The organism is Amycolatopsis sp. NPDC048633 (assembly GCF_040650695.1).
In the GTDB taxonomy this organism is placed as follows: domain Bacteria; phylum Actinomycetota; class Actinomycetes; order Mycobacteriales; family Pseudonocardiaceae; genus Amycolatopsis.
Genome location: NZ_JBEZHS010000029.1, coordinates 1 through 57091, shown reverse-complemented (window position 1 = coordinate 57091; position 57091 = coordinate 1). Strand labels below are relative to the sequence as shown.

At 72.5% G+C, this 57091-nt stretch carries 53 protein-coding genes (1 of these 53 cut by a window edge); 35 read left to right on the top strand and 18 right to left on the bottom strand.

Going from position 1 to position 57091, the window contains the following annotated elements; all coding sequences use genetic code 11:
* From AB0C38_RS36690 to AB0C38_RS36665, 6 genes are all read right to left on the bottom strand, one after another.
* Positions 1 to 700, bottom strand: partial view of an amidohydrolase family protein gene (locus AB0C38_RS36690; protein WP_360682371.1) — the 5' portion only. Its footprint begins 326 nt before the window's first position; only the first 700 of its 1026 coding nucleotides appear in the window; it begins with the start codon at positions 698 to 700; the stop codon falls past the left edge of the window.
* A gap of 471 nt (positions 701 to 1171) precedes the next feature.
* The gene (locus tag AB0C38_RS36685) at positions 1172 to 2653 is read right to left on the bottom strand and encodes a hypothetical protein (protein ID WP_360682370.1); all 1482 of its coding nucleotides are present in this window, start codon (positions 2651 to 2653) and stop codon (positions 1172 to 1174) included.
* On the bottom strand, positions 2650 to 4650 hold the full coding sequence (locus AB0C38_RS36680; protein ID WP_360682369.1) for a hypothetical protein: 2001 nt from the start codon (positions 4648 to 4650) through the stop codon (positions 2650 to 2652). Before AB0C38_RS36680 ends, AB0C38_RS36685 begins: the two co-directional genes overlap by 4 nt.
* Before the next feature lie 216 nt (positions 4651 to 4866).
* A complete protein-coding gene (locus AB0C38_RS36675) occupies positions 4867 to 5718 on the bottom strand; it encodes a hypothetical protein (RefSeq protein WP_360682368.1) in 852 nt (283 codons plus the stop codon).
* The gene (locus tag AB0C38_RS36670; RefSeq protein ID WP_360682367.1) at positions 5718 to 6950 is read right to left on the bottom strand and encodes a DUF6596 domain-containing protein; all 1233 of its coding nucleotides are present in this window, start codon (positions 6948 to 6950) and stop codon (positions 5718 to 5720) included. The genes AB0C38_RS36675 and AB0C38_RS36670 overlap by 1 nt, the downstream gene beginning before the upstream one ends.
* Complete coding sequence (locus AB0C38_RS36665) at positions 6943 to 7314, bottom strand: YciI family protein (protein ID WP_360682366.1); 372 nt, start codon at positions 7312 to 7314, stop codon at positions 6943 to 6945. Before AB0C38_RS36665 ends, AB0C38_RS36670 begins: the two co-directional genes overlap by 8 nt.
* 223 nt (positions 7315 to 7537) lie before the next feature.
* On the opposite strand from AB0C38_RS36665, the gene AB0C38_RS36660 reads away from it, so the two are divergent.
* From AB0C38_RS36660 to AB0C38_RS36625, 8 genes are all read left to right on the top strand, one after another.
* Positions 7538 to 8689 (top strand): carbohydrate-binding protein, encoded by a 1152-nt coding sequence (locus tag AB0C38_RS36660; protein WP_360682365.1) that lies wholly within the window; start codon positions 7538 to 7540, stop codon positions 8687 to 8689.
* 211 nt (positions 8690 to 8900) lie between these two features.
* Complete coding sequence (locus tag AB0C38_RS36655) at positions 8901 to 10187, top strand: extracellular solute-binding protein (RefSeq protein WP_360682364.1); 1287 nt, start codon at positions 8901 to 8903, stop codon at positions 10185 to 10187.
* 70 nt (positions 10188 to 10257) lie between these two features.
* On the top strand, positions 10258 to 11199 hold the full coding sequence (locus AB0C38_RS36650; protein WP_360682363.1) for a sugar ABC transporter permease: 942 nt from the start codon (positions 10258 to 10260) through the stop codon (positions 11197 to 11199).
* Positions 11196 to 12014, top strand: a complete 819-nt coding sequence (locus tag AB0C38_RS36645; RefSeq protein WP_360682362.1) for a carbohydrate ABC transporter permease — start codon at positions 11196 to 11198, stop codon at positions 12012 to 12014. Before AB0C38_RS36650 ends, AB0C38_RS36645 begins: the two co-directional genes overlap by 4 nt.
* The gene (locus AB0C38_RS36640) at positions 12014 to 13537 is read left to right on the top strand and encodes a beta-N-acetylhexosaminidase (RefSeq protein ID WP_360682361.1); all 1524 of its coding nucleotides are present in this window, start codon (positions 12014 to 12016) and stop codon (positions 13535 to 13537) included. The genes AB0C38_RS36645 and AB0C38_RS36640 overlap by 1 nt, the downstream gene beginning before the upstream one ends.
* Before the next feature lie 158 nt (positions 13538 to 13695).
* The gene (locus AB0C38_RS36635; protein WP_360682360.1) at positions 13696 to 14394 is read left to right on the top strand and encodes a GntR family transcriptional regulator; all 699 of its coding nucleotides are present in this window, start codon (positions 13696 to 13698) and stop codon (positions 14392 to 14394) included.
* 4 nt (positions 14395 to 14398) lie between these two features.
* On the top strand, positions 14399 to 15307 hold the full coding sequence (locus AB0C38_RS36630; protein ID WP_360682359.1) for an aminoglycoside phosphotransferase family protein: 909 nt from the start codon (positions 14399 to 14401) through the stop codon (positions 15305 to 15307).
* A gap of 274 nt (positions 15308 to 15581) precedes the next feature.
* Positions 15582 to 17972: a hypothetical protein gene (locus AB0C38_RS36625; RefSeq protein WP_360682358.1), complete on the top strand. Its 2391-nt coding sequence runs from the start codon at positions 15582 to 15584 to the stop codon at positions 17970 to 17972.
* 60 nt (positions 17973 to 18032) lie between these two features.
* On the opposite strand, the gene AB0C38_RS36620 is transcribed toward AB0C38_RS36625, so the two are convergent.
* From AB0C38_RS36620 to AB0C38_RS36605, 4 genes are read right to left on the bottom strand one after another with little or no spacing between them, the layout of a single operon-like run.
* Positions 18033 to 18803, bottom strand: coding sequence for an MHYT domain-containing protein (locus tag AB0C38_RS36620; protein WP_360682357.1), 771 nt, complete (start codon positions 18801 to 18803; stop codon positions 18033 to 18035).
* Between the two features lie 18 nt (positions 18804 to 18821).
* The gene (locus AB0C38_RS36615; protein ID WP_360682356.1) at positions 18822 to 19214 is read right to left on the bottom strand and encodes a DUF742 domain-containing protein; all 393 of its coding nucleotides are present in this window, start codon (positions 19212 to 19214) and stop codon (positions 18822 to 18824) included.
* Complete coding sequence (locus AB0C38_RS36610; protein ID WP_360682355.1) at positions 19211 to 19720, bottom strand: roadblock/LC7 domain-containing protein; 510 nt, start codon at positions 19718 to 19720, stop codon at positions 19211 to 19213. Before AB0C38_RS36610 ends, AB0C38_RS36615 begins: the two co-directional genes overlap by 4 nt.
* Positions 19717 to 22434, bottom strand: coding sequence for an ATP-binding protein (locus AB0C38_RS36605; protein ID WP_360682354.1), 2718 nt, complete (start codon positions 22432 to 22434; stop codon positions 19717 to 19719). The genes AB0C38_RS36610 and AB0C38_RS36605 overlap by 4 nt, the downstream gene beginning before the upstream one ends.
* A gap of 449 nt (positions 22435 to 22883) precedes the next feature.
* On the opposite strand from AB0C38_RS36605, the gene AB0C38_RS36600 reads away from it, so the two are divergent.
* Entirely contained in the window at positions 22884 to 24173 is a 1290-nt protein-coding gene (locus AB0C38_RS36600) for a low temperature requirement protein A (protein WP_360682353.1), read from the top strand.
* A gap of 49 nt (positions 24174 to 24222) precedes the next feature.
* A complete protein-coding gene (locus AB0C38_RS36595) occupies positions 24223 to 25140 on the top strand; it encodes an anti-sigma factor RsbA family regulatory protein (protein ID WP_360682352.1) in 918 nt (305 codons plus the stop codon).
* Between the two features lie 29 nt (positions 25141 to 25169).
* Here the strand turns inward: AB0C38_RS36595 and AB0C38_RS36590 are convergent, their stop codons facing one another.
* Positions 25170 to 25844 (bottom strand): TetR/AcrR family transcriptional regulator, encoded by a 675-nt coding sequence (locus AB0C38_RS36590; protein WP_360682351.1) that lies wholly within the window; start codon positions 25842 to 25844, stop codon positions 25170 to 25172.
* A 122-nt stretch (positions 25845 to 25966) separates the two neighbouring features.
* Here AB0C38_RS36590 and AB0C38_RS36585 point away from each other — a divergent pair, with 122 nt between their 5' ends.
* Together AB0C38_RS36585 and AB0C38_RS36580 are read left to right on the top strand one after the other, a co-directional pair.
* A complete protein-coding gene (locus tag AB0C38_RS36585; protein ID WP_360682350.1) occupies positions 25967 to 26905 on the top strand; it encodes an NAD-dependent epimerase/dehydratase family protein in 939 nt (312 codons plus the stop codon).
* A gap of 26 nt (positions 26906 to 26931) precedes the next feature.
* Positions 26932 to 27744: a siderophore-interacting protein gene (locus AB0C38_RS36580; RefSeq protein WP_360682349.1), complete on the top strand. Its 813-nt coding sequence runs from the start codon at positions 26932 to 26934 to the stop codon at positions 27742 to 27744.
* Here AB0C38_RS36580 and AB0C38_RS36575 read toward each other — a convergent pair.
* A complete protein-coding gene (locus AB0C38_RS36575; protein ID WP_360682348.1) occupies positions 27741 to 28163 on the bottom strand; it encodes an STAS domain-containing protein in 423 nt (140 codons plus the stop codon). The two genes, AB0C38_RS36580 and AB0C38_RS36575, sit on opposite strands and share 4 nt — an antisense overlap.
* A gap of 301 nt (positions 28164 to 28464) precedes the next feature.
* On the opposite strand from AB0C38_RS36575, the gene AB0C38_RS36570 reads away from it, so the two are divergent.
* Genes AB0C38_RS36570 through AB0C38_RS36545 form a run of 6 tightly spaced genes read left to right on the top strand, consistent with a single transcriptional unit; the run spans position 28465 to position 34766 of the window.
* On the top strand, positions 28465 to 30030 hold the full coding sequence (locus AB0C38_RS36570; protein WP_360682347.1) for a long-chain fatty acid--CoA ligase: 1566 nt from the start codon (positions 28465 to 28467) through the stop codon (positions 30028 to 30030).
* Positions 30027 to 30803 (top strand): crotonase/enoyl-CoA hydratase family protein, encoded by a 777-nt coding sequence (locus AB0C38_RS36565; protein ID WP_360682346.1) that lies wholly within the window; start codon positions 30027 to 30029, stop codon positions 30801 to 30803. The genes AB0C38_RS36570 and AB0C38_RS36565 overlap by 4 nt, the downstream gene beginning before the upstream one ends.
* Positions 30800 to 32719 (top strand): acetoacetate--CoA ligase, encoded by a 1920-nt coding sequence (locus AB0C38_RS36560; RefSeq protein ID WP_360682345.1) that lies wholly within the window; start codon positions 30800 to 30802, stop codon positions 32717 to 32719. The genes AB0C38_RS36565 and AB0C38_RS36560 overlap by 4 nt, the downstream gene beginning before the upstream one ends.
* On the top strand, positions 32716 to 33609 hold the full coding sequence (locus tag AB0C38_RS36555) for a 3-hydroxyacyl-CoA dehydrogenase NAD-binding domain-containing protein (RefSeq protein WP_360682344.1): 894 nt from the start codon (positions 32716 to 32718) through the stop codon (positions 33607 to 33609). The genes AB0C38_RS36560 and AB0C38_RS36555 overlap by 4 nt, the downstream gene beginning before the upstream one ends.
* A 13-nt stretch (positions 33610 to 33622) precedes the next feature.
* On the top strand, positions 33623 to 34489 hold the full coding sequence (couO, locus tag AB0C38_RS36550) for a 4-hydroxyphenyl-beta-ketoacyl-CoA hydrolase (RefSeq protein WP_360682343.1): 867 nt from the start codon (positions 33623 to 33625) through the stop codon (positions 34487 to 34489).
* A gap of 55 nt (positions 34490 to 34544) precedes the next feature.
* Positions 34545 to 34766 carry a DUF2188 domain-containing protein gene (locus AB0C38_RS36545; RefSeq protein WP_360682342.1) on the top strand — a complete coding sequence of 74 codons (222 nt, stop codon included), beginning with the start codon at positions 34545 to 34547 and terminating at the stop codon, positions 34764 to 34766.
* Between the two features lie 114 nt (positions 34767 to 34880).
* Here the strand turns inward: AB0C38_RS36545 and AB0C38_RS36540 are convergent, their stop codons facing one another.
* Positions 34881 to 35597 (bottom strand): ATP-binding protein, encoded by a 717-nt coding sequence (locus AB0C38_RS36540; RefSeq protein ID WP_360682341.1) that lies wholly within the window; start codon positions 35595 to 35597, stop codon positions 34881 to 34883.
* On the opposite strand from AB0C38_RS36540, the gene AB0C38_RS36535 reads away from it, so the two are divergent.
* Positions 35583 to 36410 (top strand): HAD family hydrolase, encoded by an 828-nt coding sequence (locus tag AB0C38_RS36535; protein WP_360682340.1) that lies wholly within the window; start codon positions 35583 to 35585, stop codon positions 36408 to 36410. The two genes, AB0C38_RS36540 and AB0C38_RS36535, sit on opposite strands and share 15 nt — an antisense overlap.
* On the opposite strand, the gene AB0C38_RS36530 is transcribed toward AB0C38_RS36535, so the two are convergent.
* Positions 36403 to 37020: a class I SAM-dependent methyltransferase gene (locus AB0C38_RS36530; RefSeq protein WP_360682338.1), complete on the bottom strand. Its 618-nt coding sequence runs from the start codon at positions 37018 to 37020 to the stop codon at positions 36403 to 36405. The genes AB0C38_RS36535 and AB0C38_RS36530 overlap by 8 nt on opposite strands.
* Before the next feature lie 58 nt (positions 37021 to 37078).
* A complete protein-coding gene (locus AB0C38_RS36525) occupies positions 37079 to 37552 on the bottom strand; it encodes a carboxymuconolactone decarboxylase family protein (protein WP_360682336.1) in 474 nt (157 codons plus the stop codon).
* Positions 37553 to 37705: 153 nt separating this feature from the next.
* On the opposite strand from AB0C38_RS36525, the gene AB0C38_RS36520 reads away from it, so the two are divergent.
* Positions 37706 to 38584, top strand: a complete 879-nt coding sequence (locus AB0C38_RS36520) for an RNA polymerase sigma-70 factor (RefSeq protein ID WP_360682334.1) — start codon at positions 37706 to 37708, stop codon at positions 38582 to 38584.
* Here AB0C38_RS36520 and AB0C38_RS36515 read toward each other — a convergent pair.
* A complete protein-coding gene (locus AB0C38_RS36515) occupies positions 38573 to 38812 on the bottom strand; it encodes a hypothetical protein (RefSeq protein WP_360682332.1) in 240 nt (79 codons plus the stop codon). The two genes, AB0C38_RS36520 and AB0C38_RS36515, sit on opposite strands and share 12 nt — an antisense overlap.
* Before the next feature lie 71 nt (positions 38813 to 38883).
* Here AB0C38_RS36515 and AB0C38_RS36510 point away from each other — a divergent pair, with 71 nt between their 5' ends.
* On the top strand, positions 38884 to 39099 hold the full coding sequence (locus AB0C38_RS36510; protein WP_360682330.1) for a hypothetical protein: 216 nt from the start codon (positions 38884 to 38886) through the stop codon (positions 39097 to 39099).
* Between the two features lie 88 nt (positions 39100 to 39187).
* On the opposite strand, the gene AB0C38_RS36505 is transcribed toward AB0C38_RS36510, so the two are convergent.
* Positions 39188 to 40528, bottom strand: coding sequence for an MFS transporter (locus AB0C38_RS36505; protein ID WP_360682328.1), 1341 nt, complete (start codon positions 40526 to 40528; stop codon positions 39188 to 39190).
* A 100-nt stretch (positions 40529 to 40628) separates the two neighbouring features.
* Here AB0C38_RS36505 and AB0C38_RS36500 point away from each other — a divergent pair, with 100 nt between their 5' ends.
* The 9 genes from AB0C38_RS36500 to AB0C38_RS36460 all read left to right on the top strand — a co-directional run bounded on the left by AB0C38_RS36500 (position 40629) and on the right by AB0C38_RS36460 (position 49361).
* A complete protein-coding gene (locus AB0C38_RS36500; RefSeq protein ID WP_360682327.1) occupies positions 40629 to 41111 on the top strand; it encodes a MarR family transcriptional regulator in 483 nt (160 codons plus the stop codon).
* Positions 41112 to 41182: 71 nt separating this feature from the next.
* Entirely contained in the window at positions 41183 to 42112 is a 930-nt protein-coding gene (locus AB0C38_RS36495; protein ID WP_360682325.1) for a hydroxymethylglutaryl-CoA lyase, read from the top strand.
* On the top strand, positions 42109 to 42834 hold the full coding sequence (locus AB0C38_RS36490; RefSeq protein WP_360682323.1) for an enoyl-CoA hydratase/isomerase family protein: 726 nt from the start codon (positions 42109 to 42111) through the stop codon (positions 42832 to 42834). Before AB0C38_RS36495 ends, AB0C38_RS36490 begins: the two co-directional genes overlap by 4 nt.
* Positions 42831 to 44021, top strand: a complete 1191-nt coding sequence (locus AB0C38_RS36485) for a CoA transferase (protein ID WP_360682321.1) — start codon at positions 42831 to 42833, stop codon at positions 44019 to 44021. Before AB0C38_RS36490 ends, AB0C38_RS36485 begins: the two co-directional genes overlap by 4 nt.
* Positions 44018 to 44770 carry an enoyl-CoA hydratase/isomerase family protein gene (locus AB0C38_RS36480; protein ID WP_360682319.1) on the top strand — a complete coding sequence of 251 codons (753 nt, stop codon included), beginning with the start codon at positions 44018 to 44020 and terminating at the stop codon, positions 44768 to 44770. Before AB0C38_RS36485 ends, AB0C38_RS36480 begins: the two co-directional genes overlap by 4 nt.
* A complete protein-coding gene (locus AB0C38_RS36475; protein ID WP_360682317.1) occupies positions 44767 to 46347 on the top strand; it encodes an AMP-binding protein in 1581 nt (526 codons plus the stop codon). Before AB0C38_RS36480 ends, AB0C38_RS36475 begins: the two co-directional genes overlap by 4 nt.
* A complete protein-coding gene (locus tag AB0C38_RS36470) occupies positions 46344 to 47294 on the top strand; it encodes a nitronate monooxygenase (RefSeq protein ID WP_360682315.1) in 951 nt (316 codons plus the stop codon). Before AB0C38_RS36475 ends, AB0C38_RS36470 begins: the two co-directional genes overlap by 4 nt.
* A 128-nt stretch (positions 47295 to 47422) precedes the next feature.
* Complete coding sequence (locus tag AB0C38_RS36465) at positions 47423 to 48139, top strand: alpha/beta hydrolase (protein ID WP_360682313.1); 717 nt, start codon at positions 47423 to 47425, stop codon at positions 48137 to 48139.
* 16 nt (positions 48140 to 48155) lie between these two features.
* Positions 48156 to 49361, top strand: a complete 1206-nt coding sequence (locus AB0C38_RS36460; protein ID WP_360682311.1) for a helix-turn-helix domain-containing protein — start codon at positions 48156 to 48158, stop codon at positions 49359 to 49361.
* A gap of 15 nt (positions 49362 to 49376) precedes the next feature.
* Here the strand turns inward: AB0C38_RS36460 and AB0C38_RS36455 are convergent, their stop codons facing one another.
* Positions 49377 to 50081, bottom strand: a complete 705-nt coding sequence (locus AB0C38_RS36455; protein WP_360682310.1) for an alpha/beta hydrolase — start codon at positions 50079 to 50081, stop codon at positions 49377 to 49379.
* A 122-nt stretch (positions 50082 to 50203) separates the two neighbouring features.
* Between AB0C38_RS36455 and AB0C38_RS36450 the strand changes: the two genes are divergently transcribed.
* From AB0C38_RS36450 to AB0C38_RS36430, 5 genes are all read left to right on the top strand, one after another.
* Positions 50204 to 50761, top strand: coding sequence for a helix-turn-helix domain-containing protein (locus AB0C38_RS36450; RefSeq protein ID WP_360682308.1), 558 nt, complete (start codon positions 50204 to 50206; stop codon positions 50759 to 50761).
* A 389-nt stretch (positions 50762 to 51150) separates the two neighbouring features.
* On the top strand, positions 51151 to 52716 hold the full coding sequence (locus tag AB0C38_RS36445) for an FUSC family protein (protein WP_360682306.1): 1566 nt from the start codon (positions 51151 to 51153) through the stop codon (positions 52714 to 52716).
* Between the two features lie 43 nt (positions 52717 to 52759).
* Positions 52760 to 54733 (top strand): DNA ligase D, encoded by a 1974-nt coding sequence (gene ligD, locus AB0C38_RS36440; protein ID WP_360682304.1) that lies wholly within the window; start codon positions 52760 to 52762, stop codon positions 54731 to 54733.
* A 255-nt stretch (positions 54734 to 54988) separates the two neighbouring features.
* Positions 54989 to 55840: a geranyl diphosphate 2-C-methyltransferase gene (locus tag AB0C38_RS36435; protein WP_360682303.1), complete on the top strand. Its 852-nt coding sequence runs from the start codon at positions 54989 to 54991 to the stop codon at positions 55838 to 55840.
* A gap of 26 nt (positions 55841 to 55866) precedes the next feature.
* Entirely contained in the window at positions 55867 to 56982 is a 1116-nt protein-coding gene (locus AB0C38_RS36430; protein ID WP_360682302.1) for a family 2 encapsulin nanocompartment cargo protein terpene cyclase, read from the top strand.
* Positions 56983 to 57091: the final 109 nt, after the last annotated feature.

Sequence of the window (57091 nt, the reverse complement as noted above, 5' to 3'; positions counted from 1 at the left end):
GGCCCCAGTGGTAGGGCACCGCGCCGCCGCCGTGCGGGATGACCAGCCGCAGCGTCGGGAAGTCGGCGAACAGGTCACCCTCCACGAGCTGCATGAACGCGGTCGTGTCGGCGTTGAGGTAGTGCGCGCCGGTGGTGTGGAACGCGGGGTTCACGCTCGTGCTGACGTGCACCATCGCGGGGATGTCGTACTCGACCATCTTCTCGTAGATCGGGTACCACGACCGGTCGGTGAGCGGCGGCGCCGTCCAGTGGCCACCGCTCGGGTCCGGGTTGAGGTTCAGCGCGACGGCGCCGTACTCCTCGACGCAACGGGTCAGCTCCGGGATGCAGGTGGCGGGATCGACGCCCGGGGACTGCGGGAGCATCGCGGCCGGGGCGAACCGCTCCGGGTAGAGCGTGCTGACGCGGTGGCAGAGCTCGTTGCAGATCGACGCCCACTCGGCCGACGTCTCGAAGCCCCCGACGTGGTGGGCCATGAACGACGCCCGGGGCGAGAAGATCGTGAGGTCGATGCCGCGTTCGTCCATGAGCCGCAGCTGGTTCGGCTCGACCGTCTCGCGCAGCTCGTCGTCACTGATGCGCAGGTCGGCACGGGCCGGCGCGGCGCCGGGATCGTCCAGCGCGGCGATCTGCTGGTCGCGCCACGCCGCGAGGGCGGGCGGGGCGGTCGTGTAGTGGCCGTGGCAGTCGATGATCAAGGTAGTTCCTCGTCGCTCCGCATGCTTGATACTCGCACACTAATCGTCGATGAAATTGTTGACAATATCTGCGACGAGGTTGTGACGGAGGGCTGACCTCCGCGAACAGCACGTGACGATCTTGCGCGCTCAGGGGTGAGGGCGCAGGCGGGGTGCTTTCGCGGGTTCGGAGGCCCGGTGTGCGCGGGTCGACGGTAGGGGCATCGGCCCTGGTCAGCGGGCTGGTCAGCGGGCTGGTCAGCGGCGCTGGTCAGCGGGGGCCGGTCAGCGGCGGCCGGCCCCGCGCCCAGGGGCTTCGGCGAGGTCGGGCGCAGGTGACCGACAGGGCCCACTGCGAGGTCATGAACGACTCTTTCATCTCGCCGGACGACATGAACGAGTCGTTCATGTCGTCCGGCTGCCGCGCGCCCCGGCCGCGCCGCACCGACCTGGCCGGGCCCCTGGCCTGCGAGCGGGCGGGCGAGCCGCGACTCAGGAGTCCGGGGCCGAGAGCTGCACGAACTCCGGCGTGTCGTCCTGCCGCACCCGCAGGATCGGCACCGCCTTGTTGACCGGGTCGCCCCGGTCGTCGAACGAGATCATGCCGCTGGCTCCCGGGACCGCCAGCGTCCCGTGCAGGCGGTTCTTCGCCTGCAGCACGTCCTGGGCCGTCACCTGCGCCGGCGACACCCGCGGGATCCCGCGGATCGCCCACACCACCGTGAGCACCGCGTCGTGCGCGAGGATCGCGATGCCGTCGTCCAGGCGCTCCTTCGGGAACACCGCCTTGAAGCAGTCCGTGCAGCCCGGCTCCTGGAAGCTCGCGACCGCCGCCGGGTTGAACGCCTGCGGTGAGCTCGTCCACGCCTGCGGGTGGGCCAGCCCGGGGGCGAGCACCGTGACGTTGGCCTGCAGACCCCGGCGCATCTCCGCCTCCGGCGGCCCGACCAGCGCCAGGTCGCCGGTCAGCACCGTGATGTGCCGGTCGAGGCAAGGGCGCTGGGCGAGCTCGGCGACGAACGACGTGAGGTCGTTCTCGCGGCCGGCGAAGTACACGACCTCGGGCTGGTTGCCGCAGATGTTCGGCATCATCTGCAGGAACGTGTTCTCGATCCCCGGCAGGCTCGAGTCGTACTCCTCGGTCCGGCCGACGATCCGGTGCTCCGCGTCGGCGAACTTGCGGGTGAACGCCGTCGCCAGGGTCTTCGGGTACAGGTCGCCGGGGTTGACGTCCTGCACGACCGTGGCCGTGTGCGCGGTCGGGCGCACGTAGCTCGCCGCCGCCAGGCCGTACGTGGAGCTCGTCGGCGACACCCGCATGAAGCCGGGGATCTCGGAGAACTCGTCGGCGGCCAGGTGCGAGGCCACCACCGGGATCCGGTGCTCCGAGAGCCGGCGGATCGCGTCGCGGGACGTGTCGAGGCTCAGCCCGATCCCGGTGACGGCGACCAGCCGCTCCGACGTCACCCGCCCGACCAGGTCGTCGACCACCGGCTCCCAGTGCGTCAGCCGGCTGCCGGGGTTGGCCAGCAGCAGGCGGATCTTCGGCAGGCTGCCCCACGACCGGGTCGTGTTCGCCCGGTGCTGCGCGATGTAGGCGCCTTCCAGCTGGTGACGGACCCACTCCTCGGACAGGATGTCGTGCTCTTCGAGGGTCATCGGCAGGAAGGCCGCGACCGTGACGTACGGGTCCCCCGACGTCGTGACGGACTCGTTCTCCCGGCGGATGCGCTGCTCGACGTCGGCGAGTCCCGGCGAGAACACGTAAGCGCCGTCGGTGACGCCGGTGCATTCGCCGGTGTCACCGCGCTTCTCGACCCCGGCGCCGCACGTGCGCCCGGCCTCGCTGATCGCCGGCACCACGACCAGCACGGCGACGAGGACCGCGGCGAGCACCAGCACGCCGCCCGCCACCAGCAGCCACTTCGACCACGTCGGCCGCGGCGCCCGAATCCGGTCAGTGCGCGCGCTCATCGGTACCTCTCCGCCCGTTCGTGCAGCAGGATCGAGCCCCGCCCCCGGCCTTGCGCCAGCTGGTGGAAGGCCCCTTCGATGGTCGAGTCCAGCGTCCCGCCCGGGTCGCCGAGCGGATCGCGGGCGATCCACAGCGCGACGACCAGCCAGGCCAGCGTGGTCCCGAGGTCGTCGTCGCCCTGCCCGGCGTGGAGCTGGACCTGGTCGTACGGCTCGGCGTGCTTGTCCAGCCGGTTGGGGGCCGCAGTGACGACGTCGAGCTCGGCGAGCCAGGCTTCCGCGGTCGTCACGTCGAACTCCGCGTGCCGCGCGTCGGCGAACGGCTCGCGCAGGTGCGCGACCGCCGCGGCGACGTTCTCCAGCGCCAGGTCGTGGTAGCGGGCGGCGACGGTCCGGCCGTTCTTCTCGTAGAAGTCGCGGCACCGGGTGTGCACGCGGGTCCAGCTGAGCGGGTGGTCGTCGGCGCGGGAAGCCAGCTCCTGCAACAGGATCCGGCGCAGCCAGGGGTGCAGCACGTACTGCGGCGCCTCGCCCGGCTCCGCGCGCAGCCACAGGTGGTCACCGAGCTCCTTGAACAGCACCCCCTCCCCCGCCGGGTTGCGCAGCTCGAGGATCTCCTTGTGGAACAACAGCTCCACGTCCAGCGCGGCGCTCGCGGTGACCAGGTCCTGCCGGCTCGCCGTGGAGAAGTCCTGCAGCAGGTAGTCGCGCATGGCGGTGACCAGCGGCGGCCCGGCGCCGTCCGGCCCGGCGACCGGGGTGCGCAGCGCGGCGCGCAGCGTCCCGGGCCGCCGCGGGTCGAAGCGGTGGGCCACGGCGGCGATGACGTCGGTGACCGCGCCGGGGTGGCCGTCGGTGACGCGGTGCAGGAAGCGCGGCAGCCGGGACGCGGGGTGGATCTCGCTGCCCGCGGCGATGTGCACGACGTCGTCCTTGGACAGCGCGCCCAGCTCGAGCAGGTACCACGGGTGCCACCGGGGTTCCGGCTCCCCGCCGCCGGGCCGCCAGTCCGAGTCCACATCGGACGGTTGCCGCGGCGCGGGCCGGTGCAGGCCCTTCGTCCGGTGCGTGGTCGGCGGCCGGCGTTCCGGGGCGCCGCGGTGCGCGGCCGGCGGGGACCAGCTCTCGTTCCAGTCCGGGTTCCACGTGCGGCTGGTGGCGAGCACGACCAGCGGGTCGGCCTCGCCCGCCCGCTGCCGCGCTTCGGTCAGCGAGCGCAGGAAGAGCCGTCCGCCCGGCGTGTGCGCGTTGTCGAGCAGGACCAGGCTGTTCAACGTCCGCCGCGAGCGGTTGAGCCCGGTGTAGTTCCGGCGCAGGTCGGCGAGGAACGCGTCGCAGAAGGTGGCGTCGACCGCGTCCCGGTCCTCGTCGTCGCCCTGGGCGTGCCAGGCGATCTCGATGAGGAAGTCCTCGTGGTTGCCGGTCCCGGCCGGCAGGGCCCGCATCTTGCCGATCAGCCGGCGGCGGTCGTACCAGCTCAGGCCGCGCAGCAGCAGGTCGGTCGCCTCGGGCCAGCCACGGAGGCCCCCGGCGGGCGCGATGCCGCCCGCGAGGCGGACGACGTCGACGATGGCCTCACGGCTCTGTTCGAGTGGCTGGTTCTTCGCCAGCAAAGCGTGGAGTTTGCGCAAGGCCGCGCGGCGGTCCTGCAGTTCCAGCGGCGCCCCGAGCACGAGCATGCACAGCCACAGACGGGGAAACGCCAGCCTGCCGAACTGCTTCCACTGCCGGCTGAGGTCGAAGGCGAGGTGCCCCAGCAGTTCCCGCGGCCGGCTGTCCGCGCGGTCGTGCCGTTCGAAATCGAGGTGCGCGTGCGGAATGTCGTGGCAGCGGTCCGCGACGGTGTCGAGCAGGGCGGTTTTCCCGGTGCCCCGCGCCCCGAGCGCGACCACCACGGGCAGCGACCGGCTTTCGCCGTCCACCCGGGCCAGCAACCGTTCGACGAGCCCGCCGGTGACGGCGTCGAGACCCGACAAAGAGGGCACGTCGGCTGGCATCGTCCCCCCATCCCCGAACGACCCGATTCCGGCCGGAGCAGCCACTATGGCACCCGGTCACCCGGGGTGCAGCGTTCTCCACGGTGTCACGAATACGGCGGGACCGGTCCCCGCCGCATTCCCCCTCCGGCATTTCCGCAGGTTGCCGCTATTCACCGCGGACGTCCGGGTGAATCCGCGGGCACGCTTTCCGGCTACCGCATCAACCGGTTCGGCCTAATCGCCGCTCGCCTTCAGCGCCTCGTGCCCGGCGTCGAAGCTGCGCAGCGCAGCGCCGACCGCCGAGGCCACCGTGACCTCGAAGATCTCGTCCTCGGTGGGGCCCGCCGCGAGCAGGCGGCGGACGTCGTCGTCGGTGATGCGGTGGGACGCGTCGCGGACCAGCGCGGCGTAGTCCCGCCACGGCTTCGCCAGTCCGTCGCCGGTCGCGGCTGCCCGGCGCAGCTCGGGGCTCGTCCGCGCCGGCTGCTCGAAGACGCTCTCCCGGAGGTCGTCGGGACTTTCGGCGAGCAGGAAGTCCGGGAACCGGTACCCCGCGCGGTGCAGCGCCTTCGTGCCCACCTTCAGCTGGCCGTCGAGCAGCTCGAACCCGAACGCGTTCGCGAGCCGGTTGACGATGTTCCACACCAGGTTGACGTTCAGGGCCTCCGACACAGCGTGCGAAGGCAGGTCACGCAGCGGCGAGGCGTCAAGGCCGGCGTCGCGCGACACATCCTCGAGGAACCGTTGCACGGCAAGCAGTTCCGGCCGGGCGTCGGCCGGGCGGTCCGGGTCGATCTCGCCGTGGCCGGCGATCCGCGTCAGCTCGGCGTGGGTGACGATGCAGAACGGGCACTCGTGCACCCGGGCCGTGCTCATCGCGAGGTACTCGCGTTCGCCGGCGGTCCAGTAGGACTCGCCGCGCATCGCGGGCGCGGTCAGCTCCAGCAGCGGCCGGGTCAGGAAGCCCGGCCGGTACAGCAGCAGCTTGACGATGTCCGGGCTGGTGACGCCGGAGAGCTTGCCGGTGACCGCCATGAAGAGCCGGGCCCGGCGCCGGTGGCCGGTGTCCAAAACGGACAGTCGCATCAGGACTCCAAATCGCGAAGTCGGGCAGTGAGGAAGCGGTGGTCGGCCGGGGCTTCGGCGAGGTCGCGCGCCCGCTCGTACGCGGCGACGGCTTCGTCGACGCGGCCGAGGCGGCGCAGCAGGTCCGCGCGGGCGGCGTGCCGGAGGTGGTAGCGGTCGAGGCCGTCGATCGCCTCGACCAGGGCGAGCCCGGTCTCGGGCCCCTCGGCCATCGCGACGGCCACGGCGTGGTTGAGCGCGACCACGGGCGACGGCGTGAGCGCCCGCAGCTGCGCGTAGAGCGCGACGATCCGCGCCCAGCCGGTGTCGGCGGCCGTCCGGGCCTGGGCGTGCTGCGCCGCGATCGCCGCCTGCAGCTGGTACTGCCCGACCGCCCCGCGGCGCAGCGCCCGGCCGAGCACACCCAGCGCCTCCCCGATTTCGGCCCGGTCCCAGCGGGTGCGGTCCTGGTCCTCGAGCAGGACGACGTCGCCGTCCGGCGTGTAGCGGGCGGCCGAGCGCGAGTCCTGCAGCAGGAGCAGCGCGACCAGGCCGAGCGCCTCCGGTTCGTCCGGCATCAGCGCGGCCAGCAGCTTCGCCAGCCGGATCGCCTCGCGCCGCAGCTCCGCCGGCTCGTCCCGGCCCGACGGTGAGGTGTAGCCGCGGGTGAAGACGAGGTAGATCACCGTGAGGACGCCGGCGAGGCGGTCGGGCAGCAGGTGGTCGGGCGGGACGCTCAGCGAGATGCCCGCGTCGCGGATCTTGCGCTTCGCCCGCACCAGCCGCTGCGCCAGCGCCGGCTCGGCGACCAGGAACAGCCGGGCGATCTGGGCGGCGGTCAGGCCGGCCACCGCCTGCAGCGTCAGCGCCACCCTGGCGTCTTCGGCCAGGGCCGGGTGGCAGCACGTGAAGAGCAGGCTCAGCCGATCGTCGCCGACCTCGGCGAGCCGGTCGTCCGGCGGGTTCACCGTCCTCACCCCGCTTTCGCCGGCCGCGAGCCGGGCGAGCTTGGCCTGCCCGACGCGGGCGCGGCGGATCCGGTCGACGGCGCTGTTGCGCGCCGCGGTCAGCAACCAGGCCGCGGGGTCGTCCGGGATGGTGGCATCCCACGTCCGCAGCGCCTGGGCGACCGCGTCCTGCAGGGCGTCCTCGGCCAGTTCGAAGTCGCCGAGCACCCGGACGAGCGCGGCGAGCAGCCGGGCGCGGTCCTCGCGGTAGACGCGCTCGACGACGCCGGCCGCGCGATCACCCACGGGCGGCTCGGTGGTCCAGCCCGGGCACCCCGGCGACCGGACGGACCTCGATCGAGCCCTGGGCGGCCATCGGGCACAGCGCGGCCAGCTCCAGGGCCTCGTCGAGGTCGCGGCAGTCGACCACGTACACCCCGCCGAGGTGCTCGTGGGTCTCGGCGAAGGGCCCGTCGGTGATGAGCGTCCGGCCCTCCTGCACGGTCACCGTGGTGGCGGTGTGCTCGCCCTGCAGCGGGTGCCCGGACACGAACACGTCGCGTCGCCGGCATTCGTCGGCGAAGGCGTTGACGGCGGCCAGCGCGTCCTCGAACCCGGGGTCGCCCGGCTCGGGCCGTTCGCAGTTGTAGATCAACAGCAGGTAGAGCACGTGCGCTCCTTCGTCCGCGTCGGTCGAAGAGGATGACGAACGGGACGACGGTAACTCGACAGGCCGGTCCGGACTCGCCGGGATCGAGCGCTGGAAATTACCAAAGGTAAGTTCTTCGGCAGTCTTGACATGACCAATGGTCAGGAGGAAAGTCCTCGCCACCTGATTCGTCTAGACCAATCAGGAGCTCTCCCGGCGGACGGCCATCCTCAGGAGGAGACCCATGTCCCGCAGAATCCGGACCACCACAGCAGCACTGACGAGCCTTGCGACCGTGGCGGCGACCGCCCTGATCCTTTCCGGTGGGGCCGACGCCAGCACGTCGGCCGCGGCGGCCGACTGCGGCGTGCTGTTCGACGACTTCCACTACGCCTCCCCGACCGACTCCGCGTTCGGCGGCGCCGGCTGGACCACCCGCAACGACGTCGGCAGCCCCGGCGTGGCCGGCGCGCGCTGGCTCACCAGCAACGTCAGCTTCCCGACGGTGAACGGCGAGCGCGTCGCCCAGCTCGCCGCCAGCACCGACGGAAGCTCGGGCGGCACGACGCATTCCGAGATGTACCAGAACCAGTTGAAGTTCTTCGAAGGCACGTACGCGAGCCGGGTCCGCTTCACCGACGCGCCGGACAGCGGCACCGACGGCGACCACGTCAACGAAACGTACTTCACGATCTCGCCGCTGCGGTACGACCGCGACCCGCTCTACAGCGAGCTGGACTTCTCGGAGTACCTGCCCAACGGCGGCTGGGGCGGCTCGACGGCCGACTACCAGACCAGCTGGTACACGTACTGGAACAACCCGACGTGGGACGGGCTTCGCGCGTCCACCGCGCAGAACCGCAGCTTCGCCGGCTGGCACGACATCGTGACGCAGGTGTCGGGCGGGCACGTGAAGTACTACATCGACGGCCAGCTCACCGCGGACCACACGACCGACGCGCAGGGCAACCCGGTGACCCCGCGGACGCCGATGTCGATCAACTACAACATGTGGTTCATCGACACGGCCGGGCACACGAGCGGGAACAGCGTGTACACCGAGCAGGTCGACTGGACGTACTACGCGGGCAACCAGGTGGTGTCCCCTTCGGACGCCGTGGCCCGCGCGGGTTCGTACCGGACGTCCGGGACGTCCCATGTGGACACGGTGAACGGCTGCACGACGCCGACCACGACCAAGCCCACCACCCCGACCACGCCCACCACGCCGTCCCAGCCGGCGAACTGCTCGACGGCGGCGGAGTGGGACTGGGGCACGGTGTACCTCGGCGGCCAGCGGGTGAAGCACAACGCGCACCTCTGGCAGGCGAACTGGTGGACCCAGGGCTCCGAGCCCGGCCTCACCGCGCAGTGGGCCGACCTCGGCCACTGCTGACGCCAACGCCAACGCCGTAGCCGACGCCGACCTGGCCGCGGCCCGGGTCCCAGGGACCAACCCGGGCCGCGGTCACCTTCCGTCCAGAGCGCCCCAATGTGGCCTTCGGTGCGTTCAACGCACCGAAGGGCCCCTTGGGTGCGTTCAACGCAACCAAGGCCACATTGGGGCGCTCGCCCCGACCCCGCCACCTCACTCCTCGGGAACTCCCATGCGCAGACGCACCTTCGCCGCCGTACTGGCTGTCGCCGCCGTGACCGTCAGTGCCGCCTGCGGTACCGACACCCCCGCTCCCGCCGCTCAGAGCGGTCAAGGCGGGCAGCTGACCGTCTGGCTCATGAACGGCGACCTCAGCGACAAGGCCACCGCGGCGATCACCGCCGCGTTCGAGAAGGCCACCGGCGCGAAGGTCACCGTGCAGATCCAGGAGTGGGACAACATCAACACCAAGATCAGCACGGCGCTGGCCCAGGACAACACCCCCGACGTCATCGAGATCGGCAACACGAACGTCCCGCTCTTCGCCGCCAACGGCGCGCTCACCGACCTCACCCCGCACCGGGACGAGCTTTCCGGCGGGCACAACTGGCTTCCCGGCCTCGCCGGACCGGCCACTGTGGACGGAAACCTCTACGGCGCACCGCTGTTCGCGGGCAACCGCGCGGTGATCTACGACAAGCAGGTGTGGGCCGACGCCGGGATCACCGCGCCGCCGAAGACGTTCCAGGAGCTCACCCAAGACCTCGACAAGATCAAGGCCAAGCACCCCGCGGCGGACTACTCCGCCTTCCACTTCCCCGGCAAGTACTGGTACGGCGCGCTGCAGTTCGTCTGGGACGCCGGCGGCCAGCTCGCCACGCAGAAGGACGGCAAGTGGGCCGGCGCCCTCGAAAGCCCCGAAGCGCAGAAGGGCCTGCAGGCGTGGAAGGACTTCCAGAACGCCTACTCCTCCGCCGCGTCGCGCAACGTCGACACCAAGGCGCCCGACCAGGCCGCGATCTTCTCCGCCGGCGGCGCCGGGGCGATCCTCGACACGAGCGTCAACACCGTGGTCAAGAACAAGCCCGAGCTGAAGGACCGTCTCGGCACGTTCCCGTTCCCCAGCACCACGGCCGGGAAGACGCAGCCGGTGTTCCTCGGCGGCTCGGACCTCGTCGTCGCGGCCAAGAGCCGCAACCAGGACCTCGCCCTGGCCTACCTCAAGGCCGCGACGAGCCCCGCCGTGCAGCGCGACGCGATCGTCGGCATCGACGGCTGGACGCCCATCTCGACCGAGCTGATCGACGAGATCACGCCCACCCTGCCGCCGGTCAACGCCGCCTTCGCCACCGCGGCCAAGACCAGCGTCGCGACCCCGGCCGCCCCGGGCTGGGCGACCATCGAGAGTGACAAGTCGATCAACACCTTCTTCGCCGACATCGCCACCGGCCGACGTCCGATCGCCGACGCCGCCAAGGACTTCGACGCGCACCTGACCGAGGCGCTCACCGCCCGCTGACCGGCGGGGTGGCCCGGCCGACTGCCGTCCCCAACCGGGCCACCCCGCCCCTTTTCGCGAAGGAGTCCTCGTGCTGCTGGTGAAAGCACCGCCCGATGCCCCGCCGAGACCGGCCACCCCGCGCCGGCGCCGGTCGCTCCTGCCGTACGGCCTGCTGCTGCCGGCGGTCGTGCTGCTCGGGCTCGTCCTGGGCTACCCGCTGGTGCGCCTGGTCGTCATCTCGACGCAGCGCTACGGCCTGCGGTCCCTGTTCACCGGCTCGACGACCTTCGCGGGCTGGGACAACTACGCCGCGGTCCTCGGCGACGACCAGTTCCTCCCGGTCCTTGCGCGCAGCGTCGCGTTCTGCGCGGCCCTCGTGCTCGGCACGCTCGTGATCGGGTCCGGCGTCGCGCTGCTGCTGCAGCGGCTCGGCCGCGGCATGCGCACCGCCGTCACGATGTGCCTGATCGCGGCCTGGGCGCTGCCGAACGTGGCGTCCACGCTGGTCTGGCAGTGGCTCTTCCAGCCCGGCTACGGCGTGGTCAACTGGCTGCTCACGCAGGTCGGCTTCGGCGACCTCACCCAGCACGACTGGACCACGTCCCCGGCGTCGGCGTTCACGCTCGTCTGGCTGCTGGTCGTGTGGCAGTCCGTGCCGTTCGTCGCGCTCACGCTGTACGCGGGCCTGTCGCAGATCCCGCGCTCCTACTACGAAGCCGCCGCGCTCGACGGCGCCGGGCCGTGGCGGGTGCACCGCACCATCACCGTCCCGTTCCTGCAGCCGATCCTCGGCCTGGTCACCATCCTCTCGGTGATCTGGGACTTCACGGTGTTCAACCAGATCTGGATCCTCACCCAGGGCGGCCCGGACGACGGCACGACGACGCTGGGCATCTGGACGTTCACCCGGGCGTTCAGCCGCAACGACTTCGGCCAGGGCGCGGCGATCGCCGTCGTCTCGGTCGCGCTGCTCGTCGCCATGACGGCCGTGTACGTGCGCCGGCTCGTCCGCTCCGGGGAGGACCTGTGATCCGCCGGGTGGGCCGCAATGCCACGGCCACCGTGTTCTGTCTCGTGTGGATCTTCCCGGTCTACTGGATGGTGCTCACGGCGTTCAAGCCCGCGGGCAAGATCCTCAGCCCCACGCCGGAGTTCCTGCCGTTCGACGTCACGCTGGACAACTTCGCCGGCGCCCTCGCCAAGCCCGGGTTCGTGCAGGACCTCGTCAACAGCGTGGTGGTCGTCGTCGCCGTCGTCGCACTGTCCATCGTGGTCGCCTTCCTGGCCGCGACCGCGTTGACGCGCTTCCGGTTCTTCGGGCGCCGCAGCTTCCTCATCGGCATGCTGGTGCTGCAGATGGTGCCGGTGCCCGCCCTCGTCATCCCGCTGTTCCTCGGCCTGAAGAGCGCACACCTGCTCGACACGCTCTTCGGGCTGATCCTGACGTACGTGGCGCTCGTGCTGCCGTTCACGATCTGGACGTTGCGCGGCTTCCTGCACGGCATCCCGGTCGAACTGGAGGAGGCGGCGATGGTCGACGGCGCGACACGCGGGCGCGTCATGCGCTCGGTCCTGCTGCCGCTGGTGCTGCCCGGGCTGATCGCGACCAGCGTGTTCGCGTTCATCACGGCGTGGAACGACTTCCTGTTCGCGTACGTGATCATGAAGGACAGCTCGGGCTACACGCTGCCGGTGTGGCTGGTGTCGTTCAGCACCAGCACCGGCACCGACTACGGCGGCCTGATCGCCGCGTCGACGCTGTTCGCGCTGCCGGTCGTGGTCTTCTTCGCGCTCGTGCAGCGCCACCTGGTCGAAGGCATGACCGCGGGCGCGGTGAAAGGCTGATGATCATCCCCCACCCCGCGCGGCTGACGCGCCGCGCCGGTTCCTTCGCGCCGGCCGGCGGGCTGCGCGTCCTCGCGAGCCGCGGCGCCGAGCGCGCGGCCCGGCTCCTCGCCGGATACCTCCCGCGGCCGTCGATCCACCACGGCCCCGCCATCCGCCTCGACCTCGTCCCGGACGCCGACCACGGGCCGGAGGGCTACGAACTCGACGTCACGCCCGCGGCGGCGCTGCTCGCCGCGTCGACCGAGGCGGGTCTGCGCAACGGCGTGCAGACCCTCCGGCAGCTGGTGCCGCGGCACGGCCCGCCGCGGCTGCCGTGCCTGCACGTCCGCGACGCGCCCCGGCTGCCCTGGCGCGGCGTGCTGCTCGACGTCGCCCGGCACTTCATGCCGCTGGAGTTCCTCCGCGAGTTCGTCGACCTCCTGGCGCTGCACAAGTACAACGTCCTGCACCTGCACCTCACCGACGACCAGGGCTGGCGGATCGAGATCGACGGCCGGCCGCGGCTCACCGAGGTCGGCGCGTGGCGCACCGAGTCGATGGTCGGGGCGGCCGGCAGCGGCGTCCACGACGGCGTCCCCCACGGCGGGTTCTACACCCGGCGCGAGCTGGGCGAGCTCGTCGACTTCGCGGCCGCCCGCGGCGTGCGGATCGTGCCGGAGATCGACCTGCCCGGGCACGTGCGCTCGGCGCTGGCCGCCTACCCCGAGCTGGGCAACCGGCCGGACGTGCCGCTGCCGGTGTGGACGGACTGGGGCATCAGCCCGGACATCCTCGGCGTCCACGACGGCGCGTTCGCCTTCTGCCGGGAGGTCCTCACGCAGGTGGCGGACGTCTTCCCGGGGCAGCACCTGCACATCGGCGGCGACGAGTGCCCGACCACGCAGTGGGCGTCGAGCCCGCTCGCGCGGGCCAAGGCGGCGCGGCTCGGGTTGCGCGACACCGCCGAGCTCCACCCGTGGTTCCTGAGCGAGCTGCACGGCGTGGTCGACGGCCTCGGCCGGCAGGCCGTCTGCTGGGACGAGACCGGCCACGCCGCGGGCCGGCTGCCGCCGGAGCTGGTCGTCACGGCCTGGCGCGACGCCGCGCACGGCGCCCTCGCCGTGGCCCGCGGCCACCAGGTGATCATGGCGCCGCACACGTCGACGTACTTCGACTACCGGCAGAGCGAAGAGCCCGGCGAGCCACCGCGTCAGGACGTCACGACACTCCAGGACGTCTACCGCTTCGACCCGCTGGCCGGGGGGCTCCCGGTCAGCGACGGGACCCGGCCCGGCGTGCTGGGCACGCAGGCCCAGCTGTGGACCGAGCACGCGCCGACGCCCGACCACGTGCGCCACCTGGCGTTCCCGCGGCTGTGCGCGCTGGCCGAGCGCGCGTGGTCGCCGCCGGAACGCCGTTATGCTGATTTCCAGGAGCGCCTGGCCGGTCACCTCGAGCGGCTGCGCGCCCTGGACGCCCTGCCGAAGGAGCGCGTCCGGTTCGCCGGCGCGGCCCCCGTATCCGGGAAGACGGTGCCTTGACCGCTGTGCCATCCGGGGCTTCGCCCCAGGCCGGGGGCTCCGCCACCCGGAGCCCCCGAAAAGAAGGCGAGCCATCCGGGGCTTCGCCCCAGGCCGGGCGCTCCGCCACCCGGAGCCCCCGAAAAGAAGGTGACGAGCCGGCGGACCGCCCGCCGACGGTGAAGCGCGACCGCGTCCGGCGGCACCTGCTGAAGGTGATCGAGAACGTCGGCCCCGGCACCGGGCTGGCCTCCGAACGCGACCTGGCCGCGGAGCTGGGCGTGTCCCGCCCGACCGTCCGGGCGGCCATCGAAGAGCTGACCCGCACCGGGCTGCTGGTGCGCCAGCGCGGGCGGGGGACGTTCACGAGCCCGCAGAAGGTGACCCAGGAACTGGCGACGGGACTCGCCGTCCCGCCCGCGGAAGGGCACTGGACGAGCCGGGTGGTCGCGTTCGGGATCACCCCCGCCACCCGGTCCCTGGCCGCCGACCTGGAACGCGAGCCGGGGACGCCGGTCCTGCGCGTCACGCGGGTCCGCTACGTCGACGACGAGCCGATCGCGATCGAGCAGCTGGCCCTGCCCGCGTCGCTCGTCCCCCGGCTGGCCGTTTCCGACCTGGAGTCGGGCAACTTCTACCGGCTGCTTCGGGAGCGGTTCGGGATCGTGGTGCAGGACGCGGTCCAGACGATCGAGCCGGCGGTGACCAACCCGGAACAGGCCGAGCTGCTCGAGATCGCGGTGTACGCGCCGATCCTGCACATCGAGCGGCTGACCCGCGACACGACGGGCCGGGTGGTCGAGCTGACCCGCTCGGTCTACCGCGGCGACCGGTACCGGATCACGTCGAAACTCCGCTTCGACGCGGAATCGGGCTGACGCGTTGAGCGGCACACCGGACCTCGGTCCCCTCCCCCAGCGCGTCACCGTCGGCACCGGCCAGGTGCGCCGGCTGGTCGGCGACCAGTTTCCGCAGTGGGCCGGGCTCCCGGTCCGGCCCGTGTCCGAGAGCGGTTGGGACAACTTCACCTTCCACCTCGGCGACGCGATGGTGGCGCGGTTGCCCAGCGCGGCCGAGTACGCCCTGGCGGTCGAGAAGGAACAGCGGTGGCTTCCGGTGCTCGCTCCGCGGCTGCCGCTGCCCGTCCCCGTCCCGCTGGGTCAGGGGCGTCCCGGCGCGGGCTACCCGTTTTCGTGGTCGATCTACGCGTGGCTCGCCGGTTCGCCCGCTCGTGCGGACCGGATCGCCGACCCGGTCCGGTTCGCGCTCGACCTGGCCGAATTCCTGGCTGCCCTGCGGAGCATCGACACCGACGGCGGTCCGCAGCCGGGAAAGCACAACTGGTTCCGGGGCGCGACCCCGCGCACCTACGACGCGCAGACCCGGCGGGCGCTGACCGCACTGGACGGCGACATCGACGTCGGCCTGGCCCGCGAGATCTGGGAGACCGCGCTGGACGCGCGCTGGGACGGCATGGACGTCTGGTTCCACGGTGATCTCGCCCCGGGCAACCTGCTGCTCGACGACGGAGACCTCGCGGCGGTCATCGACTTCGGGACCTGCGGGGTCGGCGACCCGTCCTGCGACCTGGCCATCGCCTGGACGCTGCTGACCACCGACGGCCGGCAGGCGTTCCGCGAGCGTCTGTCCATCGACGAGCCGACCTGGGCACGCGGGCGTGGCTGGGCGCTGTGGAAAGCGCTCGTCACCTGCGCCCGGGGCGGCGAGGAGGCCGCGGACGCGCGTCGCGTCCTCGACGGGATCCTCACTGATTACCTATCCGGAAAATAATTCTTCACGGACACCGGAAACGCTATTTATTAGCATCCACTCGTTACCCGAACGAGTGACGCCGTGGCGGCATCCGGGTGACCACCGGCCGGAAATGCCCTCGCCGCAGCGGGTGCGCGTTGTTTCGCATCGGTAACGAACTGCACTGTTGGCTTCGCCTTTCTGGCGCCCGGGTGAGAGCGCTTCAACGCACTCCCGGTGCGGCATAGGATTTTCCTTCGGCCAGGAAACCGTTTCTGGAACCAACCGTTGCGAAAAGAATCGAGGACCATTCATGCGAAGACGCATGCTGGGAGCAGTGCTGCCCCTGGTGCTCGTCGCGGCCACCGCCGTCGCGCTGCCCACGACCGCCGATGCCGCCCCCGTCTCGGGACTCACGAAGTCCGTGCAGGGCACCGGTTCCCCCGCCGACCACGGGGCGACCGCGAACTGGGTCATCGGCTACGACGACCAGGCGACCGGGAGCGGCGCCGCCACCATCACCGACGCCGTCGGCGCGGGCCAGGCCTTCCAGTCCGGTTCGCTGCACGCGCCGCCCGGGTGGGCGCCGTCGTGGTCCACCGACGGCAGCACCTTCGCCGGCACCGAACCCGCGTCCGGGGTCACCGCCGTGCGCGCGACCAACCCGGACGCCGGGCCCGACGCGACCTCGTTGTCCGCCTCGCTCACCCCGCCCGTGCAGGCGGTGACGACCGCGACCGGCGGCGACGGCTTCACGCCGATCCTCTACCGCACCCCGGGCGGCGTCCTGCAGGCCTGGAACATCTTCCACCACCTCGGCGCGACGTCGCCGAAGGTCGTGTGCACCGACCTCGCCACCGGGCAGCGCTGCCCGGGCGGCCCGTGGCCGAAGGTGCTCAACACCGCGGCCGGCCCGCTCGGCACCCTGGGGGCCGGCGACATCGCCAGCACCATGGTTTCGCAGTACGTGCACGACCCCGCGGTGCCCGCGAAGGTCTACTACCCCGCCGTCACGGCCGCGTCGGTCGGCGTCGGCTGCCTCGACATGGCCGCGTCGGCCAACTGCGGGTACTGGTCGTTGTCCGCCACCGGTGGTTCGCCGCCGGTGAGCAGCATCGGCGGGTTCGTGCAGAGCGGCGCCAACCTGTACGGGATCGTCAGCAGCGGCGCGGTGGTCTGCTGGACCATCGCCACCCAGAGCGCCTGCGGCGGCCAGCCGTACGCGCCGATCGTGCCGGCCGCGAACCAGCCGTACGTCTACGGCGCGCCCACCCTGGTGGGAGGCAAGGTGTTCGCGTCGACGTCGAGCCCGGGCACCGCGCAGCAGCCGGCGCTGGGCTGCTTCGACCCGGCGACGGCCACGGCGTGCGCCGGCTGGGCGTCCTCGCGGCCGACGGGACCGGCCGGGAACTACAACTACAACGCCTACACGGCGTTCGGCACGACCGGCGCCCCGGCGGGCGCGTGCGCGTCGACGACCGGCGGCACGAACGTCACGACGTGCTACGCGCTCGACGGGTCGACGCTGACGGCGCCACCGGGCCCGGCTTCGCTGACGGGCGGGGTCTACGTCTTCCCCCCGGAGGTCGTCACCGACCCGAACGGCCACGTGCGCAGCTACCTCCCCATCTGGAACGGCGGTTACGCGGGCGCGGCGCTGTGCCACGACTGGGCGACGGGGGCGGCGTGCGCGGGCCTGCCGGCCGTGATCACGCACCCGTCGGTGAACGGCGGAGCCACCCGGGACTACGGGTACACGTACGACCCGCCGTCGGGCTGCCTGATCGGCCTGGGCGACTCGGGCGTGCTGTTCTCGATGGACCCGGCGACGGGGGCCACGCCGTGCGTCCGATCCGGCGGCCAGGTGACGGTGCGGCCGGGCGACTTCTACTGTGACGGCGGCTCGCACGTCCAGGGGTACACGGCGGCGCGGCTGACGGGCGTCGACCCGGCGAACGTCGACTTCGCGGCGTCCCGGGTGACGGTGGTGGACCAGGGTGGTGCGACGGTGCCGACCCCGGGCTTCGCCCCGGACGGCTCCGTCGACCTGACGGGCGTGTCGGTGGCGGCGCACCCGTCGATCACGGTGACGACGACCCTGGTGCTGCACAACGGAACCGGCTTCAGCGGCCGCCTGGTGGTCGACTACGCGGGCGACGCACCGCAGCTGTGCTTCCGCACGACGATCGCGACGGACTGCGCTGTCTCCAGTGTCGCGAACACGGCCACGGGCACGGATTCGACGGGTTCGTTCACGTCGAACACGGTGACCCTGCCGGTCGCCCCGGGTGCGTCGTGCACGCCGGCGGTCAAGGTGGAGAAGGAGATCTGCACGTCGTCGGTGGCCTCGAAGTGCGGCCCGGGTGGCGTCGGACCGTGGGCGAAGCAGGCGGGGGTCGGTCTCTTGGGCCTGCTGAACGCGACGGCGTACTGGCGGATCACGGTGACGAACCTCGGCCCGGTCGGGATCACGTCGGCGCAGGTCGTGGACAGCGTGGAGCCGTCCTGCCAGACGGGGCCGTTCACGTTGGCGGCCGCGCAGTCGAAGCAGGTCTATTGCTCGACTTACGCGTTGCTGAACCTGTTCCCGATCACCAACCAGGCGAAGGTGAGCTACGTGCCGGTGAACGTTCCCCCGGGGACACCGCCGTCCCACACGGGCTGGTCGTCGGCGAAGGCCTGTTCGCTGCTGTGCATCCTGTAGCCAGGTGACCGGGTCGTGAGTGAGAAACAGGGTTGGCACACTGTTTCTCACTCACGACCCTCACACCGCAACAGCATCCTCCGCGACGAAGTCCGATTCCGCGGCCTTCGGCGAGACCGGCGGCGCCATCAACACCGCGCACAGCGGGACCGCCATCGCGATCGCCGCCAGGACGAACACCGGGAACAGGAACGAGAACACCTCGACCCCCGCCGGGTCCGCGGCGTTCATGTCCATGTTCATCTGGACCGCCGCCATGCCCGTGTAGTGCATGCCCGTCACCGCCGCGCCCATCACGAAGCCCGCCAGCAGGCGCAGGGACAACCGGTCCAGGAACACCGCGAACCACAGCGCCGCCGTCGCCGCCACCACCGCGATCACCACCGACAGCGCGACCAGGCCGCCGTCGTAGCTGAAGTCGCCCTTCACCCGCAGGGCCGACATTCCCGTGTAGTGCATGACGTTCACCGCCAGGCCCGTGATGACGCCGCCGAGTGCGAGGCGCCACCAGCCGAACTTCGCGCGGCCGCCCACCACCACGAGACCGGCGAACACCGCCGACACCGAGAGGATCGCCGACAGCACCGTGCGGAAGACGTCGTAGCGGACCGGCATCCCCGGGGTGCTGAACCCGAGCATCGCGACGAAGTGCATCAGCCAGATGCCGACGCCGCCGATCGAGATCGCCGCCAGTACCAGCCACCGCATGCGGTGGGCGGGGGTCGCCGCGTGGCGGGCCTGGACCGCGCACGCCAGCCCGAGCGCGCAGCCGACCACCGAGGTCAGGTAGGCGAGCACGAGCAGCCAGTGCCCGAGTGCGAAGTGTTCCATGACGAGTCCTTCCCGGGGCTACAGGTCGCGCAGACCGTGCAGCACGCGTTCCATCAGATCGTGGCGCTCGTCCCAGGTGGACGTGTCCGACAGCGTGTCGCGGACGATCACCAGGTGGTCCTGCATGAGGTCCGACACGAGCACGCGGACCACGCCGAGCGGCAGCGCCAGCAGCGCGGCGATCTCCATCAGCGACCGCGGCCGGGCGCAGACCTCGGTGACCTGCGCCAGCGCGCTCGACGTGAGGTAAGGCGCCTCGGCCCGGCCCGCCGCCGTGGTTTCGACCAGGGCTTCGACGGCGATCTCGACCGTCGGCGCCGTCCGGCCTTCCGTCCAGGCGTACGGGCGGGCGAGCGCCGGGCTCCGGCGCGGCTCGTCCCCGTACAGCCCGGGCGGCGGGTCGTCGATCACCGGTGGTCCTGGGCCACCGGCATCTCGCGTGCGGGCACGTCGACCTTCTGCCCCACTCGCTCGACCAGCATCGTCATCTCGTAGCCGACCAGGCCGATGTCGCAGCCGGTCGAAGCGAGGACGACCAGGTTCGAGCCGTCGCCCACGCTCATCAGCAGCAGGAACCCCTGCTCCATCTCGATCACCGACTGCACCACCCGCCCGGCGGTGAACAGCTCCGCGGTACCCAGCGACAGGCTGGACAGCCCGGCCGCGATGGCCGCCAGCTGGTCGGCGCGCTCGCGTGGCAGGGCCTCGTCGGCGGCCACCAGCAGGCCGTCGGCGGAGACCAGCACGGCGTGCGCGACCCCCGAGACGTCCTGGACGAACCCGCTGACCAGCCAGTTCAACGTCGCCGTCCGCTCGGGCGGCGCGGCGGAACCGGGGAAGGCCAGTGTCCCGTTGAGGGACCGGGCCGCCGGTTGGGCGCCGGAGCGTCGGGGCTGTACGTCGGGAAGTTCCGTCATCGCGGATCCACTTCGTCCTTTCCGGATTCTTCGGTGCGGGCCGCGGTCTCCCGCCGGGCCGCGCGCATGCCCTGGTAGTGCCGGGAGAGACTGGTGCGGACGGCGGCGGCGTCGCGGAACGACCCGCTGGTCTGCTCGCGCACGCGCGGGACGACCGCGCCGGGGGCGAGCTGGGCCCCGGGCCGCCGGGTCGGCAGCCCCGCGTCGGTGAGCCGCTGCGCGATCGCCGGCTTGAGAGCGCTTTCGGCGGCTTGGCGCGTGCGGTCGGCCGGGGTCTCCCACTGCCCCACCGGCGCGGCAGCCGGTTCGGGCCGGGCCACGGGCTCTTCGATCGAGGTCGGCCAGTCCGCGCTTTCCTCCGCGGGCGACGCCGAGGCCGGCTGCTCGGCGGGTTCGGGTTCGGCGGCCCGGTGCGCCGCCGTGGTTCCGTTCCGGCCGGCTCGATCGGCCGGGACCGCCGGCTCGTCGGCCGGGGGTGGCCAGTCCGCCGCGTCGGCCGGAGCGGTCGAATCCGCCGGTGACCCGGGCCGGGCGCCGTGATCGGCCGAAGCCGGCCGGTCCGCCGCCCCCGGCCGGGTGACCCGGCCGTTCGGCACCGCGGGAGGCCACTCCGCTGCCGCGCCTTCCGCGGCGGCCGGCCACTCCACCGGTTCGGCCGGCACCTCCCGCCGGGGCAGTGGCTTCATGTCCGGCTCGACGAACCAGCTCGTCACGACCTGCTCGAAGATCGGCGTCGCGGCCTGCGCCGGCACCACCGGCGGCCGGGTGTGGCCGTTGCGGCCGCCGGCCGCGGCGCCGGCCTTCGCGAGCCGGCCGCCGCCGATCGGGCGGGCCAGGTCGGCGATGACCAGTGCGCCCGGGACGTGCACGCTCGCCGTGACCCCCGCGTGCCGCGCGCCCGTTCCGGTCGCGCGCAGCCGCACCGTGACGCCGTGCAGGGCGGCGAGCCTGCCGACCACGAACAGCCCCATCCGGCGGGTGGTCTCCGGGCCGACGGTCCCCGCCGCGGCGAGGCGGTCGTTCACCGCCGTGAGCTCCGCCGCGGTCATCCCGAGACCTTGGTCGACGACCTCGATGAGCAGCCCGCCGTCGGCGCCGCGGTCGGCCGTCAGCGCGACCTTGTGCTCCGGAGGGGAGAACCGCGTCGCGTTCTCCAGCAGCTCCGCGAGGATGTGCACCACGTCCGCGGCCGTTTCGGGCTGCACCGAGCTGCGCGGCGCGTTGCCCATCGCCACCCGCCGGTAGTCCTTGACCTCCGACGTCGCGGCGCGCAGCAGGTCGCGGGTGGGCACCGGTTCGCGGCCGTGCCGGACCGGGCGGCCACCCGCCAGCACGTGCAGGTTCTCGCCGTTGCGGCGCAGCCGGGTCGCGATGTGGTCGATCCGGAACAGCTCGTCGAGCCGCTTCGGGTTCTGCTCCCCCGCCTCGAGGTCTTCGATGATCGACAGCTGCTGCTCGACCAGCGACTGGCTCCGCCGCGACAGCGTCATGAACATCTCGCTGACCTGCTTGCGCAGCTCGGCCTGCTCGACGGCGAGCCGGACGGCCTGGCGGTGCATGTCGTCGAAGGCGTGGGCGAGCTGCCCGATCTCCTCCTCGGTCTTGATCCCCGAGTCGGGCACCGCGCGCCAGTCGATGTCGTGGCCTTCGCGGACCTGCCGGACGGTCTCCGGGAGCTGTTCGTTCGCCGCGCGCAGGGCGGCCGCGCGCAGGCGGCGCACCGGCGTGACGAGCGAGCGCACCACCAGCAGGGCGATCGCGAGCGCGCCGAGCAGCGCGCCGAGGACCAGGGCCGTGTCACGCAGCGAGTCCGACCGGGCGCGGTCCGCCGCGGCCGAGACGTCGCCGGTCAGCTTCGCCGCGACGTCGTTCAGCACGGCCGTCACCCCGGTGGTCTCGGCGGTGATCGTGGGGGCGAACGACGCGAGCGCCGCGGTGCCGTTGTCGCCGGAGCCCTGCAGGGCGTCGAGCCGGCCCTCGGCCGAGCTCGTCGCCGCCTTGAACCGGTTCAGGATGTCGCCCGAGAGCTGGTGTTCGGCCTGCTCGGCGAGCACTTCCTGTTCGGCGGTGGTCTGCACGACGGCCGGCCGCAGCGAGCCGTCGTCGGGGCTGTTCCCGGCCGCCCGCACGTAGGTCTCCTCGGTGGCCAGCTCGCCCCGCAGGTGCACCAGCAGCCGGGCGGTGTCCGCGCCGGCGGTGGCGTCGCTGCCGGCGTCGGCCGGGACGAACGCGGGCAGGAGGTCGCCGAGGGTGGAGATGATGTCGTTGTAGCCGGCGGCCTTCGTGCGGACGTCGCCGCCGCCGGCGCCGGCGGCGCGGATGCCGGCGAGCTTGCCCAGTGCGGTGTTCAGCGCCCGGCCGGTGTCCGCGGGCAGCGGCGCGAAGCCGGTGTCGCGCTGGACGGCGGCCACCTTCGCGTCGACGGCGGCGGTCAGCGTGTCCGGCGCCCCGGCCGGGACGGCCACCGCGGCGACCATCTCCTGGCCCAGCGACGCGGTCAGGTCGATCGAGTCCCGCAGCACCGGCAGCCGGTCGCGCGCCGCGCTGAGCGCGGTCGCCCGGTCCAGCTCGCTCTGGATGCGGATCTCCGCCAGCGCCACGGCGACCAGGACCGGCAGCAGCAGGACGACGCTGATCTTGGTGCGGACGCTCCAATGCGCCGGCGACCACGCGGCGTCCGCCGGCCGGCGGGGCGTGGATCTGCTTTCGTGCATGGCGGAATCGCTCGATTCCCAGCCGCGCGGACGGCTGACGTCGAACTCGGACAGGACGATGGCCCCAGGGCCGATCGCGTCTCTCCCGGGGTCTGGGGAAGATTCGGTGTTGATCGAGCCGACCAGCAGAAGACATCACGCCCGGCATCCTTGTCAACCCTAAGGACCGGCGTTTCGGAACGCGGGGAATGAATTCCTTCCGACCGGCTCCGACAGTTCACGCATTGTGTTCCGACGGTCGCTGCTTGTACACCGTACAAGCAGGTTCGCCCAGCTCCAGGGCCTGACATGGCGTAAATAGCCCGCCTGCCACACTGGCGGCAGAATTACCCACAGAAGCCGCGAGTTCGAATTCGTGGCGAAGTCGGCCATTGTTCGAATAGTTTGTTATTAATTCCCCCCGACGCCCGGGTGGGAGCGACGGCGGGACACGCGGCAGAATCGCCGCCGTGACCGAAGTGGATGTTGACAACGAGGGCGGCGCGGCCCACGGCAAGCGGGTCGGGTGGGTCGAGCTGTACTTCGACTTGGTCTTCGTGTTCGCGGTGGGCCAGGTGGCGCACGGCATCGTCGCGGACCCGCACTGGATGCGCGCCGCGGCCGCGCTCGGCCTGTTCGCGACGCTGTGGTGGACGTGGATCGGCTTCGCCGTGCTCTACAACCGCCGCGGCGACGACAGCCGCGCCGCCGACCGGCTGTTCGTGCTCGCCGGCACCATCCCCTGCGGGATCGCCGCGACGCAGGCGCACCACGTCTTCGACGGGCACCCGGCGGTCTTCGCGGCGGCCATGGCCGGGGTCCGCCTGATCCTGGCGGCCGCGCACCGGTGGCCGGCCCGCCCGGGCCTCGACCAGAGCCGGATCAGCTGGGGCTACGCGGTTTCGGCGGTGCTGTTCGGCGTTTCGGCGTTCGTCCCGTTCACGTGGGCGCTGTGGGCGTTCGCGCTGCTGCAGGAGGCGGGCTTCCTGCTGCTCGGCGACCGCCGCGGACGGCGCCGCGGCGAGCCCCGGCAACGGCCCTCGCAGGCCGACCAGTGGCGGATGCTGCTGAAGCCGCCGAGCGACCCGAACCTGGCCGTCGACTCCGCCCACCTCGCCGAGCGCTTCGGGCTGTTCATGATCCTGCTCCTCGGCGAGCTGGTGATCACGGTCGGCACGGCCGCGCTGGAACGTCCCGCCGACGACGTCGCCTACTGGGCGTCCCTGGTCGCCGGTCTGGTGATGGCGGGCGCGCTGTGGTGGCTGTACTTCTCGTCGGCCGCGCGGATCTACGAGCGCATGCTCGACCTCTCCGGCGGCAACCCCGCGCTCGCGTACTCGCTCTACGCGGTCGGCCACCTCTTCCCGGCCTTCGCGCTGCTGCTCATCGCGGCCGGGGTGAACCTGTCGCTGCACGAGTCCCCGCCCCAGGCGGCGGCGTGGTTCACGACCATCGGCCTGACGATGTACCTGGCCGGCACCCGGGTCTTCTCGGTGCCCGGGCGTCCGCGCTGGTACGCCAGCGTGGCCCGGGGCGCGGCCCTGGCGGCCACGGTGTGCCTCGCGTTCCTGGCCCGGGTCCTCCCGGCGCCCGCGGTGGTCGTGGTGATCGCCGCGTGGGCGGTCGGCAGCACGGTCGTCGCGGCGGGGATCCGCCACCTCGCGCTCGACCGCATGGGCGACGACCCGGTGGCGTTCCTGCGCGACATCCAGGAGCAGCGGCAGCGCCGGGCCGCCGGCGAACGCCCACCGGAAGGCTGACGGTGGCCTCCGCGCATACTGGAGGGCGTCCTCGGCCCAGGGAGGCGATGTGAGCGCGGATCCTTTCGCGCACCCGGCGTTGTTCTACCGGGACGACGCCGAGTACCTGGCCGGCACCGTGCCGTTCGTGGGGAACGGGCTCGCCGCCGGTGAGCCGGTCGCCGTCGCGGTGCCGGGGCGCAACCTCGAGCTGCTGCGGCGCGAGCTCGGCTCGGACGCCGCCGACGTCCGCCTGCTGGACATGACCGACGCCGGCCGCAACCCCGGGCGGATCATCCCCCGGGTGCTGCGGGCCTTCGCCGACGCCCACCCCGGCGGCCCGGTGCGGATCATCGGCGAACCGATCTGGGCGGAGCGGTCGGCCGTCGAGTACCCGGCGTGCGTGCAGCACGAAGCGCTCATCAACCGGGCCTTCACCGGCCGGGACGTGACGATCCTGTGCCCGTACGACGTTTCCCGCCTCGACCCGGCCGCGCTCGCCGACGCCGAAGCCACCCACCCGGTCCTGATCGACAGCGCGGGCCGGCGCCCCAGCACCGCCTACGCACCGGACGACGTGCTCGCGCGGTACAACCGGCCGCTTCCGCCGGCGCCCGATCCCGTGGTGGAGCTGCCGGACACGACGGACCTCGCCGCGGCCCGGGCGACGGCGCACGTCCACGCGGCCGCCGCCGGGCTGAGCGCCGACCAGGTCTGCGACGTCGAGGTCGTCGTCACGGAGCTGCTCTCCAACTCCGTCGAACACGGCAGCGGGACGGGCACGGTCCGGCTGTGGAGCGAAGACGGCGAGTTCGTCTGCGAGGTCCACGACGGCGGCACCCTGACCGATCCCCTCGCCGGCCGCCGGCCCGCGACGCCGGAGCAGACCCGGGGCCGTGGGCTGCTGCTGGTCAACTACGTCGCCGACCTGGTCCGCCTGCACACCGGCGACCACGGCACGACGTTCCGCGCGTACTTCCGCGTCTGAGGAGCTGAGGGCTGAAGGCCTGAGCGGGCTCAGGGCAGGCCGGCGAGGTCGGCCAGCAGGCCCATGTGGTGCCCGAAGTACTCGGCGCGGGCCTGGACCATGTCGTCGAGGCGGTGGAAGACCTCGAAGTTGACCTGGCCGAACAGGTGCGTCCAGGCCAGCAGAGCCCGGTCCAGCCGTTCCTCGGACAGGCCGCCGCCCTGGTCGTCGATCAGGCGGCGCAGGTCGGCGCGGACCGGCTCGGGCGGCGGTGACCCGGCCGGGACGTCCGGGGCCTCGCCGGCGATCGCCGCCAGCAGCAGGATCACCTTCGACGCCGGCACCACGGTTTCCGGCGGCGCCGCGTAGCCGGGGACGGGGTTGCCGTAGAGCAGGCCGTACTCGGCCGGGTGCGCCAGCGCCCAGGACCGCACCGCGTGGCACGCGGCGAGCCACCGGCCGCGCAGGTCGTCGCGCGCGACCGCCGCTTCCGCCTCGGCCGCCGCCTCCCCCAGGTCGTCGTAGGCGTCGATGATCAACGCCGTCAGCAGGGCGTCGCGGCTCGGGAAGTACCGGTACAGCGCCGAAGCGACGAGGCCCATGTCCCGGGCGACCGCCCGCAGCGAGAGGTTCGCGCCCTCCGTGGCGAGGCGGCGGCGGGCGGCTTCCTTGATCTCCTGGTGCATCTCCGAGCGGACCCGGGCGCGCAGCGACGAGGCGGACACGGCCCCAGTGTCGCACATCGCGAGAACACCCGAACTCGACGAGAACACTGTTCTTGACCCGGCGACTGCCGGCGCAGTACGGTGTTCTCGTCCGAGAACAGTGTTCTCTCCTGGGGGTTTCCATGGCTCTGCACGTCATCGTCGGCGCCGGTCCGGTCGGCTCGGCCACCGCTCGCCTGCTCGCCACCCGCGGCGAAGAGGTCCGCCTGATCACCCGTCGCGGCGGCGGCCCGGCCGTCGCCGGTGTCGAACTGGTCGCGGCGGACGCCTCCGACGCCGCCACGCTCGCGCACCACACGTCCGGCGCGGCCGCGCTCTACAGCTGCGCGGGACCCGCGTACCACCGCTGGCCCACCGACTGGCCGCCGCTGGGCGCGGCCCTCCTGCACGCGGCCGAGGCCGGCGGCGCGGTACTCGTCACGACCGGCAACCTCTACGCGTACGGCGCCGTCGACGGCCCGATGACCGAGCGGCTCCCGGCGCGGCCCAACTCGGTGAAGGGCGAGGTGCGGGCGAAGCTCTGGGCCGACCAGCTCGCGGCGCACGAGGCCGGGCGGATCCGCACGGCCGAGGTCCGCGGGTCGGACTACCTCGGCGCGGGAACCCTGTCGGCGTTCACGACCTTGGTGCTGCCGAAGGTCTTGGCCGGCAAGCGCGCTTCGGCCCCGGCCGACCTCGACGCCCCGCACAGCTGGACGTACGTCGGCGACGTGGCCCGCACGCTGATCGCGGTCGCGGCCGCCGAAGGGGCGTGGGGCCGACCCTGGCACGCGCCGACCGCACCGCCGATGTCGCTGCGCCGGCTGGCGACCCGCGCCGCGGAGCTGGCGGGAGCACCGGCGGCCCGCGTGACGACCATGCCGGGCATCGCCCTGCGCCTGGCCGGCCTCTTCACCCCGGCCGCGCGGGAAATGGTGGAGATGCAGTACCAGCTGCGGGGGCCGTTCGTCCTGGACTCCTCGGCGGCGACCGCGGCGTTCGGCATCGAGCCGACCTCGACCGACGACGCGTTGCGGGAGACGGTCGAAGACCGGAAGCGTTTGCTACTCTCCAGTGATTAGGCGAGCCTTACCTAACTGGAGGACCGATGGCCCGGCAGAACATGACCGCTTCGCGGATCAAGCCCGGCACCGCCGAGCTGCTCACCCTCCGCGTCCTGCGCCGGGAACGGATCTCGGCGCACTTCTCGCGGGTCACCATCGGCCAGGAGGACGTCGCCGGCTTCACCCCCATGGGGTTCGACCAGTGGTTCCGGCTCTTCATCCCGGTCGCCGAGGACTCCCTGTCCCGGCTCCCCCGGACGCTCAACGCCCTGTCCTACGCCAAGTACCTGACCATCGCGAAGACCACGCGGCCCGTGCTGCGCAACTACACCGTCCGCGCCCACCGCCCGGACGGGCCCGACGGCCCGGAGCTCGACGTCGACTTCGTCCTCCACGGCGACGAAGGCGGCGGGCCCGCCGCCACCTGGGCGCGGAGTTGCACGCGCGGGGACGCCGTCGCCATCCTCGACGAGGGGATCGGCTTCAACCCCGCGCCCGGCCGGGACCGCTTCCTGCTCGTGGCCGACGAAAGCGGGCTGCCGGCGATCGCGGGCGTGCTGGCTTCCCTGCCGGACACCGCGACCGGGCACGCTCTGATCGAGATCCCCGAGGACGACGACCGGCAGCCGCTCGTTGCGCCGCCCGGCGTCGAGGTCGGCTGGCTGCCCCGGGCCCGCGGGGCCGTTCCCGGGCGGACGGCGCTGGCCGCCGCTCAGGACCTGCCCGCGCCGAACACCCCCGTGCACGCCTGGGTGGTCGGGGAAGCGGGCCTCGCGGTCTCGCTGCGGCGGCACTGGGTGCGGGCCGGGATCCCGAAGAACGACATCATGTTCTGCGGGTACTGGAAGGCCCGCTAGTCCGGGATCTCGGTCGCCCGTTCCCAGCCCGCCGGCAACGGACTCAGGTTCAGCGCGTGGTCGAGACCGCTCCCGGCCAGCGCCCGGCGCACGACGCGGTTGTCCCCGGTGACGATCCGGAGGGTGGTGCTCTCGCGGATCGTGCGCCCGTGGATTTCGGCGAGCACGGAAAGCCCGGCCGAGTCCAGGAAGTCGACCTCCGACAGGTCGAGCACCAGGACCGGGAACTTCCGGTGCGCCCACGTGCGGAGCACCGAGGAGAGCTCGGCGGCGCTGTCTTCGTCGAGCGCGCCGCGGATCCGGACCATGACCGCGCCGAAGTACGGCCGGATCACCTGGATGTCGAACGCACTGCGTTCCCGGCGGGGCGACGGCGGCGTCATGGGGATCGCCGTCGCGGGGTGTTGCACGACTAACATCTGTACGCCTTCAAGTCGCGGATGACGTGCCGAGCGGTGTCCACTGCCCGCTCGAACGCCGGCAAGTCGGGGGAGGCGGCTGCTCCTGAACCGCACCCTCGCAGCCTAGTACTTGATCCAAACGGCGCAACCCCGCCAACGGCCGAAATCACACTCTCCCGCTGTCCGCCGAAAGCGCGTCTTCCCGGCGTACGTACCAAAAACCGGCACCCGGGGCCCTCGCTCTTGACAGCCCGTGCGGGTGACGGTCATGCTCGACAGCGTCTCAGGGTTCCTGATATAGCGCACGGAGGTGCCCGGCTTGACCCGATCGCCGCACGGCCCGGCCGACTTCGGCCTCGGTAGCTGGCCCGCCCGCCGGGCCCGGATCTCGCCCGGTCGCACCGCGCTCGTCCAGCCCGGAAGCACGCGTACCTACGCCGGACTCGCCGCCCGCGTCGACCGGCTGGCCGGCGCGCTGGCCCGGCTGGGCGTGCGCCCGGGCGACCGCGTGGCCTACCTCGGCGTCAACGACGTCACCGTCTTCGAAACGCTCTTCGCCACCGCCCGCCTCGGCGCGCTCTTCGTACCGCTCAACTACCGGCTCTCCCCCACCGAAATCCGCTACATGCTCGAAGACAGCGGCGCTTCGGTGCTCGTGCACAGCCCGGACACCGACGCCCTGCTGACCGGGCCGCTGCCGGAGACCCTCCGGCACGTCGTCGCGACGGACCCGGCGTCCTGCCCGGCGGGCGGGGTCGGCTACGAAGCCGAAATCGCCGCCGCCGGCGACCCGCCGGCCACCGAGGTCCGGCTCGACGACCCCTGCCTGCTGCTCTACACCTCCGGCACCACCGGCCGGCCGAAGGCGGCGGTCCTCACCCACGGGAATCTCACCTGGAACACCGTCAACCAGCTCGCCCACCTCGACGTCCTGGGCACCGACAAGGCGCTGTGCATCGCGCCGCTGTTCCACTGCGTCGGGCTGGGCCAGATCACGCTGCCGACGCTGTTCAAGGGCGGCAGCGTGGAACCGGTGGCGAAGTTCGACCCGGGCGCGATCCTCGGCCGGATCGGCGAAGCCGGGATCACGAGCTTCTCCGCGGTCCCCACGATGCTGGAGATGCTGTGCCGCCACGAGTCCTGGGACCGCACGGACCTGAGCTCGCTGACGTGCGTGCTCTACGGCGGCTCGCCGGTCGCCGAGCGCGTCGCCCGCGCGTGGCTCGACCGCGGCGTGAAACTCCTCCAGGGCTACGGCATGACCGAAGCCTCGCCGGGCGTCTCGATGGCCACCCACGAAGGCACGCTCGAGCACCCCGTCGCCGCGGGCGTGCCGCACTTCTTCACCGACGTCGCCGGCCTCGGCCCGGACCTCACTCCCGAACCGCTCGGTGAGACGCCCGCGGAGCTGCTGGTGCGCGGCCCGCACGTGTTCGGCGGCTACTGGAACCGGCCCGAGGAGTCGAAGGCGAGCTTCGTCGACGACGGCTGGTTCCGCACCGGTGACGTCGTCCGCGTCGAGGACGACGGCTGGGCCCACGTCGTCGACCGCGTCAAGGACATGATCATCTCGGGTGGCGAGAACGTCTACCCCGCCGAGATCGAGGCGGTCGCGGTCCGGCTCGACGAGGTCGACGCCTGCGCCGTCGTGGGGGTGGCCGACGAACGCTGGGGCGAGGTCGGCGCCGCCTTCGTCGTCCGCCGGGCCGGCGCCGAACTCGACGAAGCCGCCTTCCGGGCCCACCTCGAACGGCACCTCGCCCGCTACAAGGTGCCCAAGCACGTGCAGTTCACCGAAAGCCTGCCGGTCAACGCCACCGGCAAGATCCGCCGCGTCGAGCTCCGCGAGCGAGCCGCCGCATCCTTCCCGAACGGACCAGCATGACGATCCCTCTCCTGCCCCCTTCGCTGCGTTTGGAGCTGCTCGACGACGTCGCCGTGCTGCGACTGGCTCGCCCCGAGAAGCGCAACGCCCTCGACGACGCCACCGTGCTCGGCCTCGAATCGTTCTTCGGCGCGCCCCCGCGCGGGATCAAGGCCGTCGTGCTCGACGCCGTGGGCGAGCACTTCTCCGCCGGGCTCGACCTTTCCGAGCTCACCGAGCGCGACGCGTTCGAAGGCCTGGAGCACTCGATGATGTGGCACCGCGCCTTCGAGCGGCTCGAACGCGGGCGCGTCCCGGTCGTCGCCGTGCTCCGGGGCGCGGTCGTCGGCGGCGGCCTGGAGCTCGCGGCGGCCGCGCACATCCGCGTCGCCGAGCCCTCGGCGTTCTACGCGCTGCCGGAGGGCCAGCGCGGCCTGTTCGTCGGCGGCGGCGCGTCGGTGCGGGTACCGCGGCTGATCGGCGTGCACCGGATGGCCGACATGATGCTCACCGGCCGCGTCCTCGACGCCGGCGAAGGCCACGCCGCCGGGCTGTCGCACTACCTCGTCGACGACGGCTTCGAGCACGCGCTCGGCCTGGCCCGCAAGATCGCCGCGAACTCGCCGATCACGAACTTCGCCGTCCTGCAGGCCCTCCCCCGCATCGCCGAGGCCAACCCGGCCGAGGGCTACCTGATGGAGTCGCTGATGGCCGCCGTCGCCAGTGGCAGCGCCGAGGCCAAGGAACGGATGCAGGCGTTCCTGGACAAGCGCGCCGGGAAGGTCGGCCGATGATCCTGCGCCCGGTCGCGCCCGACGTCCGCGGAACCACCGAGATCGGCCGGTACCTGGGCTGGCTGGCCGCCCGCGGCCACGCCTTCGACGACTACGCCGCGCTGCACCGCTGGTCGGTGACCGACCTCGACGGCTTCTGGTCGTCGATCAAGGACTTCTTCGGCGTCCGCTTTCCCTCCCCCGCTTCGAGTGTCGTGCCGGACCCGCGGATGCCCGGCACGGAGTGGTTCCCCGGCGCGACCCTCAACTACGCCGAGCACGCCCTCGGCCACCAGCCCGACGACGAGGTCGCCGTCATCGGCTACTCGCAGACCCGCGACCGCACCGAGCTGACGTGGGGCGAGCTGCGGGACCAGGTCGCCCGGGCGCGGGCGGGCCTGGCCCGGCTCGGCGTCGGGCGCGGTGACCGCGTCGTGGCGTACCTGCCGAACATCCCCGAAACCGTCGTCGCCTACCTGGCGGCCGCGAGCCTCGGCGCGGTCTGGGCGTCCTGCGCGCCCGAGTTCGGCGCCCGCTCGGTGGTCGACCGGTTCGGCCAGGTCGGACCGCGGGTCCTGCTGACCGTGGCCGGCTACCGCTACGGCGCCAAGGACGTCGACCGCCGCGCGGAGGTCGCCGAGATCCGCGCCGGCCTGCCGACCGTCGAGCACGTCGTCCACGTCCCCTACGGCGACCACGACCTCCCGGACACGCTCCCCTGGAGCGAACTGCTCGCCGAAAGCGCGCCCGGGTTCGAGCCGGTCGGCTTCGCCCACCCGCTGTGCGTGCTGTTCTCCTCCGGCACCACCGGCAAGCCGAAGGCGATCGTGCACGGCCACGGCGGGATCCTGCTGGAACACCTGAAGAACCACGGCCTCAGCTGGGACCTGCGCCCCGGCGACCGGCTGCTGTGGTTTTCCACCACCGCCTGGATGATGTGGAACGCGCTGGTCTCCGGGCTGCTCACCGGCGCGTCGATCGTGCTGGTCGACGGCAACCCGCTGCACCCGGACCTGGCGTGGCAGTGGCGGCTCGCCGCCGAGACCCGCGCGACGCTGATGGGCGCGAGCCCGGGCTTCCTGATGGCGTGCCGGAAAGCGGGCCTCGACCCGGCCGCGTCGTTCGACCTGACCGCGCTCCGGCAGATCGGCGCGGCGGGCAGCCCGCTGCCTGCCGAGGGCTACCACTGGGTGCGGGACGTCTTCGGTCCGGACGTGCTGCTCAACGTCGGCAGCGGCGGCACCGACGTCTGCAGCGGGATCGTGCAGGGCGGCCCGCTGCAGCCCGTGCTCGCCGGCGAGATCTCCGGGCCCTGCCTCGGGGTCGACGCGAAGGCGTTCGACGTCGACGGCAACACCGTGGTCGGCGAGCTGGGCGAGCTCGTCATCACCGCGCCGATGCCGTCCATGCCGGTCGGGTTCTGGGGCGACGACACGGGTTCGCGCTACCGGGAGACGTACTTCGCCACCTATCCCGGCGTCTGGCGCCACGGCGACTGGATCCGGTTCTCCCCCGAAGGCAGCTGCGTCATCGCCGGCCGCTCGGACGCGACCCTCAACCGCGGCGGCGTCCGGCTCGGCACCGCCGAGTTCTACGCCGTCGTCGAGGAGCTGCCCGAGATCGACGACTCGCTCGTCGTGCACCTCGAAGACCCCGCGGGCGGCAACGGCGACCTCCGCCTCTACGTCGTCCTCCGGGACGGCGCCTTGGACGCACCGCTGCGCGCGAAGATCGCGACGGCGTTGAAGAGCGCGCTGTCGCCGCGGCATGTGCCGGACACGATCACCGCCGTCCCGGTGATCCCCCGCAACCGCACCGGGAAGAAGCTGGAGCTGCCCGTGAAGAAACTCCTGCTCGGCGCCCGGGCCGACGACGTCGTCGGCCGGGACGTGCTGGCCGATCCCACCGCGCTGGACCACTTCGGGACGCTCGCATGAGCACCGTCGCGGTCGTCGGCACCGGCGTGATCGGTGCGAGCTGGGCGGCGCTCTTCCTCGCCCACGGCCTCGACGTCGTCGCCACCGATCCGGCGCCCGGCGCCGAAGAACGGTTGCGAGGTGCGCTCGAAGGAGCGTCGACGGATCGGCTGCGGTTCGTCGCCGACGCCGGCGAAGCGGCCGCGGCGGCGGATTTCGTGCAGGAGAACGGTCCTGAGCGTGAAGACGTCAAGCACGCGTTGTTCGGCGTGCTCGACGAGGCCGCGCGGCCGGACGTGATCCTGGCGAGCAGCTCGTCCGGGCTGCTGCCCAGCGTCATCGCCCGCGGCTGCCCGCGCCATCCCGAGCGGGTCGTCATCGGGCACCCGTTCAACCCGCCGCACCTGATCCCGCTCGTCGAGGTCGTGCCCGGCCGCGAGACCGCGCCCGAAGTCGTCGACCGGGCCGTGGCGTTCTACACCTCGGTCGGGAAGCGGCCGATCCGGTTGTCGCGCGAGCTGCCCGGCCACGTCGCGAACCGGCTGCAGGCCGCGCTGTGGCAGGAGGCGTATTCACTGGTCGAACGCGGGGTCGCGACGGTCGCCGACATCGACACGGCGATCGCGTACGGGCCTGGACTGCGGTGGGCCGTGCTCGGCCCGTTCCTCAACCAGCACCTCTCCGGCGGCGCGGGCGGGCTCGCGCACGTCCTGGCGCACCTCGGCCCGCCCACCGAAGAGTGGTGGCGCGACCTCGGCCGCGTCCACCTGACCCCGGAGCTGGCCGAAACGCTCGTCGCCGGGGTCGACGCCGAACGGGCCGGCACCGACGACCGTGCCCTCGTCGCCGCCCGCGACGCCGTCCTCGAACGCCTGCTGGCCGCCAAGGCCGCGCAGCCCGACCTGCCCTGAACCTGGAGCTCCCGTGGACCTTTCCGCACTGACCGCCATCGACGTCCACACCCACGTCGAGCAGGACGGGCACGGCTGTTTCGCCCTCGACCAGGAGCTCCTGGACGCGTCGGCGAAGTACTTCCGCGCCGACCAGGACCGCACGCCGACGGTGGCCTCGATCGCCGAGCACTACCGGGCGCGGAACATGGCCGCCGTCGTCTTCACGGTCGAAGCGCCGGCCGCGACCGGGCATCCCGCGCTCTCGAGCGAGGAAATCGCCGACGCCGCCGCCGAGCACGCGGACGTGCTCATCCCCTTCGGCTCGGTCGACCCGCACGCCGGCCAGGCCGCCGTGCGCCGCGCGCGGCGGCTGGTCGCCGAGCACGGCGTGCGCGGCTTCAAGTTCCACCCCAGCCTGCAGGCGTTCGAACCGAACGACGTCCGCCACTACCCGCTTTACGAGGCCATCCAGGAGCTGGGTGTGCCGGCGCTGTTCCACACCGGGCAGACCGGGATCGGCGCCGGGCTGCCGGGCGGGCACGGCATCAAGCTGCGCTACTCGAACCCGATGCTGCTCGACGACGTCGCCGCCGACTTCCCGGAGCTGACGATCATCCTGGCGCACCCGTCGGTGCCGTGGCAGGACGAGGCGATCTCGGTCGCGACGCACAAGGCGAACGTGTACATCGACCTCTCCGGCTGGTCGCCGAAGTACTTCCCGCCGCAGCTGGTCCGCGCGGCGAACTCGCTGTTGAAGCGCAAGGTGCTGTTCGGCTCGGACTTCCCGGTGATCACGCCGGACCGCTGGCTCGCCGACTTCGCGGCCCTCGACATCAAGGAGGAAGTGCGGCCGCTGATCCTCAAGGACAACGCCGTCCGGGTGCTCGGCCTGGGCTGAACGTTTGTCCGGTCCGTCCCGGGGCACCCGCCCGGAGACTCCGGGAGGTGCCGGGATGGCCGAGGGTGACGTGCACACCTACTTCGAGGACGGGCTGTGGAAGAACCGCGTCGAGGGCGGGACCCGGGCCTCCAACACCTCGCCCCGCCGGACCGACGCCGTGCTCGCCGGCCGGCTGATCGCGAAGAAGCGGCACGTCGTGCACGTGGTCCACACGCCGGAGGGCGACGTCGAGACCGAGCGCGACTTCCGGCCGCGGGTCAAACGTCCACAATAGACGAAGACCCGCCCACGCTCGGCGAAGGCCGGGGGTGGACCTGCGAGCGGGGCGGGAGCCTGTATCCGTTACAACGCAGCGGAAAGCCCGGTGTTCCCCGACGTGACGCGGACCTCAGGCCCGGGGCAGCACGGCCCACACGGTCTTGCCGCCGGAGCGGCGGCGGCTGCTCCCCCACCTCTTCGCGACCTTGGCGACCATCCGCAGGCCGAGTCCCGTCTCGATCGGGTCGAGCCCTTCGCGGAGCACCGCCGGGCGCGGGCTTTCGTCGGCCACCTCGACGGTCAGCGTCCCGTGCCGCAGCTCGACCGCCAGCCGCGGCACCGAGTCCGTGTGCCGCAACGCGTTCTCGACGAACTCGGTGGCGACCAGCTCCGCGTCCTCGGCCAGCTCGGGCACCCGCCAGTGGTCGCAGGCGCCGCGGACGAACCCGCGGGCGCGAGCCGACGTCCGCGCGGTCACCCGCCCGGCGCGCCGGCGTTCGGGGTGGCTCACCGCGGCTTCCGCCGTGGCGGCGTCCGGGTAGACCGGCACGGGCTGGCCGGCCAGCCGCGCGCGCTGGTCCTCCCGGCCGGTGACGAGCGCGAACGGCACCGCCGGCCAGTCCCCGATCCGCAGGGCGACCAGCGCGAACACCCCCGTCAGCGCCGGTTCGCGGAGTTCGAGGCGCTCGATGTCGACGAGAAGGCCTTCGGGCGACTCGGCGGCGAGGGCGAGCAGGCCGTCCTTCAGGTGTGGACGGGTGGTCCGATCGAGCACGCCGTCGACGAGCACCGTCGTCGTCGCACCGTAGCGAGGGACCATCCGCACCGAGCTGTGCCGGCCGCGCACGGCGACCACCTCCTCAGAGGGCCGGAAATCCGGCCTGACCCTTCGGATAACCGGTCCGGGACCGCTCAAACCCGGCACAGCGTCGCGTGTACGCCCGCCCTCGCGCGGGTACCCACGCGACTCCGGCACGGGAAGGAGCCCACCATCGCCACCGCGGTCCTGTTCGACGTCGACGGCACGCTCGTCGACTCCAATTACCTGCACGTCCACGCCTGGCGGCGGGCGTTCCACGAACTCGAGCGCCCGGTCGACTCCTGGCGCGTGCACCGTGCGCTCGGCAAGGGGTCCGGCAAGCTGCTGAGCACGCTCCTGGGAGACGAGGACGCCGAGCGCGTCGGCGACGAGGTGAAGGACCTGCACAGCCGCTTCTACCTGGAGACGGCCGGGCTGCTGCGACCGTTCGACCACGCCCCGGAGTTGATCAGGGCCCTGACCGCGAAGGGCGTGCGGGTCGTCCTGGCGACGTCGGCGGGTCCCGACGAGCTGGACCAGCTGCGTCGCGTTCTCGACGTGGACGACGTGGTCGAGGACATCGTCGCCGGCCACGACGTCGAGGCGACGAAACCGGACCCGGAACCGGTGCTGGTGGCGCTGGAGAAGGCCGGGACATCCCCGGAGGACACACTCTTCGTCGGCGACGCGGTCTGGGACGTGCGAGCGGCCACGAAGGCCGGCGTACGCACGATCGGCGTGCTGTCGGGCGGCGTCAGCGCGGCGGAACTGACGGAAGCGGGAGCCATCGCGACCTACGACGACGTCGCGGCCCTGCTCGCCGACCTCGAGAAGAGCCCGCTGGCGGAGCTGTTCAGCTGACCTTCCGGGCCACCAGCCGCTCGACGAGCCCCAGCTTGAACCGCTCCCGCCGGTCGATCGGCAACCCGAGTGCCTCCACCAGCTTCAGCGGCCGCCGCCGGAAGTGCTCGCCCGCCAAGGGAACGCTGGCCAGCTCCACCAGCCACTGGGCGGCGCGCACCACGAAAGACGAGCCGGCCACGTGATCGACCAGGATCAGCCGCCCGCCGGGACGCAGGACGCGCGCCATCTCGCCCACCGCCGCCGCGGGGTCCGGGATCGCGCAGAGGCCGAACGTGCACACCACGGTGTCGAACGACGCCTCGGCGAACGGCAGCTCGTGGGCGCTGCCCTGCCGCAGGGTGACCGCCCGGCCGAGGTCGCCGGCTCGGGCACGCGCGAGCTCGAGCATCCCGGAACTCAGGTCGAGCCCGGTGAGCGTCACTTCGGCGGGGTACCAGGCCAGGTTGAGCCCCGTCCCGACGGCGACCTCCAGGACGTCACCGGTCGCCTGCCCGCACGCCCACTCCCGCGAGTCCCCGAAGAGGCGGCGGTCCCAGACGCCCATCTCCGCGTCGTAGGTCGCCGACTTGCGGTCCCAGTACCGGTTCCACCGCTGCGCCTTCGTCATGTCCCCAGCGAAGCACGAACCGGCCCGGGATCGGGTGATCCCGGGCCGGTGAGACTCCTCAGCCGAACATGCCGGGCTCGTACGCCCCGCCCTTCTGGTGCAGGATCACCGCGAGCCGGTTGGCCGAGTTCATCTGGGCCACGAGCGCGACCAGCGCGGCCGTCCGGTCGTCGTCGTAGTGCTTGCGCACGCGGTCCCAGGTGTCGTCGGAGACGCCGGGGTGGGCGTCGGCGATCCGGGTGCCCTCCTCGGCCAGCGCCAGGGCGGCCTGCTCGGCCTCGGTGAACACCGTGGCCTCGCGCCAGGCGGCGACCAGGTTGATCCGCACCGCGGTCTCCCCGGCCGCGGCCAGCTCCTTGGTGTGGATGTCGACGCACCAGCCGCAGCCGTTGACCTGGCTGACGCGCAGCGACACCAGCTCCTGGGTGACCTTCGGCAGCGACGACTGGATGATCGCCAGGCTCGCGGTGCCGAACCGCTTGGCGAACTTGGCGCCGACTTCGTTCTCGACCAGGTTGAATCGGGATTCCATGGTTCCTCTTTCGGGGTCGTGGACCGGACGACCAGGAGATGCCGGACGCCCCTTCGCCTGTGACACCACCGGAACGTGACGACGGTCACTGTCACACCGCGGCCGCGGCCGGCATCTGGTGGGAAACTCCGCGAGACCGAAAGAGGAGCCGCCATGGCCGACCCCGCCACCGAGGCGTTCCTCGCCCACCGGAACCTGCTGTTCACCGTCGCCTACCAGATGCTCGGCTCGGCCGCCGACGCCGAGGACGTCCTGCAGGAGACCTGGCTGCGCTGGGTGGGCGTGGACCTCGCCGCCGTGCGCGACGAGCGCGCGTACCTGGTCCGGGTCACCACGCGCCAGGCGCTGATGCGGCTGCGGACTCATGCCCGGCGCAAGGAGTCCTACGTCGGCCCGTGGCTGCCCGAGCCGCTGCTGACCGCGCCCGACGTCGCCGAAGACGTCGAGCTGGCCGACAGCGTCTCGATGGCGATGCTGCTGGTGCTGGAGACGCTGACGCCGGCCGAGCGCGCGGTGTTCGTGCTGCGCGAGGTGTTCGACCTGGGCTACGACGAGATCGCCGAAGCCGTCGGCAAGACCTCGGCAGCGGTCCGCCAGATCGCCCACCGGGCCCGCTCCCACGTCGCCGCGCGCCGGCCGCGGGGCGACGTCTCCCCCGCGACGTCCCGGGACGCGCTGGCGGCGTTCCAGCGCGCGGTCGAGACGGGCGACCTGCAGCACCTGCTGGACATCCTCGCCCCGGACGTCGTGTTCCTGGGCGACGGCGGCGGAGTCGTGCAGGCGGTGCCGGAGCCGGTCGTGGGAGCGGCCGCCGTGGCTCGCCTGCTGGCGGCCGGCTTGGGCAACTTCGCCGCCGGGACGCTGACGGCGGCCCAGGTCAACGGCTACCCGGCGTTGCTGCTGCGCCGCGACGGCGAGGTCGACACCGTGCTGGCGGTGCGCATCGACGACGGGCTCATCACGGGCCTGTACGCGGTGCGCAACCCCGAAAAGCTGTCGCGACTGAACGAGGAGACGACGCTACGGCGCTGACCGCGCGTCGAGCGCCGCCCGCAGCCGCAGCCAGGTCGGTTCCGGGTCGAGGGCCGCGGGCACCTCGTCGAGTTCGTCCCCCTCGGCCACCTCGGTCGTCGTGCCGAGGAACTCCGCCACCCGCGACGCTCCGGGATCCGGCGTGGCCGCCGGCCGGCCGAGCACCGTGAGCTCACTCCCGGCGGCGGCGACCAGTTCACCCTCCGCCGTGGCGGCCAGCGCCGTCACCGGGGCGCCGCCCAGTGAATGCTCGACGGTCGTCAGGCGGTCGAAGTCGATGCCGAGGAGCGTGCCGTCCGATGCCCCGGTCCACCGGGCACCGGCGGCGAACGCGACGGCGTGCGCGAGTCGAGGCCCGTCGCCAGGACCCGGCGCAGCGAGGGGAACTCGAACACCTGGAGCCGGCCGGGACGTCCATTGTGGACGTCCCGGTCACCACGAGCAGTGGCTCCTCCGGGTGCCAGGCCGCCGCGGGCGTCCGCTGGTGCCGCCGCCAAGGCCTGCCGGGGTCGTAAGTGTCGGCTCCGGCGCCGATCGCGGCGAGCGTTCGACCGGGAACCCGGCCGGCACCCGCGCGATCGTCTCGAGGGTCACCCGGCCAGCTCAGCCGTGTTTCTCTTTGAGGTCCTTCGCTTTCACGCCGACCAGGAGGACGACCACGGCGAGCAGCACGATCCCCGCGCTGATCACCAGCCCCAGCGAAAGGCTGCCGGTCGCCTCTTGGATGAAACCCAGCAAGGACGGCGACGCCGCGGCCGCGAACGAGCCCATCGACGTCACCACCGCGATGCCCGTCGCCGCCGCGCGTTCGCTCAGGTAGATCGACGGGATCGAGTAGAACACCGTCAGGCCCGAATAGTGCGCCGCCGCCATCACCGCGAGCAGGATGACCACCACCAGGACGCTGCCGCCGGAGAAGGCCAGCGCCAGCATCGCCGCGGCCGCCACCAGCCAGCTCAGCGCCGCGTGCCAGCGGCGCTCCAGGGTGCGGTCGGAGTGGCGGCCGACCACGAGCATCACGACGATGCCGAGCAGCGGCGGGATCGCCGAGAAGAACCCGAGGTTCAGCACGTCGCCGACGCCGGCCTCGGCGATGATCCGCGGCGTCCAGTACGAAACGGCGTTGGCCAGCGTGTAGGCCCCGCACGCGCACAGGCCGAGGATCCAGACCTTCGGGTCGCGCAGCGCCGAAAGCATGCCGCCGTGCCGCGCTTCCGGCTCTTCCTTCGACCGCCGCTCGGCCTCCAGGTCGGCCCGCACGAGCGCCTTCTGCGCCGGGCTGAGCCACTTCGCCTGCTCCGGTTCGTCGACGAGGAAGAACGCCACCAGCACCGCGAGCAGGATCGGCGGGACGCCTTCGATGAGGAACAGCCACTGCCAGTCGGCCAGGCCGGCGACGCCGCCGAGCGCGTGCATGATCCAGCCGGAGACGAGCGAGCCGAGCACCCCCGACACCGGGACGCCGATGAAGAACACCGCGGTCATCCGCGTCCGGCGCGCGGACGGGAACCACCGCGACAGCAGGTAGAGCGCCCCGGGGAAGAAGCCCGCTTCGGCCACGCCGAGCAGGAACCGGGCGACGTAGAACGTGGTTTCGTCCCGCACGAACAACGTCACGATCGTGACGACGCCCCAGGTCGCCATGATCCGGACCAGCGTCTTGCGGGCGCCGATCTTCGCCAGCAGGGCGTTGCTCGGGACCTCGAAGAGGATGAACCCGACGAAGAACAGCGTGACGCCCAGCCCGTAGACCGCCGAGCCGAACCCGAGGTCGCGCTTGAGGCCCTGCTGCGCGATGCCGATGTTCGTCCGGTCGATGAAGCTGACGACGTAGCAGACCACGAGCAGCGGCATGACCCGCAGGGCGATGGTCCGGTAGGTGGACGCGCGGTCGGCACCGCCGACCGCTGGTGGCCGTCCGGTGACGGCGGGGTGTTCGGCCACGGCTACTCGACTCCTTCGTCAGGCGGGGCGTGCGGCTGAAGTGTCGGCAACTGGTGTTGTGTTTGTCAACACCAGATCGGCAACGGCTACGATGACCGGCATGGCGGAACGCGCGGACGGCCGCGACCTGGTGCCGATCTCCGGACTCCTCTCCTACCGGCTCTCCCGCACGTCGTCTGCGATGTCGCGCAGCGCCGCGCTGCGCTACCGGCGGGAGTTCGACGTCAGCCTCGGCGAATGGCGGGCGATCTCGCTCATCGCCGCCGATCCCACCCTGACACTCAACCGCCTCGCCCGCCGGGCCGGGCTGGACAAAGCGCAGATGAGCCGGGTGGTCAGCCGCCTCACCGAGCGCGGCCTGGTCGACCGGACGGCCGGCTCGGGCCGCACGTCCCAGCTCGCCCTGACCGGCGAGGGCACCCGCGTCTACCGGGGCCTGATCGCCGCGGCGAACGAGCGCGACGCGGAGTTCCTCGCCGCACTGACCCCCGAAGAGGCGGCGACACTGAGCGGCGCGCTGGACAAACTCGCCGACCTGGCGCTGGCCGTCGAAGAACGTGAGCGCGCCCACTCCGACGACTAGCACCGACGTCGACTGTTGACTTTATCAACAGGTCCGCGTAGTTCTGGAGCCACCGAACAGGAGGTGGCCCAATGCCCGACGCCGTCACGATCTGCGAGTGCTTCGCCCGCGACGGGCTGCAGCACGAGCCGGAGTTCGTGCCGACCGCGACGAAGGTCGCGCTGCTGGGCTCCTTCGCGGACGCGGGGTTCCGGCGCATCGAGGCGACCAGCTACAGCCACCCCGAGCGGGTGCCCGGCTTTTCCGACGCCTCCGAGGTCCTGGCGAAGATCCGGCGTCATCCCGGGGTCACGTTCAAGGCGACCTGCCCGAACCCGCGCGCGGTTCAGCGCGCCCTCGACGACCTCGACGCCGGGCACGGCGCCGAGGAGCTGAGCCTGCTGGTCTCCGCCAGCGAAAGCCACACCGAGCGCAACCTCCGCACGTCGAGAGCCGGGCAGTGGGAGCGGGTCGAGGAGATGGTCCGGCTGGCCGGCGGCCGGTTCAAGCTCGTCGGGGTCGTCTCGGTGGCGTTCGGCTGCCCGTTCGAAGGCGCCGTCGACCCCGGCCGCGTCGCCGAGGACGTCGCCCGCTTCGCCGGACTCGGCGCCGACCTGGTCACCCTGGGCGACACGACCGGCGTCGCGACCCCGCCCTCGGTCCGGGCGCTCTTCGCCCGGCTGGACGCCGGGGTGCCTGTGGTCGCGCACTTCCACAACACCCGCGGCACCGGCATCGCCAACGCCGTCGCGGCCCTCGACGCCGGCTGCCGGAACTTCGACACCGCGATGGGCGGCGTCGGCGGCCACCCGTCGGCCATCCGGTACGGCGCCGGGCTCACCGGCAACGTCTGCACCGAGGACCTGGTCAGCCTGTTCGACGCGATGGGCGTCGACACCGGTATCGACCTCGACCTGCTGGCCAAGGCTTCGGCCGCCTGCGAAGACGCGCTCGGCCGGCCCCTGCACAGCATGGTGGCCCGCGCCGGCTTCGCCCCGACCCCGAACCAGGAGAACCCGTGACCGTCCCCCTCGCGATCGAGGACCACGGCCCCGTCCGCGTCCTGACGCTGAACCGGCCCGAGAAGCTCAACGCCCTCAACACGGCGCTGACCCGCTCGCTCAGTGAAGCCTTCACCGCCGCCGACGCCGACCGGGACGTCCGCGCGGTCGTGCTCACCGGCGCCGGCCGCGGCTTCTGCGCGGGCGCGGACCTCGGCGAGTTCTCTTCGCTGACGCCCGACCAGCCGGACGCCGTCCTGGAACGCGCCGCGCTCACCGCGAAACTGCAGATCCAGGCCCGGGAACTGCGCGTGCCGGTCGTGGCGGCCGTACGCGGGGCCGCGGTCGGCGGCGGCGCGGGCCTGGCGATCGGCGCGGACATGGTCGTCGCCGGGACCGACCTCAAGTTCGGCTACCCCGAGCTCAAGCACTCCATCGTCCCGGCGCTCGTGATGACCGGGCTCGTCCAGCACCTCGGCCGCAAGCTCGCGTTCGAGCTGGTCAGCACCGGCCGCCTGCTCACCGCCGCCGAAGCGGTCGAGCGCGGCCTGGTCAACCGCGTCGTCGAGCCGGACGAGGTGCTGCCCGCCGCGCTGGAGATCGCCGAGCACTGGGCCAAGGTCGAGCCGCGGGCCATCGCCGCCGCCAAGGACCTGTTCTACCGCGTCGCCGACCTGCCGACGGACGCCGCGATGCGCGCCGGGCAGGACGTCAACGCGCTGATGCGGGGGTTCCGCGCATGACCGGCCCGCTCTCCGGCGTCACCGTGCTGGACTTCTCCCGCGTCCTCGCCGCTCCCCTGGCCACGCAGGTGCTGGCCGAGCTGGGCGCCACCGTCGTCAAGGTCGAGCGCCCGGTGTCCGGGGACGAGACCCGCGGCTTCGAACCCCGTCTCCCCCACGGCGAGAGCGCTTACTTCTTCGCCTTCAACCGCGGCAAGAAGTCCGTGACGCTCGACCTCAAGGACCCCCGCGGCCAGGAGGTGGCCCGCAAGCTGGCGGCCCGCGCCGACGTCGTCGTCGAGAACTTCCTGCCCGGCGCGATGGACCGCCTCGGCCTCGGGTACGCGGACCTCGCCGCCGGGAACCCCGGGCTGGTCTACGTGTCCGCGACCGGGTTCGGGCAGACCGGCCCGGACCGCGACCGCAAGGGCTACGACACGGTGTTCCAGGCGCTGTCCGGCGTGATGGCGATGACCGGCGAGCCGGCCGGGCCGCCGTCGAAGACCGGGATCCCGGTGGCGGACCTGACGTCCGGGCTCTGGGTGGTCATCGCGGTGCTCACCGGGCTGGCCGGCCGGGCGGCCTCGGGGCGGGGCCGCCACCTCGACGTGTCCATGATGGACGTCCAGCTGAGCCTGCACGCGCTCAACGCGGCCCGGCTCTTCGCGCTCGGCGAGGATCCCGTGCGGACCGGCACCGAGCACCCCGGCCGGGTGCCGTCGGCGGCGTTCCAGGCCGGCGACGGCGAATGGCTGCACATCAGCGGCAGCGACCAGCACTGGGGTCCACTGTGCACAGTCCTCGGGCTTGACGACCTCGCCGCGGATCCCGCGCTGGGCGGCAACTCCGGCCGCGTCGAACAGCGCGCCCGCGTGATGAAGGCCCTGCGCGGCGCGATCGCCCAGCACGACCGCGACCCGCTCGTGAAGGAGCTGCGCGCCGCCGACGTCCCGGCCGGCGCGGTCCGGTCGGTCCGGGAAGCCCTCGCCGACCCGCACGCCGTCGCGCGCGGGGTCGTCGGCGAGTTCACCCACCCCGCGGAGGGGACGTTCCCGGCGCTGCGGACGCCCCTGCGTGAGACTGGCGGGGAGCCGTTGAGCGTGGGCGTGCCGCCTCAGCTCGGCGCCGACACCGGCGAAGTCCTGGCGGAGCTGGGACTCTCCCCCGCCGACATCGAGGACCTGCGCACCGAGGGAGTGATCCGATGACCGAGCGAGTCCACCTCGACGTCACCGACGGGATCGCGCGCGTCGAGCTCGCGCGTCCGGAGGCCCGCAACGCCCTCGACCTGCTGATGTGCCACCAGCTGCGCGAAGCGTTCGAGTCGCTGGACGACGACGTCCGGGTGGTCCTGTTGAGCGGGCGCGGGCCGGTGTTCTGCGCGGGCGCCGACCTCAAGGAACGCACCGGCAAGGACGCCGCCTGGGTGCGACGCCGCCGCGTCGCCGCCTTCGCCGCGTACTCGGCCATCGAGCAGTGCCGGGTGCCGGTCGTCGCCCTGGTGCAGGGCGCCGTCGTCGGCTCGGGCGGGGAGATCACCCTCGCGGCCGACTTCGCGCTGGCTGCTTCGGGAACTGTCTTCCGGTTCCCCGAGCCGCACTGGGGCACCGTCGGCGCGACCCAGCGCCTGCAGCGCGCCATCGGCAAGCGCCGGGCCAAGGAGCTGCTGTTCACCAACCGCGCGCTCGACGCGGAAGAGGCCGCCGACCTGGGCGTCGTCACGCGTGTCGTCCCGGCCGACGAGTTGCGCGCGGCCGGGGACGAGACGGCCGCGAGCATCGCCAAGGCGCCCCCGCTGGCCATCTCGCTGACCAAGCGCGCGGTCGACCTCGGCTCGGAAACCGACCTGGACCGCGGGATCCGAATCGAGCTGGCCGCCATCGAACAGTGCCTCGCCGACGGCGGCTGGCGCGACGGCGTCGCCCGCTTCACCGCCGGGAACGGAGAACCGCGATGACCGGCCTGCGCACCGCCTGCCCGCTGACGACCCACGAGGTCCTCGCCCGCGCGGCCCTGCTCGCGCCGGACGTCGAAGCCGTCGTCACGGCCACGGAGCGGGTCACCTACGGCGAGCTGGCCACGCGGGTCTCCCGGATCCGCGCGGGGCTCGCGGCCGCCGGGATCGGCCGCGGCGACCGCGTCGGGATCTGCCTCGGCAACGGGCCGGACTGGGTGGCGCTGTTCCACGCGATCGGGGCGGCGGGCGCGGTCGCCGTGCCGGTCAACACCCGGTTCACCGCCGACGAGGTGCGCTACACGCTCGAGCACGCGCAGGTGCGGACGCTGTTCGTCGCTTCGCGCGTGCTCAACGTCGACTTCGCCCAGCTGCTGCGGGAAATCGGCGTCGACTCCCTTCCGTCGTTGGAGAAGGTGGTCGTGCTCGGCGACGACGTTCCTTCTTTCGCTTCTTCGTGGGACGAGTTCCTTTCCGTTTCGTCGGAGGCTCCCGCGCCGGTCGGTTCTCCGGACGACATCCTGCTGGTGCAGTACACGTCCGGGACGACGTCGCGACCGAAGGGCGTCCTGCTCACGCACCGCAGCATGTGCGCGGACGCGTTCTTCTCCGGGATGCGCATGGGTCTGCGGGCGGGCGACCGGTTCCACTCGGCGCGGCCGTTCTTCCACGTCGCCGGCAGCACGCTGTCGGTGCTCGCGTCGGCCCAGCACGCCACGACGCTGGTGACCATGCCGAAGTTCGAGCCGGAGGAAGCGCTGCGGCTCCTGGAAGCCGAGCGCTGCACGCACTTCTCCGGCAACGACACCATCGCGTTGCTTCTGCTCAACCACCCCTCGCGTCCGCAGCGCCGGCTGGTCCTGCGCGGCGCGTGGGTGGCGGCGTCGCCGACCGTGATCCGGCGCGTCATCGACGAGCTGGGCGCGCACGAATGCGTTGCGGGATATGGGCTTTCCGAGGCTTCGCCGAACGTCGCGCAGTCGGCGTGGTGGGAGTCTCCGGAGATCCGTGCGTCCGGGGCGATGGCCGTGCAGCCGGGGGTCGAGGTGCGGATCCGCGCGTTCGACGCCGACCGCGACTGCAGTCCCGGCGAGCCCGGCGCGGTGCTGGTGCGCGGCTGGAACGTGATGGTCGGCTACCTCGACGACCCGGTGAAGACGGCCGAGACGATCGACGCCGACGGCTGGCTGTCCACCGGTGACGTCGGCCTGCTCGACGAGTCCGGGCGGTTCCACTTCACCGGCCGGACGAAGGACATCATCCGCGTCGGCGGCGAGAACGTCGCGCCGGCGGACATCGAGGACACCCTGCACCGGCACCCGCTGGTCCGGCAGGCGGCGGTCGTCGGCGTCCCGGACGCGCGGCTGGTCGAGGTGCCGTTCGCGTTCGTCGTGCTGACGTCGCCGGAGGTCACCGAGGCCGAGCTGCTGGGCTGGGCGCGGGCGCGGATGGCGGGGTTCAAGGTGCCGCGGCACCTGCGGATCGTCGACGGGTTCGAGGGCATCGGGATGACGGCGAGCTCGAAGGTGCAGAAGAACCGGCTGGCCGCCCACGCGCGTTCCCTGCTGGAGGAGGCGTGATTTCCACTTCGGTGACCCGGTTGCTGGGCATCGACCTGCCGATCGTGCAGGCCGGGATGTCGTGGGCGTCGTCGAGTTCGGCCTTGCCGCTGGCCGTGTCGAACGCGGGCGGCCTCGGCGTCGTGGCGGCGGGCCCGATGCGGCTGCCCGATCTTTCCCGTGTGCTGGCGGAAATGGCGGCGGGCACGGACAAGCCGTGGGCCGTGAACCTCCCGCTGTACCGCGCCGGCGTCGACGAGGTGATCGACCTGGTGCTGCGCCACCGGCCGCCGGTCCTGATCGCTTCGCAGGGCGGGCCGCGGCGGTACCTGGCACGATTCCATGACGTGGGGACGCGCTGCCTGCACGTGGTGGCCGGAGTTCCGCACGCCCTCAAGGCGGCTGCCGCCGGCGTCGACGGACTGGTCGTCGTCGGCGCGGAGGCGGGCGGGCACCCGCCGCCCGCGATGGTCGCGACGTCGGTGCTGGTGCGCGCGGTGGCCCGGGCGGTTCCCCTGCCGTTGATCGCTTCGGGCGGCGTCGCGGACGGTTTCGGCCTGGCGGCGATGCTCGCCCTCGGCGCCGGTGCCGCGCAGTTCGGTACGCGGTTCTTGGCCAGTACGGAGGCTTCCGTGCATTCCGCGTACAAGCAGGCGGTGCTCTCGGCCGGTGTCGACGGCACGCGGACGGTGGGTCAGGGCTTGGGCGTCATCCGAGCTTTGGACAACGACTTCACCGCGCGGATGCTGTCCCTGGAGACATCGGGTGCGGAAGAGTCGTTGCGGCGTAAGACTTTTCAGGCTTCCTCCCTGAAGGACGCCGCCCTGCACGGCGACGTCGCGGAGGGCAAGCTCGAAGCGGGGCAGTCGGCCGGGCTCGTCGACGAGGTGCTCCCGGCGGCCGAGATCGTGACGCGGATCGTGCGGGAGTACGGGGAAGCGCGGGCCGGGCTGCCGCCGGTCACCTGAGGCCGCGGGTTGTCCGGACGGACAACGAACGGCCTCGTTCAGGGTGATCGGGAACATCGCCCGAACGCGTGCCCTGCTGCACCGTGGTGAGCGGCAGTTCTTTCCCCCGCACCGGAACGAGGCTGGTCATGACCGCTCCCGCACTACCCACCGTTGTCCTGGTCCACGGCGCGTTCGCCGACGCTTCCGGCTGGCAGGCGGTGGCCGACGGCCTGCGTACGCGCGGGTACCAGGTCCTCGCTCCGGCCAACCCGCTGCGCGGGGTCGCCGCCGATGCCGGCTACATCAGGGACTTCGTGTCGACGATCGAAGGTGACGTCGTGCTCGTCGGCCACTCGTACGGCGGCTGCGTGATCACCAACGCGAGCACGGGCGCCCCGAACGTGCGGGCGCTAGTCTACATCGCCGCGTTCGCCCCGGACGAGGGCGAGACGTTGCTCGAGTCCTTCGCGCTGGGCGGGGGAACGAGCGAGCTCGGTGACCGTCTGGTCCGGCGCCCCTACCCGGGCGCGCTCGACGGTGACGCCGACGGCTACCTGGACCTGGCGCACTTCCACCGGCTGTTCTGCGCCGACCTGGACGCCGAGCTCGCCGCCTTCATGGGCCTCGCCCAGCGCGGGTTCGCCCTCTCGTGCCTGTCCGCTCCGACCGGGGTGCCCGGCTGGCGGGCCATCCCGAGCTGGTACCTGGTGGCCGCCGACGACGCCACGATCCCGCCGGAGGCCCAGCGAGCCATGGCGAAGCGCGCCGGAGCGCACACCGTGGAGGTCGCGAGCTCGCACGTCGCGATGATCAGCAAGCCTGCCGAGACGATCGACCTGATCGTCACCGCCGCGGGCGGCTGAGCATTAGGCTGATCCGGTGACGCGACGCGAGGCCACGGGCGGCCCGGATCCGGAGCTCGTGGCACTCGCCGGCCGGTTGCTGGGCACCATCGACGAGTTCGCGGACGAGATCGCGTCCGCGATCGAGGCCCGCGTCGAGTTCTACTCCACGCACAGCGTCGTGCCGGCCGACGACCTGAGGCGATCCGTGCGCGGCAACCTCGAGTACGTCCTCCGGTCGTTGCAGGAGGACCGGTTCGCCGACGTCGCGGCGGCCCGGACGACCGGTGCCCTGCGGGCCGAGCAGGGGGTGCCGCTGTCGGTCGTCATGGCGGCGTTCCGCGTCCTGTTCAGCCGGATCTGGCACAGCCTCGTGCAGCACGCCCGCGCGCAGAAGCAGGTCCCCGACCAAGCGCTGGTGGACGCCGCCTCCGACCTCTGGTCCGCGCACGACACCTTCGCCGAGGAGATGGCCGCCGCGCACCGCGAGGCGACGATGGCCCTGGTGCTGCGGAACGAGGGCGAGCGGTCGGCACTGGTCGGCGCCCTCCTGGAGGGACGGCCGCTGCACGAGACGTCCGTCTGGGACGTGGCGGATGTGCTTCGCCTGCCCAAACGCGGGCCGTTCGTCGTGGTCGCGGCCGAATCGGTGCACCTGGCCCAGGAGGCGCTGCCCGGCATCGAGAACCGCTTGCGGGCCCGCCGCATCGGCTCGGCCTGGCGGCTGCTGCCGGAGGCGCAGATCGGGATCGTCCGCTTCGAGAACGACGCCGACCTGCGCCCGCTCACGTCGACCTTGACGGCGTCGGCGCGCAGCCGGATCGGCGTCAGCCCGCCCTATGCGGCGCTGACGGAGACGGCGGCCGCGCTGCGCTTCGCGCGCATCGCGCTGGCGAGCACCGTCGCCGGCACCCCGCACGTCACGATGTTCGACGACTTTCCCCTGGCCGTCGCGGCGGTCAGCGCGCCCGACGCGATGCGGCGGGTCCGGCAGGCCGTGCTCGGGCCGATCCTCGACCTGCCCGCCGAGCAGAGCAAGATGCTCCTCGAGACGCTGGCCGCGTGGCGGGACAGCGGGGGTTCGGCGGCGGACGCCGCGGGAGTGCTGTTCTGTCACCCCAACACCGTCCGCCACCGGCTGCGCCGGATCGAGTCGGCCACCGGTCGCTCCCTCAGCGACCCGAAGGCCACCGCGGAGATCCTGATCGCGCTCGAAGCCGCGATGCTGGGCATCGCGCAGTGACCTCGGGCGGACGGCTCACTCCGTGCCGTCGGCCGCCGCCACGATCACCTCGGCCACCGTGGCCGGCTGGGACACCGCGACCGCGTGGGACGCGTCGATCCGGCGGACCGTCGAGGACGCGCGCTCGGCCATGAACTCCTGAGCCGCGGCCGGGATCGCGTTGTCCTGGTTGGCGATCAGCGTCCACGAAGGGAGCTTCGACCACGCGGGCGTGCCCTCGAACGGCGCGGCCAGTGCCTGCTGCGCGACCGGCCGCTGGGCGACCGCCAGGATCGCGGCGGTCTCCGCCGGGACGTCGGCCGCGAAGACCTCGGCGAAGTCCGCCGGCTTGATCGACAGCTCGGGCTCGTCGTCGTGGACGAGGACGTTCGTGGTCTCCGGGCCGAGCTTCGCGCCCGGGTAGCGGCCGGAGAGCTCGAAGACGCTCTCGCCGGCGTCGGGCTGGAACGCGGCGATGTAGACCAGGGCTCGGACGTTCGGCGTGTCGGTGGCCGCGCGGGTGATCAGCGCGCCGCCGTAGGAGTGGCCGGCGAGGACCACGGGGCCGTCGACGCTCTTGACGACGTCCGCGACGTACGCCGCGTCGGACTCGACGCCGTGCAGCGGGTTCGCCACTGCTTTGACCGAGAAGCCCTGCTCCTGCAGCTTCGCGACGACGCCGGTCCAGCTCGACGAGTCGGCGAAAGCGCCGTGGACCAGGACGATGGTGGGCTTGCTCATGAGTGGCTCCTCAGGGAGAACGATCGGTCTTTCTGTCTCCATACTCTGACCGCTCGGGGCCGCCGTGGCAATGTGACGAAGCCGATCTGGCAGAACGATCATTCTTTCTCTATGCTCGCCGGATGACGTCTGCCGAGGTGCACCCGAAGGACCGGCTGCTGGCGACCGCGTCCCGGCTCTTCTACGCGGAGGGCATCCACGCGGTGGGGGTGGAGCGCCTGGTCACCGAGGCGGCCGTGACCCGGGCGACGTTCTACCGGCACTACCCCACGAAGGACGACCTGGTGGCGGCGTACCTCGCGGAGACGAGCCGGCAGATCCGCGAGGCGGTCGACGCGGCCCGCGCGGGCAAGCCGCCCCGCGAGGCCCTGGCCGCGGCGCTGGCGGTGGTGGGCGACGCAACGTGCGGCGACGACTTCCGCGGCTGTCAGTTCCTCAACGCGGCGGCGGAGTACCCGGACCCCGGATCCCAGGTCCGCCAGGTGATCGACGACCACCGCAAGTGGTTCTTCGAGATCCTCCGAACCGAGGCGGCGGCCCTGGGCCACCCGGAACCGAACCACGCGGCGAGGGTCTTGGTACTCCTCCGCGACGGCGCCCTGCACGGCGGAGAGCTGGACGACGCGGAGACGGTAAGGGCAACGCTGCGGCGCGCGGTCGAGGACTTCTTCCCCGCCTGACCGAACCAGGCGACGCCCCTCTTTCCCGCGCGAGGCATACCGCGCGCCGGCGAACCCGCCGCCGAAACTCCTACCCCGCCTAATCGAACCAGGCGGACACCCCACGGACCTCGTTCCCCACGCGAGGCGTACCGCGCTGGCGATTCCGCCGCCGAAGACTTCTACCCCGCCCGACCGAACCGAACAGACACCCCACCGACCTCTCCCCCGCGCGAGGCGTACCGTGCGCCGGCGAACCCGCCGCCGAAAACTCCTACCCCGCCCGAGCGAACCGGGATCGATGTGGCCCGGGAGCCGGCGGCGAAGTCCGTGAATGGCACATCGCCGGACTTGAAGTCCCTAGATGTGCCATTCACGGCCCTTGCCCCGGCCGTGCTGGAATGGCAGCCGTGTCGTCCGAACTGCCCGAAGAGCCGCTCCCCCGCGTCGTGCGGTCGCGGGCGTTGCTCTTCGCCCTCCCCGCCGCCGGGCGGCGGTGGAGTGCCGGGCTGCGGGCCGCGGCCGCCGTCGGGATTCCCGGCCTCGGGGTCGTTCTCGCCGGCCACGCCGACATCGCGCTCTTCGTCACCTTCGGCGCCTTCGCCGTCCTCTACGGCGAAGGCCGCCCCTACCGCGTCCGCGCCCGGGTGGTCCTCACCGCCGCCGCCATGCTGCTGCTCGCCGCCGGGCTCGGCAGCGCCGTCGGAACGCACGGCACCAAGGCGGCCGTCATCGTCGTGGTCACCGCGGTCGCGATCCTCGCCGTCTACACCGTCGACGCCTTACGCCTCGGGCCGCCCGGCGCGCTGTTCTTCGCCCTCGTCTGCGGCGGCGCCCTGGTCGCCACCGAAGCCGGCGCCGATCCGGCGGCCCTCCTCGGCTGCGCAGCGCTGGGCGGCGCGTCCTCGGTCATCGTGTCGATGGCCGGCAGGAGCAAGCCGGAACGCGCAGCCGTCCGGAAGGCGGTCGCCGCCGTCGATGCCGCCGCCGGAAACCCCAGCGCGGAAACCCGCCACAACGCGGGCTCCGCGATCTCGGCGGCGTGGAACGCCGTCCACGACGCCCGCCAAGGCCCGGGCTCCGAACTCGCGACGACGCTCATCACCGCGCACCGGAGCTTCGCGAACGCGACCGGAGACGAAACCGGCACGCTCCCCCTCCCCCGCCCCGGCGTCGGGTACCGGCTGCGACGGTCGGCGTCCCTCCGCTCCCACGCCACCGTGACGGCGCTGCGCGTGGGCGTCACCTGCGCGATCGCCGGCAGCCTCAGCGCCTCACTCGGCCTGACGCGCCCGCACTGGGCGATCCTCAGCGCGCTGGTCGTCCTGCAGCAGGGCACCGACCGCGTCCACGCGAACGTGCGCGGCCTGCAGCGCTTCGCCGGCACCGCCGTCGGCCTGGGACTCTTCGCCGCGCTGGCCCTGGCCGAACCCGCCGGCCTCGTGCTCGTCGCCGCGGTCGCGGTGCTCCAGTTCTGCATCGAGCTGTTCGTCCCGCGCAACTACGCGGTCGCCGTCGTGTTCATCACGCCGGTGGCGCTCCTGGCCGGCGGGGCCGCGGCGACCGGCCCGGTCGGCCCGGTGATCCGCGACCGCCTGGTCGAGACGTTGATCGGCGTCGCGCTCGCGATGCTGGCGCAGTACCTGGCCGCCCCGAACGCGCACCGCAAGACGTTCCACTGGACCGAGTCCCGCGTCCGCGCCGCGGCCCGGACGCTGCTCGCGGCCGGCCCGGCGGCGCTGTCCCGCCGGCGCGACCTGCAGTTCGAGCTGGAGGGCACGACCCGCGCGGCGATCGACTCGGCCCACAACGACCTCGCCTGGACACGGCGGCATTGGCCGGCCCACGCCGAGCTCGTCCACCTGGGCTACGACCTCCTCGCGGCCTGCTGGGCGACCGCCCCGGGCGCGCGGCTCGCCGACACCTGGGAACCGGCGTTCAGCGAGCCTTCACCAGCGAAAACCGAGCGGAACTAGGCCGAACGGGTTACCGTCTGGAAAGCACAGACGGAGGTTCGGCATGGCTGCTCACGACGCGTCCGGCGTCCCGCCGTGGGTCGAGCCGATGCTGGCCAAGGCCGACGGCGGCCGGCTGCGCAGCGGCGCCGAGTGGGCCTACGAGTACAAACTGGACGGCTACCGCGCCGCCATGCGGATCGCCCCGGACGGCACCACCGTGCTCACCAGCCGCAACAACATCGACTTCACCGCCGAGTTCGCCGGCCTGGCCGGCGTCCTCGACCTCGACGGGCAGGCCGCCCACCTCGACGGCGAGGTCGTCGTCTACGGCGACGACGGCCGGATCGACTTCGAGCTGATGCAGGAACGCCGCGGCCGCTGGGTCCGGCACCAGAGCGCACCGAAAACCGTGCAGTTCGACGACGTCCCGGTCCGCTTCCTCGCCTTCGACCTGCTGCGGCTCGGCGACCGGAACCTGCTCAAAGAGCCGTACGACGAACGCCGCCGCCTGCTGGCCGGCCTGCCGATGCCCGATCCCCACCGGGTCTCGGTGGTCCGCGCCGTCACCTTCGACGAGCTCGCCGCCGACCGCCGCTCACCCGCGGACTTCCTGGCCCACGCCGCGTCCGCGGGCTACGAAGGCGTCGTCGCGAAACTGCGCAGCTCCGCGTATTTTCCCGGGCAGCGGCCGGACTCCTGGCTCAAGCACCCGCTGATCCGCACCCAGGAGGTGATCGTCTGCGGCTGGCGCCCCGGCCAGCGCAGCTTCACCGGCACCCTCGGCGGCCTCCTGCTCGGCGCCCACGATCCCGAGACCGGCGGCCTGGTCTACATCGGCGACGTCGGCACCGGCTTCAGCCAGGCCGCGCGCGCCGACCTGATGGGCCGGCTCCAGCCGCTCGAACGCCGCACTCACCCGTTCGTGACGACGCCGCCGCGCGAAGACACCGTCCGCGCCCGCTGGGTCGAACCCCGGTTCGTCGGCGAGATCGTCTACCGCCAGTTCACGCGCGCCGGGCGCGTCCGCCACACCGCGTGGCGCGGTCTGCGGGCGGACAAGAAACCCGGCGACGTGCTCGCCCCGCGCGCCGGCACCGCGGAACCGGTCGCGCCGCCGCCGCCCGAACCGGCGGGCCGGAAGATCACCGTGCAGGCCGGAAACCGGCAGCTCACGTTGTCCAACCTGGACAAGGTGCTGTACCCGGCGGACGGGTTCACCAAGGGCGAGGTGATCAACTACTACTCGCGGATCGCGGACGTCCTGCTGCCGCACCTCGCCGGCCGGCCGGTCACGTTCATCCGCTACCCCAACGGCGTCGACGGCCAGAAGTGGTTCGAGAAGAACGTCCCCAACGGCGCGCCGTCGTGGCTGCGCACGGTCCGGCTGCCCAGCACCGGTTCCCGCGGCAGCGGCGACACCATCGACTACCCGCTCCTCGACGACCTCCCGGCACTGGTCTGGTCGGCCAACATGGCAGCCCTCGAGCTGCACGTTCCACAGTGGACGGTGGAGGCGGCGACCCGGCAGCCACCCGACCGCCTGGTGTTCGACCTGGACCCCGGGCCGGGGACGACGGTCGTCGACTGCTCCCGGGTCGCCGAACGCCTTTACGACGTCCTGGTTGCCGACGGCCTGACCCCGTACGCGAAGACATCGGGGTCCAAGGGGATGCAGCTGTACTGTGGCATCCGGACCGACGACCCGGCGGCGCCGTCGGCCTACGCCAAGCGGCTCGCGCAGCAGCTCGCCCGGGAGACGCCCGAGTCGGTGACCGCGGTGATGGCGAAGGCGCAGCGAAGCGGCCGGGTGTTCATCGACTGGAGCCAGAACAACCCGGCCAAGACGACGGTCGCGCCGTACTCCCTGCGCGGCCGCGACCACCCGACGGTGTCCACGCCGGTCACGTGGGACGAGGTCCGCGCCTGCCGCCACGTGAACCACCTGACGTTCACCGCCGACGACGTCCTCGACCGCGTCGAAGAGTACGGTGATCTGCTCGCCGGGCTGACCGAAAGCCGCGTGTCACTCCCCTGACCCGGCGGTGACGACCGAGGGTCGCACCGTGTCATCCCAACGAGGTGCGGCCGGTCTCGAAAGAGGTTCTCGAGGCAGGCGCGGGCCACCGCGCGCAGGGGTGCCGCTGGGCCAGACGGGCAACGCCCGGCCAGCGCGAGTGAAGCTCCTTGTCCCCGCGAATCGTTCCTCGCTAGCGTCGGTGTCGAGGGGACGACGCCGGGCGCCCGGGAAGTTTCCTTGTCCGCCAAGGAAAATCGAATGAGGAGTTTCTCGATGACGGCTCTCGACCAGCCCGTGACCCGCACCGCGTACCAGCAGTCGGTCGCCGACTACTGGAACGCGGAGAAGGACCCGGTGAACCTCCGGCTGGGCGATGTCGACGGTCTCTACCACCACCACTACGGCCTCGGCGACTACGACCCGGCCGTTCTCGACACCCCCGAAGATCGGCGCGACCAGGCGATCATCGACGAGATGCACCGCCTGGAAACCGCGCAGGCCGACGTCCTCCTCGACCACCTCGGCCCGATCGGGCCGGCCGACCGCCTGCTCGACGCCGGCTGCGGCCGCGGCGGCACCAGCGTCATGGCCCACCAGCGCTTCGGCTGCCAGGTCGACGGGATCTCCATCTCCGAGCAGCAGGTCGGGTTCGCCAACGAGCACGTGCGGCAGCGCGGGATCGACGGCTCGGTCCGCTACCACCTGCGCAACATGCTCGACACCGGCTTCGAAACCGGGGCGTTCCAGGGCATCTGGAACAACGAGAGCACGATGTACGTCGACCTGCACGAGCTGTTCGCCGAGCACGCGCGGCAGCTCAAGCCCGGCGGCCGGTACGTCACGATCACCGGGTGCTACAACGACGTCACCGGTGGCCGGTCGCGGGCGGTGAGCCAGATCGACCAGCACTACATCTGCAACATCCACGCCCGCGGCGACTACTTCAAGGCGTTGTCGGACAACGGGTTCGTCCCGATCAACGTCGTCGACCTGACGGCCGCGACGATCCCGTACTGGGAGCTGCGGGAGCGGTCCTCGGTCGCCACCGGGGTCGAGAAGCCGTTCCTGACCGCCTACCGCGAAGGCAGCTTCCACTACCTGCTCATCGCCGCCGACCGCGTCTGATCGGACGGGTGACGAGGGAGAGCACCATGACGACCGGCACCGCGTGTCCACAGTGGACCACCGGAGGGGCCGCCGGGCTGCTGGCGGGGCCGTTCGGTCTCGGCACGTCGGCGGCGCGGATCGCGACCCAGTTCGCCCCGGCGCCCGGGCAGGACCCGGCCTACGCGTACCTGCCGTGGGGTGACGGCAGTGCGCCGCCGTTGTACTGCCCGGTCGTGGGCCGCGTCGACGACGGCCTCGCCGGGGAGGTCGACCGGCGGTTGGTCGCGTGGGCCGCGGACTGCGGGTTCACCGGCGCGGGCCTGGAGCAGATCGCCCACGCCGGGTTCGGCCGGCTGGTGATGCTCGCCCACACCGACTGCGACGACCCGGACCGGCTGCTCGTCGCGGCGCAGCTGAACGCGGTCTGGTGGGCGGCGGACGACTTCTACGCCGACGACAGCGCGCTGGGCGCGGCGCCGACCGAACTGCCGCCACGCCTGGCGCTCGTCATGGCGGCCATGGACCCGGTCGCGCCGGCCGGGGAGTTCTCGGCGCCCCTCGAAGAAGCGTTGCAAGCCGATCCGATCCTCGTCGGGCTGCACTCGGCGGTCGACCACCTGGGCCGGCACGGCTCCCCCGTGCTGGTCCAGCGGGTCTGCTACTCGACGTTCGCGATGTTCGTCAGCTGGGACGCCTACGCGGCGTGGCGCCACACCGGCCGCTACCCACCCGCCTGGGAGTACCTGGCGGCCCGCCAGCACGACAGCTTCTACACGTCGATGACCCTCGTCGACGCCGTCGGCGGCTACGAGCTGGCCGCGCCGTTCTACTACGACCCGCGCGTGCGGGAGGCGATGATGCGGGCCGGGACGGCGTCGGTGCTGGTCAACGATCTCCACTCGGTCGCGAAGGACGCCGCCGACGAAAAGCCGGTCTGCAACATGGTCCTGCAGATCGCCGCGGACCGCGGCTGCTCGCTCGACGAAGCCGTCGAGGCCACCGTCGAGCTGCACAACAAGATCGTCCACGAGTTCGAGGACGGCCACCGGGAGCTGATGGCGGTGCCGTCACCGGAGCTGCAGCGGTTCCTCGTGGGTGTCCGTTCCTGGATGGGCGGCGGCTTCACCTGGCACGCCACCAACCCTCGTTACCACTCTTGACCTACGAATGATTAGGTGGTTCTCGCTGTGACTGTCACCGACCCGGTGGAATCCGACCAGGCGCCGCTGAGCCTCGGGCGGGCCGCGGCCCGCACCCTGGCCACCACGA

Coding starts and splice junctions, on each gene's coding strand:
- AB0C38_RS36685 (WP_360682370.1), bottom strand. CDS start 2,653: ATGAGCGCGCGCACTGACCGGATTCGGGCGCCGCGGCCGACGTGGTCG.
- AB0C38_RS36680 (WP_360682369.1), bottom strand. CDS start 4,650: ATGCCAGCCGACGTGCCCTCTTTGTCGGGTCTCGACGCCGTCACCGGC.
- AB0C38_RS36675 (WP_360682368.1), bottom strand. CDS start 5,718: ATGCGACTGTCCGTTTTGGACACCGGCCACCGGCGCCGGGCCCGGCTC.
- AB0C38_RS36660 (WP_360682365.1), top strand. CDS start 7,538: ATGTCCCGCAGAATCCGGACCACCACAGCAGCACTGACGAGCCTTGCG.
- AB0C38_RS36655 (WP_360682364.1), top strand. CDS start 8,901: ATGCGCAGACGCACCTTCGCCGCCGTACTGGCTGTCGCCGCCGTGACC.
- AB0C38_RS36640 (WP_360682361.1), top strand. CDS start 12,014: ATGATCATCCCCCACCCCGCGCGGCTGACGCGCCGCGCCGGTTCCTTC.
- AB0C38_RS36625 (WP_360682358.1), top strand. CDS start 15,582: ATGCGAAGACGCATGCTGGGAGCAGTGCTGCCCCTGGTGCTCGTCGCG.
- AB0C38_RS36620 (WP_360682357.1), bottom strand. CDS start 18,803: ATGGAACACTTCGCACTCGGGCACTGGCTGCTCGTGCTCGCCTACCTG.
- AB0C38_RS36610 (WP_360682355.1), bottom strand. CDS start 19,720: ATGACGGAACTTCCCGACGTACAGCCCCGACGCTCCGGCGCCCAACCG.
- AB0C38_RS36605 (WP_360682354.1), bottom strand. CDS start 22,434: ATGCACGAAAGCAGATCCACGCCCCGCCGGCCGGCGGACGCCGCGTGG.
- AB0C38_RS36585 (WP_360682350.1), top strand. CDS start 25,967: ATGGCTCTGCACGTCATCGTCGGCGCCGGTCCGGTCGGCTCGGCCACC.
- AB0C38_RS36580 (WP_360682349.1), top strand. CDS start 26,932: ATGGCCCGGCAGAACATGACCGCTTCGCGGATCAAGCCCGGCACCGCC.
- AB0C38_RS36575 (WP_360682348.1), bottom strand. CDS start 28,163: ATGTTAGTCGTGCAACACCCCGCGACGGCGATCCCCATGACGCCGCCG.
- AB0C38_RS36565 (WP_360682346.1), top strand. CDS start 30,027: ATGACGATCCCTCTCCTGCCCCCTTCGCTGCGTTTGGAGCTGCTCGAC.
- AB0C38_RS36560 (WP_360682345.1), top strand. CDS start 30,800: ATGATCCTGCGCCCGGTCGCGCCCGACGTCCGCGGAACCACCGAGATC.
- AB0C38_RS36555 (WP_360682344.1), top strand. CDS start 32,716: ATGAGCACCGTCGCGGTCGTCGGCACCGGCGTGATCGGTGCGAGCTGG.
- AB0C38_RS36545 (WP_360682342.1), top strand. CDS start 34,545: ATGGCCGAGGGTGACGTGCACACCTACTTCGAGGACGGGCTGTGGAAG.
- AB0C38_RS36530 (WP_360682338.1), bottom strand. CDS start 37,020: ATGACGAAGGCGCAGCGGTGGAACCGGTACTGGGACCGCAAGTCGGCG.
- AB0C38_RS36525 (WP_360682336.1), bottom strand. CDS start 37,552: ATGGAATCCCGATTCAACCTGGTCGAGAACGAAGTCGGCGCCAAGTTC.
- AB0C38_RS36520 (WP_360682334.1), top strand. CDS start 37,706: ATGGCCGACCCCGCCACCGAGGCGTTCCTCGCCCACCGGAACCTGCTG.
- AB0C38_RS36510 (WP_360682330.1), top strand. CDS start 38,884: ATGCCCCGGTCCACCGGGCACCGGCGGCGAACGCGACGGCGTGCGCGA.
- AB0C38_RS36500 (WP_360682327.1), top strand. CDS start 40,629: ATGGCGGAACGCGCGGACGGCCGCGACCTGGTGCCGATCTCCGGACTC.
- AB0C38_RS36495 (WP_360682325.1), top strand. CDS start 41,183: ATGCCCGACGCCGTCACGATCTGCGAGTGCTTCGCCCGCGACGGGCTG.
- AB0C38_RS36485 (WP_360682321.1), top strand. CDS start 42,831: ATGACCGGCCCGCTCTCCGGCGTCACCGTGCTGGACTTCTCCCGCGTC.
- AB0C38_RS36480 (WP_360682319.1), top strand. CDS start 44,018: ATGACCGAGCGAGTCCACCTCGACGTCACCGACGGGATCGCGCGCGTC.
- AB0C38_RS36475 (WP_360682317.1), top strand. CDS start 44,767: ATGACCGGCCTGCGCACCGCCTGCCCGCTGACGACCCACGAGGTCCTC.
- AB0C38_RS36465 (WP_360682313.1), top strand. CDS start 47,423: ATGACCGCTCCCGCACTACCCACCGTTGTCCTGGTCCACGGCGCGTTC.
- AB0C38_RS36455 (WP_360682310.1), bottom strand. CDS start 50,081: ATGAGCAAGCCCACCATCGTCCTGGTCCACGGCGCTTTCGCCGACTCG.
- AB0C38_RS36450 (WP_360682308.1), top strand. CDS start 50,204: ATGACGTCTGCCGAGGTGCACCCGAAGGACCGGCTGCTGGCGACCGCG.
- ligD (WP_360682304.1), top strand. CDS start 52,760: ATGGCTGCTCACGACGCGTCCGGCGTCCCGCCGTGGGTCGAGCCGATG.
- AB0C38_RS36435 (WP_360682303.1), top strand. CDS start 54,989: ATGACGGCTCTCGACCAGCCCGTGACCCGCACCGCGTACCAGCAGTCG.
- AB0C38_RS36430 (WP_360682302.1), top strand. CDS start 55,867: ATGACGACCGGCACCGCGTGTCCACAGTGGACCACCGGAGGGGCCGCC.